49 protein-coding genes, 3 tRNA genes and 3 rRNA genes (2 of these 55 only partly in view) are annotated in these 56,460 nt (G+C 62.3%); 25 read left to right on the top strand and 30 right to left on the bottom strand.

Annotation, left to right across the window (positions count from 1 at the left end; translation table 11 throughout):
- The 8 genes in view from atpD to CEW83_RS07330 are tightly spaced (at most 36 nt apart) and all read left to right on the top strand, a layout consistent with a single transcriptional unit that may run on beyond the window.
- A protein-coding gene (atpD, locus tag CEW83_RS07295) for a F0F1 ATP synthase subunit beta (protein WP_199915230.1) crosses the window boundary here: on the top strand, positions 1-1,007 show its 3' portion. The gene continues 379 nt to the left of window position 1, outside the view; 1,007 of the gene's 1,386 nt are visible here — the last part of the coding sequence; its start codon lies off the left edge, out of view; the stop codon is at positions 1,005-1,007.
- The gene (locus CEW83_RS07300; protein ID WP_108948758.1) at positions 1,004-1,402 is read left to right on the top strand and encodes a F0F1 ATP synthase subunit epsilon; all 399 of its coding nucleotides are present in this window, start codon (positions 1,004-1,006) and stop codon (positions 1,400-1,402) included. Before atpD ends, CEW83_RS07300 begins: the two co-directional genes overlap by 4 nt.
- Positions 1,399-1,746 (top strand): AtpZ/AtpI family protein, encoded by a 348-nt coding sequence (locus CEW83_RS07305; RefSeq protein ID WP_199915231.1) that lies wholly within the window; start codon positions 1,399-1,401, stop codon positions 1,744-1,746. The genes CEW83_RS07300 and CEW83_RS07305 overlap by 4 nt, the downstream gene beginning before the upstream one ends.
- 36 nt (positions 1,747-1,782) lie before the next feature.
- The gene (locus CEW83_RS07310) at positions 1,783-2,472 is read left to right on the top strand and encodes a F0F1 ATP synthase subunit A (protein ID WP_108948759.1); all 690 of its coding nucleotides are present in this window, start codon (positions 1,783-1,785) and stop codon (positions 2,470-2,472) included.
- Positions 2,469-2,735 carry an ATP F0F1 synthase subunit C gene (locus tag CEW83_RS07315; RefSeq protein ID WP_108948760.1) on the top strand — a complete coding sequence of 89 codons (267 nt, stop codon included), beginning with the start codon at positions 2,469-2,471 and terminating at the stop codon, positions 2,733-2,735. Before CEW83_RS07310 ends, CEW83_RS07315 begins: the two co-directional genes overlap by 4 nt.
- A gap of 12 nt (positions 2,736-2,747) precedes the next feature.
- Entirely contained in the window at positions 2,748-3,497 is a 750-nt protein-coding gene (locus tag CEW83_RS07320) for a F0F1 ATP synthase subunit delta (protein WP_108948761.1), read from the top strand.
- Positions 3,487-4,962: a F0F1 ATP synthase subunit alpha gene (locus CEW83_RS07325; RefSeq protein WP_199915232.1), complete on the top strand. Its 1,476-nt coding sequence runs from the start codon at positions 3,487-3,489 to the stop codon at positions 4,960-4,962. The genes CEW83_RS07320 and CEW83_RS07325 overlap by 11 nt, the downstream gene beginning before the upstream one ends.
- The gene (locus CEW83_RS07330) at positions 4,959-5,783 is read left to right on the top strand and encodes a F0F1 ATP synthase subunit gamma (RefSeq protein ID WP_159099407.1); all 825 of its coding nucleotides are present in this window, start codon (positions 4,959-4,961) and stop codon (positions 5,781-5,783) included. The genes CEW83_RS07325 and CEW83_RS07330 overlap by 4 nt, the downstream gene beginning before the upstream one ends.
- 30 nt (positions 5,784-5,813) lie before the next feature.
- Here the strand turns inward: CEW83_RS07330 and CEW83_RS07335 are convergent, their stop codons facing one another.
- Positions 5,814-7,616: an ABC transporter transmembrane domain-containing protein gene (locus tag CEW83_RS07335; RefSeq protein ID WP_108948763.1), complete on the bottom strand. Its 1,803-nt coding sequence runs from the start codon at positions 7,614-7,616 to the stop codon at positions 5,814-5,816.
- 9 nt (positions 7,617-7,625) lie between these two features.
- Positions 7,626-8,129, bottom strand: coding sequence for a hypothetical protein (locus tag CEW83_RS07340; RefSeq protein ID WP_108948764.1), 504 nt, complete (start codon positions 8,127-8,129; stop codon positions 7,626-7,628).
- A 121-nt stretch (positions 8,130-8,250) separates the two neighbouring features.
- Between CEW83_RS07340 and CEW83_RS07345 the strand changes: the two genes are divergently transcribed.
- Positions 8,251-9,180, top strand: a complete 930-nt coding sequence (locus tag CEW83_RS07345) for a D-2-hydroxyacid dehydrogenase (RefSeq protein WP_108948765.1) — start codon at positions 8,251-8,253, stop codon at positions 9,178-9,180.
- 96 nt (positions 9,181-9,276) lie between these two features.
- Here the strand turns inward: CEW83_RS07345 and trhA are convergent, their stop codons facing one another.
- The 9 genes from trhA to CEW83_RS07390 form a co-directional block, all read right to left on the bottom strand.
- Positions 9,277-9,894, bottom strand: a complete 618-nt coding sequence (gene trhA / locus CEW83_RS07350) for a PAQR family membrane homeostasis protein TrhA (protein WP_108948766.1) — start codon at positions 9,892-9,894, stop codon at positions 9,277-9,279.
- 172 nt (positions 9,895-10,066) lie between these two features.
- On the bottom strand, positions 10,067-10,966 hold the full coding sequence (locus tag CEW83_RS07355) for a transglutaminase family protein (protein WP_108948767.1): 900 nt from the start codon (positions 10,964-10,966) through the stop codon (positions 10,067-10,069).
- A 78-nt stretch (positions 10,967-11,044) separates the two neighbouring features.
- Positions 11,045-12,133 (bottom strand): tRNA (uridine(54)-C5)-methyltransferase TrmA, encoded by a 1,089-nt coding sequence (gene trmA / locus CEW83_RS07360; RefSeq protein WP_108948768.1) that lies wholly within the window; start codon positions 12,131-12,133, stop codon positions 11,045-11,047.
- Between the two features lie 119 nt (positions 12,134-12,252).
- Positions 12,253-12,672, bottom strand: a complete 420-nt coding sequence (locus CEW83_RS07365) for a thioredoxin family protein (RefSeq protein ID WP_108948769.1) — start codon at positions 12,670-12,672, stop codon at positions 12,253-12,255.
- Between the two features lie 129 nt (positions 12,673-12,801).
- A complete protein-coding gene (locus CEW83_RS07370) occupies positions 12,802-14,127 on the bottom strand; it encodes a TRAP transporter large permease (protein ID WP_108948770.1) in 1,326 nt (441 codons plus the stop codon).
- Positions 14,124-14,648, bottom strand: a complete 525-nt coding sequence (locus CEW83_RS07375; protein WP_108948771.1) for a TRAP transporter small permease — start codon at positions 14,646-14,648, stop codon at positions 14,124-14,126. Before CEW83_RS07375 ends, CEW83_RS07370 begins: the two co-directional genes overlap by 4 nt.
- Positions 14,649-14,987: 339 nt before the next feature.
- Positions 14,988-15,818, bottom strand: a complete 831-nt coding sequence (locus CEW83_RS07380) for a DUF3750 domain-containing protein (RefSeq protein ID WP_199915233.1) — start codon at positions 15,816-15,818, stop codon at positions 14,988-14,990.
- A 95-nt stretch (positions 15,819-15,913) separates the two neighbouring features.
- Positions 15,914-17,083 carry a GTP cyclohydrolase II gene (gene ribA, locus CEW83_RS07385; RefSeq protein ID WP_108948772.1) on the bottom strand — a complete coding sequence of 390 codons (1,170 nt, stop codon included), beginning with the start codon at positions 17,081-17,083 and terminating at the stop codon, positions 15,914-15,916.
- Positions 17,084-17,288: 205 nt separating this feature from the next.
- A complete protein-coding gene (locus CEW83_RS07390; RefSeq protein ID WP_108948773.1) occupies positions 17,289-17,780 on the bottom strand; it encodes a ribonuclease HI family protein in 492 nt (163 codons plus the stop codon).
- Between the two features lie 114 nt (positions 17,781-17,894).
- Here CEW83_RS07390 and CEW83_RS07395 point away from each other — a divergent pair, with 114 nt between their 5' ends.
- Both CEW83_RS07395 and CEW83_RS07400 read left to right on the top strand, forming a co-directional pair.
- Entirely contained in the window at positions 17,895-18,098 is a 204-nt protein-coding gene (locus CEW83_RS07395; RefSeq protein ID WP_108948774.1) for a heavy-metal-associated domain-containing protein, read from the top strand.
- Between the two features lie 208 nt (positions 18,099-18,306).
- Positions 18,307-19,776: a diguanylate cyclase domain-containing protein gene (locus tag CEW83_RS07400; RefSeq protein ID WP_108948775.1), complete on the top strand. Its 1,470-nt coding sequence runs from the start codon at positions 18,307-18,309 to the stop codon at positions 19,774-19,776.
- 423 nt (positions 19,777-20,199) lie between these two features.
- On the opposite strand, the gene CEW83_RS07405 is transcribed toward CEW83_RS07400, so the two are convergent.
- Positions 20,200-20,553, bottom strand: a complete 354-nt coding sequence (locus CEW83_RS07405) for a phasin family protein (protein ID WP_108948776.1) — start codon at positions 20,551-20,553, stop codon at positions 20,200-20,202.
- 213 nt (positions 20,554-20,766) lie between these two features.
- On the opposite strand from CEW83_RS07405, the gene CEW83_RS21340 reads away from it, so the two are divergent.
- Positions 20,767-23,301: a PAS domain S-box protein gene (locus tag CEW83_RS21340; RefSeq protein ID WP_108948777.1), complete on the top strand. Its 2,535-nt coding sequence runs from the start codon at positions 20,767-20,769 to the stop codon at positions 23,299-23,301.
- 200 nt (positions 23,302-23,501) lie between these two features.
- Here the strand turns inward: CEW83_RS21340 and rrf are convergent.
- The 5 genes from rrf to CEW83_RS07435 form a co-directional block, all read right to left on the bottom strand.
- A 5S ribosomal RNA gene (gene rrf, locus CEW83_RS07415) occupies positions 23,502-23,615 on the bottom strand.
- Between the two features lie 125 nt (positions 23,616-23,740).
- A 23S ribosomal RNA gene (locus CEW83_RS07420) occupies positions 23,741-26,628 on the bottom strand.
- Between the two features lie 312 nt (positions 26,629-26,940).
- Positions 26,941-27,016: transfer RNA gene (locus tag CEW83_RS07425), tRNA-Ala, on the bottom strand.
- Positions 27,017-27,043: 27 nt separating this feature from the next.
- A tRNA-Ile gene (locus CEW83_RS07430) sits at positions 27,044-27,120 on the bottom strand.
- A gap of 70 nt (positions 27,121-27,190) precedes the next feature.
- Positions 27,191-28,728: ribosomal RNA gene (locus tag CEW83_RS07435) — 16S ribosomal RNA — on the bottom strand.
- The 16S, 23S and 5S rRNA genes sit together here with 2 tRNA genes alongside, the layout of an rRNA operon.
- A gap of 82 nt (positions 28,729-28,810) precedes the next feature.
- Between CEW83_RS07435 and CEW83_RS21005 the strand changes: the two genes are divergently transcribed.
- A complete protein-coding gene (locus CEW83_RS21005) occupies positions 28,811-29,047 on the top strand; it encodes a hypothetical protein (protein WP_159099408.1) in 237 nt (78 codons plus the stop codon).
- A 143-nt stretch (positions 29,048-29,190) separates the two neighbouring features.
- Here CEW83_RS21005 and CEW83_RS07440 read toward each other — a convergent pair.
- The 6 genes from CEW83_RS07440 to tig all read right to left on the bottom strand — a co-directional run bounded on the left by CEW83_RS07440 (position 29,191) and on the right by tig (position 35,517).
- Positions 29,191-29,266 (bottom strand) — tRNA-Val (locus CEW83_RS07440).
- Between the two features lie 41 nt (positions 29,267-29,307).
- Complete coding sequence (locus tag CEW83_RS07445) at positions 29,308-29,580, bottom strand: HU family DNA-binding protein (RefSeq protein ID WP_108951260.1); 273 nt, start codon at positions 29,578-29,580, stop codon at positions 29,308-29,310.
- 198 nt (positions 29,581-29,778) lie between these two features.
- Positions 29,779-32,193: an endopeptidase La gene (gene lon / locus CEW83_RS07450; protein WP_108948778.1), complete on the bottom strand. Its 2,415-nt coding sequence runs from the start codon at positions 32,191-32,193 to the stop codon at positions 29,779-29,781.
- Positions 32,194-32,269: 76 nt separating this feature from the next.
- Positions 32,270-33,538 carry an ATP-dependent Clp protease ATP-binding subunit ClpX gene (clpX, locus tag CEW83_RS07455; RefSeq protein WP_108948779.1) on the bottom strand — a complete coding sequence of 423 codons (1,269 nt, stop codon included), beginning with the start codon at positions 33,536-33,538 and terminating at the stop codon, positions 32,270-32,272.
- Positions 33,539-33,554: 16 nt separating this feature from the next.
- Complete coding sequence (gene clpP, locus CEW83_RS07460) at positions 33,555-34,193, bottom strand: ATP-dependent Clp endopeptidase proteolytic subunit ClpP (RefSeq protein ID WP_108948780.1); 639 nt, start codon at positions 34,191-34,193, stop codon at positions 33,555-33,557.
- 19 nt (positions 34,194-34,212) lie between these two features.
- On the bottom strand, positions 34,213-35,517 hold the full coding sequence (gene tig / locus CEW83_RS07465) for a trigger factor (protein WP_108948781.1): 1,305 nt from the start codon (positions 35,515-35,517) through the stop codon (positions 34,213-34,215).
- Positions 35,518-35,851: 334 nt separating this feature from the next.
- On the opposite strand from tig, the gene CEW83_RS07470 reads away from it, so the two are divergent.
- The 5 genes from CEW83_RS07470 (at position 35,852) to CEW83_RS07490 (ending at position 43,257) form a co-directional block, all read left to right on the top strand.
- A complete protein-coding gene (locus CEW83_RS07470; protein WP_108948782.1) occupies positions 35,852-37,774 on the top strand; it encodes a PrkA family serine protein kinase in 1,923 nt (640 codons plus the stop codon).
- 80 nt (positions 37,775-37,854) lie between these two features.
- The gene (locus CEW83_RS07475) at positions 37,855-39,123 is read left to right on the top strand and encodes a YeaH/YhbH family protein (RefSeq protein WP_108948783.1); all 1,269 of its coding nucleotides are present in this window, start codon (positions 37,855-37,857) and stop codon (positions 39,121-39,123) included.
- Positions 39,120-40,649 carry a SpoVR family protein gene (locus tag CEW83_RS07480; protein WP_108948784.1) on the top strand — a complete coding sequence of 510 codons (1,530 nt, stop codon included), beginning with the start codon at positions 39,120-39,122 and terminating at the stop codon, positions 40,647-40,649. Before CEW83_RS07475 ends, CEW83_RS07480 begins: the two co-directional genes overlap by 4 nt.
- A gap of 192 nt (positions 40,650-40,841) precedes the next feature.
- Positions 40,842-42,350: an NAD(P)H-hydrate dehydratase gene (locus tag CEW83_RS07485; protein ID WP_108948785.1), complete on the top strand. Its 1,509-nt coding sequence runs from the start codon at positions 40,842-40,844 to the stop codon at positions 42,348-42,350.
- A 13-nt stretch (positions 42,351-42,363) separates the two neighbouring features.
- Entirely contained in the window at positions 42,364-43,257 is an 894-nt protein-coding gene (locus CEW83_RS07490) for a DMT family transporter (protein WP_108948786.1), read from the top strand.
- Between the two features lie 30 nt (positions 43,258-43,287).
- Here the strand turns inward: CEW83_RS07490 and CEW83_RS07495 are convergent, their stop codons facing one another.
- Positions 43,288-44,178, bottom strand: coding sequence for a DMT family transporter (locus tag CEW83_RS07495; RefSeq protein WP_108948787.1), 891 nt, complete (start codon positions 44,176-44,178; stop codon positions 43,288-43,290).
- A gap of 87 nt (positions 44,179-44,265) precedes the next feature.
- On the opposite strand from CEW83_RS07495, the gene nadC reads away from it, so the two are divergent.
- The 4 genes from nadC (at position 44,266) to hflX (ending at position 47,547) form a co-directional block, all read left to right on the top strand.
- On the top strand, positions 44,266-45,111 hold the full coding sequence (gene nadC, locus CEW83_RS07500; RefSeq protein WP_108948788.1) for a carboxylating nicotinate-nucleotide diphosphorylase: 846 nt from the start codon (positions 44,266-44,268) through the stop codon (positions 45,109-45,111).
- Positions 45,112-45,257: 146 nt separating this feature from the next.
- The gene (locus tag CEW83_RS07505) at positions 45,258-45,887 is read left to right on the top strand and encodes a sigma-70 family RNA polymerase sigma factor (protein ID WP_108948789.1); all 630 of its coding nucleotides are present in this window, start codon (positions 45,258-45,260) and stop codon (positions 45,885-45,887) included.
- Positions 45,881-46,099: a zf-HC2 domain-containing protein gene (locus CEW83_RS07510; protein WP_108948790.1), complete on the top strand. Its 219-nt coding sequence runs from the start codon at positions 45,881-45,883 to the stop codon at positions 46,097-46,099. The genes CEW83_RS07505 and CEW83_RS07510 overlap by 7 nt, the downstream gene beginning before the upstream one ends.
- 107 nt (positions 46,100-46,206) lie before the next feature.
- Positions 46,207-47,547 carry a GTPase HflX gene (hflX, locus tag CEW83_RS07515; protein ID WP_108948791.1) on the top strand — a complete coding sequence of 447 codons (1,341 nt, stop codon included), beginning with the start codon at positions 46,207-46,209 and terminating at the stop codon, positions 47,545-47,547.
- A 43-nt stretch (positions 47,548-47,590) separates the two neighbouring features.
- Here hflX and CEW83_RS07520 read toward each other — a convergent pair whose 3' ends face one another.
- Complete coding sequence (locus CEW83_RS07520) at positions 47,591-49,267, bottom strand: sulfatase-like hydrolase/transferase (protein WP_159099409.1); 1,677 nt, start codon at positions 49,265-49,267, stop codon at positions 47,591-47,593.
- An 80-nt stretch (positions 49,268-49,347) separates the two neighbouring features.
- On the opposite strand from CEW83_RS07520, the gene CEW83_RS07525 reads away from it, so the two are divergent.
- The gene (locus CEW83_RS07525; RefSeq protein WP_108951261.1) at positions 49,348-50,157 is read left to right on the top strand and encodes a creatininase family protein; all 810 of its coding nucleotides are present in this window, start codon (positions 49,348-49,350) and stop codon (positions 50,155-50,157) included.
- Positions 50,158-50,266: 109 nt separating this feature from the next.
- Positions 50,267-51,115 (top strand): RibD family protein, encoded by an 849-nt coding sequence (locus CEW83_RS07530; protein WP_108948793.1) that lies wholly within the window; start codon positions 50,267-50,269, stop codon positions 51,113-51,115.
- 7 nt (positions 51,116-51,122) lie between these two features.
- Here the strand turns inward: CEW83_RS07530 and CEW83_RS07535 are convergent, their stop codons facing one another.
- From CEW83_RS07535 to CEW83_RS07555, 5 genes are all read right to left on the bottom strand, one after another.
- Positions 51,123-52,091 (bottom strand): lysylphosphatidylglycerol synthase transmembrane domain-containing protein, encoded by a 969-nt coding sequence (locus CEW83_RS07535; RefSeq protein ID WP_108948794.1) that lies wholly within the window; start codon positions 52,089-52,091, stop codon positions 51,123-51,125.
- On the bottom strand, positions 52,088-53,068 hold the full coding sequence (locus CEW83_RS07540; RefSeq protein WP_108951262.1) for a methyltransferase domain-containing protein: 981 nt from the start codon (positions 53,066-53,068) through the stop codon (positions 52,088-52,090). Before CEW83_RS07540 ends, CEW83_RS07535 begins: the two co-directional genes overlap by 4 nt.
- Before the next feature lie 17 nt (positions 53,069-53,085).
- Complete coding sequence (locus tag CEW83_RS07545) at positions 53,086-54,141, bottom strand: glycosyltransferase family 4 protein (RefSeq protein WP_108948795.1); 1,056 nt, start codon at positions 54,139-54,141, stop codon at positions 53,086-53,088.
- Positions 54,138-54,536 (bottom strand): 6-pyruvoyl trahydropterin synthase family protein, encoded by a 399-nt coding sequence (locus CEW83_RS07550; RefSeq protein ID WP_108948796.1) that lies wholly within the window; start codon positions 54,534-54,536, stop codon positions 54,138-54,140. Before CEW83_RS07550 ends, CEW83_RS07545 begins: the two co-directional genes overlap by 4 nt.
- 67 nt (positions 54,537-54,603) lie before the next feature.
- Positions 54,604-55,599, bottom strand: coding sequence for a zinc-dependent alcohol dehydrogenase (locus CEW83_RS07555; RefSeq protein ID WP_108948797.1), 996 nt, complete (start codon positions 55,597-55,599; stop codon positions 54,604-54,606).
- A 205-nt stretch (positions 55,600-55,804) separates the two neighbouring features.
- Here CEW83_RS07555 and CEW83_RS07560 point away from each other — a divergent pair, with 205 nt between their 5' ends.
- Positions 55,805-56,460: the 5' portion of a CDP-alcohol phosphatidyltransferase family protein gene (locus CEW83_RS07560; RefSeq protein WP_108948798.1), read on the top strand. It continues 91 nt past the right edge of the window; only the first 656 of its 747 coding nucleotides appear in the window; its start codon is at positions 55,805-55,807; its stop codon lies off the right edge, out of view.

A 56,460-nucleotide genomic window follows, 5' to 3' on the forward strand; every position in this document is an offset into this window, starting at 1 on the left:
CCGCCGAGAGCGTGCTGGAGACCGGCATCAAGGTCATCGATCTGCTCTGCCCCTTCGTGCGTGGCGGCAAGACCGGCCTGTTTGGCGGTGCAGGCGTGGGCAAGACCGTGCTCATCACCGAATTCATGAACGCCGTGATTCAGCTGCATGAAGGCGTATCGGTGTTTGCGGGCATCGGCGAGCGCATCCGCGAAGGCCATGAACTGTGGCACGACATGCGCGAGGCCGGCGTCATGCCGCGCACGATCATGGTGTTCGGACAGATGGACGAATCGCCCGGCGTGCGCTTTCGCGTCGGCCTCACCGGCCTGACCTACGCCGAATACCTGCGCGACACGGTGGGCAAGGACGTGCTGCTGCTGATCGACAACGTGTTCCGCTTCGTCCAGGCCGGCAGCGAGATCTCCGGCCTGCTCGGGCGCATGCCGGCAACCGTCGGCTACCAGCCCACGCTGCTGTCCGAGGTCGCCGAACTCGAAGAACGCATCTCCTCGAGCGCAGCCGGCAACATCACCTCGGTGCAGGCCGTGTATGTCCCCGCCGACGACATGACCGATCCTGCCGTGAACGCCATCTACAGCCACCTCGACACCATGGTGGTGCTGTCGCGCAACCAGGCCGCAAAAGGCATCTACCCTGCGGTCGACCCACTGCTGTCGAACAGCAAGATGATGGATCGCCACTTCCTCGGCGAACGTCATTACCACGTGGCCGAGAACGTGCGCGAACACCTCGCCCGCTATCGCGAACTGGAAGACATCATTGCCATGCTTGGCGTGGAATCGCTGTCCGAGACCGATCGCCGCATCGTCGGGCGCGCGCGGCGGCTGCAACGCTACCTGACCCAGCCCTTCCACGTCGTCAGCCCGCACACCGGCATTCCCGGGGTATCGGTGCCGCTCGGCGACACCCTGGACGACTGCGAAGCCTTTCTGCGCGGCGATCACGATTCGGTGCCCGAGGCCGACTGCTACATGCGCGGCAGCATGCAGGGGACAGGAAGATGAGTACCTTCAGCCTGCACATCGCCAGCGCGACCTTGCAGACCCGCTTCGATGCAGTCGCCAGCTTCGTCGGCAGCGATGCCTCGGGGCAGTTCGGGCTCATGTCGGACCATGTCCCCATGGCCACGATACTGGCCCCCGGCCTCGCCCGCTTCCGCGAAGCCGGGGCGGCCCGCTGGCGCTACCTTGCACTGCCGGGTGGCACCCTGCGCTTTGCCGACAACGTCCTCGCCATCGCCGCCCACAGCTTCGTCGTGGGTGAGGAGCTGAGCAGGGTCCGTGCCGAACTGGATGCAGCGCTCGAACGTGAGACCCGGCAGCACGCCGACCTGAGACACAACCTCGACCAGCTGGAAACCGCACTTGCACAACGGCTGTGGGATCTGGAGCGAAGATGATGCGCCCCGCAGAGCGCAGGGACACGCCTGCTGACACATCCGGACACCCAGACGGGAACACACCTGCAGCGTCCCGTCGCGAAGCGCTCAACGACGCGGTGGACAAGGACGTCGCCCGCATCGAGAAGGGCGAGCGCGAGCGTCGCAGCGTGCTCGGCTATACCGTGTTCATGGGCACCATCGCCGGCCTGTTCGTGCTGCCGGTGGTCGGCGGCGCCTATCTTGGGCGCTGGCTCGACGGCCTTGCCGAAGGCTATTCGGTGCGCTGGACGGTGAGCCTGATCCTGCTCGGCGTGGTCATCGGCGGCATCAACGTCTATCGCTATCTGGAGGAGCACCCATGAACGCCCGATTTCCGGCACCGACCAACTGAGCCGATCATGGATACCGAATCGATCATCTTCACCATCGGCCCCCTGGCGATCACCCGCCCGGTGGCCACGACCTGGGCGGTGATGCTCGGCCTCACAGTGCTGTGCGCGCTTGCGACCCGGCGCCTGAAGCTCGACCCCGGCCCCTTCCAGACCCTGCTCGAGGGAATCGTCGGCACCATCCACGACGCAATCGACGACACCCTGCCCGACTACGGCGTGCGTCTGCTGCCCTTCATCGGCACGCTGTGGATCTTCATTGCCCTTGCCAACCTGGTGGGCGTGCTGCCCGGCGCAAGTTCGCCGACGGGGGATCTCTCCACCACGGCAGCCCTGGCGATACTGGTGTTCCTGTCGGTGCATTGGTTCGGCATCCGTAGCGAAGGGCTTCGCGCCTATCTCGCGCACTATGTTCAGCCCAGCCCGATCATGCTGCCCTTCCACATCATCAGCGAGATCTCGCGCACCGTGGCGCTGGCCGTGCGCCTGTTCGGCAACGTCATGAGCCTGGAGACCGCCGCGATCCTTGTGCTGCTGGTCGCCGGTTTCCTGGTGCCGGTGCCGGTGCTCGCCCTGCACATCGTCGAGGCGCTGGTGCAGGCCTACATCTTCGGCATGCTGGCGCTGGTGTACATCTCGGGCGGCATCCAGTCTCAGCAAACCCGATCATCCCGTATCAAGGCAGGAGTCTCTTCATGAACGACATGACCTATTTCACCACGCTGTCTACGGTTGGCGCACTGTTTGCAATCGCGCTCGGCGTGTTCTTTCCGGCGCTGGCCATGGGCCGCGCCATCAGCCAGGCACTCGACGCAATTGCCCGCCAACCCGAAGCCGAGAAGTCCATCTCGCGCCTGCTCTTCATCGGTCTGGCAATGATCGAATCGCTGGCCATCTATGTGCTGGTGGTGGTGCTCATCGTGCTGTTTCGCAACCCGTTGCTCGAATACCTGCTCAAGTAAGGACGACCGATCATGCAACTGGACTGGACGACTTTCCTGCTCCAGATCGTCAATTTTCTGGTGCTGGTATGGCTGCTCAAGCGCTTCCTGTACCGGCCTGTGCTGGACGTGATCGCCCGCCGCCGCCAGGGAATCGAGAAGGCACTGAGCGACGCCCGCGACGCCGAGGCGCGCGCGGAAACCCTGCGTCAGGACTACGAGCGCAAGCTCGCCGAACAGGACAGCGCACAGGCAGCCGACATGGCCAGACTGGGAGACGAGATCGCAGCAGAACGCCGCCGCCTCATGGCCAAGCTCGATGCGGAACTGGCCGCAGAGCGCGAGCGCCAGGTTGCGCTTGTCGAAAAGCAGACGGCCGATGCCGGTCGCAAGGCAGGCGATACCGCACGCGCCGCCGCCCTGAGTTTCGTCAGCCGCCTGCTCGGCCGGCTGTCGGGCGCCGAGCTCGACTCCCGGCTTGTGGACATGCTCATCGAGGACCTCGCCACACTGCCTGCCGAGCAGCTCGAGGCCTTGCACGACGCTGCCGCTGCACCCGAGGCCAGCCTGCAGCTCACCACCGCGCGCGCCCTGAGCGAGGCCGACGAGTCGCGTCTGCTTGGCGCACTCGCGGATACGCTGGGCCGCAGCCTGCCGATCACGAAACAGATCGATGCATCCATGCAGTCGGGGCTGCGCGTTGGCATCGGCCCCTGGATGCTTGCCGCGAGCCTTGCCGACGAGCTGGCATTTTTCCGCTCGGGAGCCCGCCGTGCGTGCTGAGCATCCTGATCCGCCCGCGCCAGCGGACAGCGCCAGCTACAGCCCGCGCTTGCGCATCGTCGAGCGCGGCAAGGTGACTTCGGTCGGTGATGGCGTGGTGTGGATCGAAGGCCTGCCTTCGGCGCGCATGGATGGCATCGTCAGGATCTCGGACGGCAGCGAGGCGCTGGTCTTTCATCTCGCGCCCGACCGTATCGGCGCCATTCTGCTCACCACCACACCCGCGCTCATGCCCGGCTGCGAGGCACGCCAGTCCGGCGACATCCTCACCATGCCGACAGGCGACGGCCTGCTGGGCAGGGTCATCGACCCGCTGGGCATGCCACTCGATGGCGGCACCGCGCCCGACTGCAGCGGCCGCCGCGCGATCGAGGGCGACTCCCCACCGATCATCGCGCGCGATTTCGTCGACCACCCGCTCTACACCGGCAGCAAGATCGTCGACACCCTGATTCCGATCGGCCGCGGCCAGCGCCAGCTGCTGATTGGAGACAACGGCACCGGCAAGAGCGCACTCGCACTGGACGCCGTCATCAGCCAGCGCGACCAGAACGTGCGCTGCCTCTACGTCATGATCGGGCAGAAGCGTTCGTCCGTCGTGCAGACCATCGACACCCTGCGTACCCACGGCGCACTCGCCTACACCACCCTCGTCGTGGCCGAAGCCACGGCCAGCACCGGCATCCGTTACCTGGCCCCATTCGCCGGCTGCGCGATTGCCGAAGAGTGGATGAACGCCGGCCACGACGCCCTGATCGTGTATGACGACCTCACCACCCATGCGCGGGCGTATCGCGAGCTGTCGCTGCTGCTGCGCCGCCCGCCGGGGCGCGAAGCCTATCCGGCCGACATCTTCTATCTGCACGCACGGCTGCTCGAGCGCTCCACCCGCCTCAGCGCCGCCAACGGTGGCGGCAGCATGACCGCGCTGCCGATCGCCGAGACCGAGCAGGGCGAGATTGCGGCCTACATCCCGACCAACCTGATCTCGATCACCGATGGCCAGATCCACTTCGACAGCAAGCAGTTCGCCCGTGGCGTGCTGCCTGCCATCGACATCACGCGCTCGGTCTCACGCATCGGCGGCAAGGCCCAGCACGAGGCCATCAAGCGCGAAGCCGGGCGCATGAAGCTGGACTACCTGCAGTTTCTCGAACTCGAAGTGTTCACCCGTTTCGGCGCCAAGCTCGAAGCGTCGATGGAAGCCCGTATCCGACGCGGACGACTGCTGCGCGACATCCTCGCCCAGGACCGCCTCGACCCTCACAGCGCCCTCGACCAGCTCGCCTGGCTCATCGCCTGCAACGAGAAGCTGCTCGACGGACTCGACGATGGTGAGCTCGACACCGCGCTGCACCGCCTGCGCACCGGAGCGGCAGGCACTGGCCTCACGCTCGACAGCCCGCGCACCGAATGGCTGACGGCGGTGCGCGGCTGGCTGAGCACCACCGCCGAACAAGCATGAGCAAACGCCGCGAGCTGGAGAACCATATCGACAGCCTCGCCGACATCGGCGAGCTGCTCGGCGCGATGAAGAACCTCGCCCTCGTCGAGAGCCGCCGCATCAATACCTTCATCGATGCCCAGCGCGCCGCCGCCGACATCGTGGAACACACCCTGGCCGATTTCATTGCCGACTATTCCGGCCACATTGCGCCCGCCGCCCCTCATGGCGAAGTCGTCTGCCTGATCGGTTCCGAGCGCGGCTTCTGCGGCGACCTCAACCAGCGCCTGATTGCTGCAGCAGAAAGCATCCGCGAAGACGCGCAGATCGTGCTCGTCGGCAGCCGCCTGGCCGACGCCTGGACCAGCGACTTCGCGGCCAGCATCCCCGGTGCGGGGTTTGCGGATGAGGTGCAGAACGTACTGGCAAGCCTCGTCGCTCAGCTCACCCCCTTGCTCAAGGGCGCACGCCCGTTCGGTCCGCCCGCACTCAGCCTGCTCTATCTGGCGGAAGGCGGCACAAAACACCATTCGCTGCTGCCCGCACCCGAGCCGCGCCGGGACGGGCCGCGTCGCACCCATGCACTGCAGCTGAACCTGTCGCCGCAGGCGTTTCACGCCGGCCTGATCGACCAGTTTCTCGAAACCGCGCTCGGTGGCGCACTGTATGACGCACTGCTGCACGAGAACCAGCTCAGGCTCGAACACATGGAGCAAGCCGGCCACCGCATCGACGAACAGCTCGAAGAGCTTGGCCGGCGCAGCAACCGGGCACGCCAGGAGGAAATCACCGAGGAAATCGAGATCATCCTGCTGTCGAGCCTGGGCAGCAGGGAGCCCTGACCCAGGTTGCGACGGCCGCGCGCGCCCGGCTCAGAGGTCCAGTTGCAGCGCCGCGAGCCGGGAATACAGCCCGCCCTGCTTGCGCAGATCTTCCGGGGTGCCGGTTTCGACGACACGCCCGCCCTCCATCACCACAATGCGATCGACCTTCTGCACGGTGGCGAGGCGGTGGGCGATGATCAGCGTGGTGCGCCCCTCCATCGCGGCGTTCAGCCCCTGCTGCACGAGAATCTCGGATTCGGCATCGAGCGCACTGGTGGCCTCGTCCAGCAGCAGCAGACGTGCATGCTTGAGAATCGCACGTGCAATGGCAATGCGCTGGCGCTGCCCGCCCGAAAGCCGCGTGCCGCGCTCGCCGAGGAAGGTCTGGTAGCCCTCGGGCAGACGGCCAATGAATTCATCCACCAGGGCCGCGCGCGCCGCCTGCATCACTTCTTCGTCGGTCGCATCCATGCGCCCGTAGCGGATGTTCTCCAGCGCGTTGGCGGAGAAGATCACCGGGTCCTGCGGCACGATGGCGATGTCCTTGCGCAGATCGTGCAGACTGAGCTGGCGGATGTCCTGCCCGTTGATCAGCACGCTGCCGCCGGTTACGTCGTAGTAGCGCAGCAGGAGCTGGAACAGACTGGTCTTGCCCGCACCCGACGGCCCCACCAGCGCAACGCGCTCGCCCGGACGGATGTCGAGGCTGATGTCGTCCAGCGCACGCACCTGCGGGCGACCGGGATAGGCGAACACCACATGATCGAGACGGATGCCAACCTGCGCTGCGGGCGCCGGCTGCTGGGGTTCGTCCTGCTCGCGAATGGCGGACTCCGCATGCAGCAGATCGAGCAGACGCTCGGTCGCGCCGGCCGCGCGCATCACGTCACCCCACACCTCCGCCATGGTCCCCACCCCGCCTGCCACCAGCGCCGCATACAGCACGAAGGAGGCCAGCTCGCCACCGGTCATCAGGCCGTCGTGCACCTGACGCGCACCGATCCACAACACGAAGATGATCGTCCCCATCACCGCGGTGATGATCAGCGCAGTCAGCGCGGCACGCACCCGCGTGCGACGGATTGCAGTGACGAAGCTGGTTTCGGTGCGGTCTGAATAACGCCGCGCCTCTTCCTGCTCCTGGGTACAGGCCTGCACCGTGGGCATGGCATTCAGGATCTCGCCGGCCAGCGCCGAGGTGTCGGCGATGCGGTCCTGCGATTCGCGCGACAGACGCCGCACCTTGCGCCCGATCACCATGATCGGCAGCACCAGCAGGACCATCAGCACCAGGTTGAGCGAGAACAGATAGAAGCTGGTCACGGCCAGCATGATCATGCCGCCGATGAACTGGAACAGGCTACGCAGCCCCATCGAGATCGAACTGCCGACCACGGTCTGGATGAGCGTGGTGTCGCCAGTCAGACGCGACAGCACCTCGCCCGTCTGCAAGGTCTCGAAGAACTGCGGCGACTGCGACAGCACCCGCGCATACACCGCGTTGCGCAAGTCCGCCGTCGCCCGCTCGCCCACCCAGGACACGGTGTAGTAGCGCATCGCCACCGCCAGCGCCCACAGAAAAGCCAGCCCGAACAGGGCAACGAAGTGGCCGTTCAGACTCAGGGCGCCCAGCAGCCCCTGGCCCGCTGCCTCGCGGCTCTGCGCACCGAAGCCAAAGTCGATGAGATCGCGAAACGCCAGCGGAACGAGCAGGATGGTGCCCGACGCCACGCACAGCAGCACGAAGGCCAGCGCAATACGCACGCGGTAGGGACGCAGAAAAGGCCACAGCCCGCTCAGCACCGAAAGCCGCCGCGGGCCCTTCCCGGCATCATTCCGCGCCTGTTGCATCGCTGAGCCTCAGGCCGGTTTGCGAAATTCGTTCGCAACCCATGCGTTTGCGCTGCTGGTCGTGAGCTTGAAGCCCGCCGACACCCTCAGCCGCGCCAGTTCCTCGCCGTTGGCATCAAAGGCGGAGAGCATCGCGTAGGGGTCGTATTCGTCGGGTTCGATATCGAGGGTGACGTCGATGCGGCCGTCGTCGGTATTCACCGTGACTTTCTTGTGAAACATCGCGTGCAGTTGCTGCTCGTGCCGACGCCTGAACTCGGACGCGGTCTTGACCAGCGTATTGAACGCGTTGGCGTCGAGCGGCTTTGGATTCTTCTTGTCGCGCCCCATCGTCCACGGGCCGACCAGCGCAGGCTCTGGTTCGCCGTCGATGGTCATCGACACCGCCCAGCCCTCGTCATCCTCGTTCTTGATCACGCGCGCGGTCCAGCCGTCGTCGCACCACAGTCGCGCCTCTTTGATCGGCGCAGATTCGTCGAGCCCGTCGGACTCGCTGCTTGTCATCTCAGTCATCGCGTCATTTTACTGCTGCAGCGCACCTGGGAGGACGTGCGTTCATGGAAAAGACCGCTGCCATTGACGCGACCGGACCCCGGGTCTCACCATGGCTGCCCACTTGCGCTGGAGTTTTCACATGACAACCGCCGTTCTGCTCTTCGACTCACAGGCAGCCGAGATCAAGCGTCTGCTTGCACTGTCAGCCGCTGAAATCGAGTTCGTCGAAGACCTTGATGATCTCGAATCGGTGCGCAGCTGCGATCTCTGGCTTGGCACACCCGACACGGCCGCCAAGCTGCTGGGCAAAGGATGCACACCGCGCTGGCTTCAGTCGACATGGGCCGGAATCAGGCCTTTGCTGGCGACAGGCCTGCCCACGGATTACCGGCTCAGCCGGGCGGTCGGCATCTTCGGCCAACCGATCGCGGAATATGTTCTTGCGCGCCTGCTGGAACACAAACAGCAACTGCGAGCGCGCGCACTGAGCCAGACCAGGCGTGAATGGAATGCCGCGGCGCCGGGAATCCTGTCCGGCAGCAAGGTCCTGATTGTCGGTGCGGGCGAAATCGGTCAGTCGGTTGCGGGCTATCTGCGGCCATTTGGCGTGCGCCTGACCGGCGTTGCGACGAGCACAAAGCCCGTCACGCATTTCGATACAGTAGTGACGATGGATGATCTGTGCACCGCGGCTGCCGATGCAGACTTCGTAGTGAACATCCTGCCGGAAACGGCAGCGACCACTGACATCTTCGACGACGCCTTCTTCGCTGCGCTCAAGCCCGGGGCGATCTTCATCAACGTTGGGCGCGGCAGCGCAGTTGTCGACCGCGCGCTGATCAGCGCACTCGAACAGGGCCGGCTCGCGGGCGCCGTGCTGGACGTCTTTCGCGAGGAACCCCTGCCTGCGGCACATCCGTTCTGGACAACGCCGAACCTGACCCTCACCGGGCATATTGCCGGCCCCACTATTCCTTCCCTGATCTGCGAACTGTTTGTCGAGAATCTGCGCAGATTCAATGCAGGTGAAGCGCTGAAAGGCGAAGTGGACTTTCTCAGGCCCTACTGAACTCGCTGCCCCGGCATCATCCCGCCCATCTCTGCGCTGTCCCGATGCGCAGGGACGCAGCGAGAGACTCGCTACGCCAAGGTCGAACCGCAGCCCTTAAGCCACGTAGAACAGAATCGCAAAGTAATGCACGGCGCTTCCTGCGATCACAAACAGGTGCCAGATACCGTGCCAGTGGGCGAACTTTTCATCGAAGGCGTAAAAGACGATCCCCAGCGTATAGATGAGCCCGCCCACCGCAACCCAGGCGAAACCTGCAGGTGACAGGGCTTCGATCAGCGGGAAGATCGCCGCCAGTGCGGCCCAGCCCATCAGCACATACAGCACCAGCGACAGCGCTCGTGTGCGCTTTCCGAGCACGAACTCCTGGACGATCCCCACCAGCGCCAGCCCCCAGATCACGCCGAACAGCGACCAGCCCCATGGCCCGCGCAAACTGACCAGCGTAAAGGGCGTATAGGTGCCTGCGATCAGCAGGTAGATGGCGTTGTGATCGAGCTTGCGGAAGAAGCGCTTCAAGTCGCCCTTCGTGCTGTGATAGGCGGTGGAGAAGCCATACAGCATGACCAGGGTGGCGCCATAGATGGTAAAGCTGACGATCTTCCACGGATCGCCGCTCAGCGCGCCGATCACGATCAGCACGACGGCGCCGGCGAGCGCGAGCAGCGTGCCCACGAGGTGGCTGTAGCTGTTGAATCTTTCGCCGTGATACACGACTGCTCCCTTTCTCGGACGATGCGTCGCAAACGGCAGCAGTTGCCACGTTTCCGGTTCGTCACAGTAAAAACAATGGCTGTGAGCCCCTCCGAACGGATTCGTTCGGGCCGGAAACATGTCCTGACAACACAGTCAGCGAGCGCTACAGGAAACGCTCACGACAAGGCGATCAGGCTGTGTTCTCAGGCGCTGCCGATTCCACCGTCACTTTGACTTCAACCGTCATGCCCCTGAATGCGTCGGGCGAACCGATGTAGCTGCCCGTCAGCGGCGCCGCCTGTGAAGGGTCGCGCACCACTGCAACCCGGATCAGGTTGCGTCCACCGACGATTGCGTTGGTCGGATCGAACGGCAGCCAGCCCGCGCCCGGCAGATAGACATGCACCCAGGCATGCGACGCGCCACCGCCAACCATGCCACTTTCGGCACCGAGCAGGGACTCGTCGTAGAGGTAACCGGACACGAAGCGCGCAGCCAGACCGAGACTGCGTACAGCCTCCATCATGAACAGGGCGAAATCGCGGCAACTGCCGCTACCGAGATTGAGGGTTTCGATCGGCGTGCGGGTGCCCTCCTCGTTGCGCGACTCGTAGGCAAACTGCGCCTTGATCGCATGGGTAATGGCGATCAGTACATCCAGCGTGCGGTCAGTGCCCGCATCAGCGCAAACATTGCGCACCCAGGCGTCGACCCGGTGCTCGGGGTCCCTGTACTGGCGCTCGTTGCAGCGCGCCAGATCGGGTATTTCACTGGCGTCGTAACTGAACGGGAGCCGCTCCGCATAGGTTTCGATCATGTCGACATCGGGCGTGGTCGGATAGTGCTCAGCCACGAAGGTGGAATCGAACACCAGTTCTGAAGCCTGCTCTTCGAAGCTCGCAATCAGCACCGAATTGCTGAACACATCGTGTATCCAGCGCAGCTTGGCCGGCGGATTGATGCTGATCCCGGTATCGACCAGGCGCAGGTCGTGACTGTCCCGCGGACGGCACATGAAGCGGTGCTCGCTGAATGCCACCGGCTCGCTGTAACGATAGACCGTTTTATGCGAAACCTTCAATCGTGCCATGTGCTGCTCCTTTGATACTTCGTGTCTCGATGTGTGCGGGCACCGCCCGCGCAACATTCATTTTCCGGCTTCTGTGGGTCAGCGGCGTGTCAGCAGCAGCCCGCATTCGAGGTGGTGCGTGTACGGAAACTGGTCGAAAACCGCTGCAGCGCTGATCTGGTGCGTGTCCTGCAGCGCAGCGACGTTGTCCTGCAGCGTCAGCGGATTGCATGAAATGTACAGGATGCGGTCGAATCCGCGTGCAAGTTCCACCGTGGGCGCGTCCAGTCCGCTGCGCGGCGGATCGACAAACAGCGTGGTGAAGCGGTAGCTGTCGAGATCGACGTCCTTCATGCGCAGGTACTCGCGCGTGCGGGCCAGCGCGCCGCTGATCTCCTCGCTCGACATGCGCACCATCTGCACATTGTCGATGCCGTTGGCCAAAAGGTTGTAGTTGGCGGCGCCCACTGAAGTCTTGCTCACCTCGGTCGCGAGCACATGACCGAAACACGGCGCAAGGGCGACGGTAAAGTTGCCATTGCCGCAGTACAGTTCGAGCAGATCGCCGTCCAGACTGGCCGCCTGGGCGCAGGCCCAGCCCAGCATCTTGCGATTCACGCCGGCATTGGGCTGGGTAAAGCTGCCTTCGATCTGCTGGTAGCGCAGCTGACGTCCGTTGAGCTCGAGGGATTCCAGCACCCAGTCCTGCTCAAGCACGATCTTCTGCTTGCGGCTGCGTCCGATCAGCTTCACCCCCAGCTCAGCCGCCAGCTCGCGTGCGGCCGGCTCCCAGCTCTCATCCAGCGGGCGGTGATACACCAGCGTGATCAGCATCTCGCCACTCAGCGTCGCCAGAAACTCGATCTGGAACAGCCGGTGCCTGAGTACCAGGCTGCCCTGCAGACGCTCGCGCAGTCGCGGCATCATTGCACTGATGGATTCGCAGGCTTGCGGGAAATGCTCGATCGTCACCGGCACCTTGGGCTCGGCGGGGTCGAACATGGCGTAATCGATCCGCTCGCCGTCGTGCCACATCCTGAACTCGGCCCGCATGCGGTAGTGCAAGGGCTCGGAGGCAAACACCTCGGGTTCGGGAAGCGCGAAGGCCGCAAAGTTGTGCTTGAACTGCGACACCTTGTCCGCGAGCTGGCCTGCGTAGGTAGAGGGGTCGATGGTGGGAATGGGCATGATGTCCTTGGGTGTTGAGGCCGTCCCGAAGGAAAGCAGCCGATGCGAGTCGAACGGACCTGGCCGTTGGCAGAGGGCGGAATATACCCTTGTCAGCCGTCCGCCGGGAGGCTCATCGGTCAGCGTCCGTTCAATACCGCGCGATCTGTGGCGCTTGCAAACAGCGCGTCCGCCATGTCGGCAATCTCCGGCGGAATCCGCGACAGCGGCCCGCCAGCCGCCTCTGCCGCGCGGATCAGGTTGGCAACCACGTCTGCCAATGGCAGCGAGGGGCCGAAGTAAAACGGCGCACCATCGCGGAAGATTGCCAGCGTCGGAAAAGTCTCGACGTCGAGATCGCCGGCCAGCGCAGCCTCGTCTTCGATATCCAGCCACGAGAACACGATATGCGGGTGCTCTGCGGCAAGCTGCTCCAACACGGGACGGAATGAACGGCAGGTACCGCACCAGTCGGCGCACAGCGCGAGTACGACGTGGTGCTGCGCGGGCCGCGAAGCGGCAGTGTCACTCAGCTGTGCGAGGGGAAGGAGGATGGACATCGGCGTGAACGCGGGAGAATGGATCGAACTTCGACAGCTTGTCCGAAAAATGGCGCCCAGACCAGCCCGGATGTCCCTTACATCCTCTGCAGTGGGGGATGAATGCTGGCAAACGGGCGCCCTCGCGCATCAGTTGAAGATGCGTAGCGCCACCAGTGAAATGCCCGGAAAGAACACCAGCAGGGAGATTCGCACGATGTCGGAGGCCAGGAAGGGCATCACCCCACGGAAGATGGTTGCCATCGGAATGTCTTTCGCGATCCCATTGATGATGTAGACGTTCATCCCCACTGGGGGGGTAATCAGGCCAATCTCCATGACCACGAGTGCAACCATGCCGAACCAGATCGCCTTCTCTTCCATGCCGAGGCCCCAGTACTCCATGCCGAGCACGATCGGCAGAAAGATGGGCACAGTGAGCAGGATCATCGACAGGCTGTCCATCACGCACCCCAGCAGGATGTAGATCACGATGATGGCGAGCATGACGGTGAAGGGCCCGAACCCCATTTCCTGCACCCAGGCGGCCGCCTCCTGTGGCATCTGGCTCACGGCCATGAAGGCGTTCAGCATGTCCGCGCCGAGCAGGATGAGAAACATCATCCCCGTTCCCTTTGCAGTCCCGTACAGGCACTCCAGGAAAGCCGGCCCCTTCAGCCCACCCGACCGCCACGCCGCAATACCGGTCGCCAGCACGCCCACGGACGCCGCCTCGGTCGGAGTGAATACACCACCGTAGATCCCGCCGATGACGACCAGGAAGATCAGCAGCACCGGCCAGGTCTCCATCAGCGTCACCAGCCGCTCGCCCCACGAATGCTTCGCCGTCCCCGGGCCAGCTGCACCAGGATCAATGCGGGTCACAATGGCGATCACCAGCATGTAGCCCATTGCGGCCACCACGCCGGGCACGAAGGCGGCCAGGAAAAGCTTGGCAATGTTCTGCTCGGCAAGAATTGCATAGATCACCAGCGGCACCGAGGGCGGAATCAGAATGCCGAGCGTGCCGCCTGCCGCCAGTGAGCCTGCAGCCAGGCTTGGCTTGTACTGATGACGCTTCAGCTCGGGCAGTACCACATGCGACATGGTCGCCGCGGTTGCAAGCGACGAGCCACAGATCGCGCCGAAGCCGGCACACGATGCAACCCCCGCCATTGCCATGCCGCCACGCCAGTGGCCGATGAAGGCATTGCCGGCCTTGAACAGCGCGCGCGACAGGCCGCCCTGGGTGGCGAACTGACCCATCAGCAGGAACAGCGGCACCACCGACAGGTCGTACAGCGAAAAGCGACCATAGGGCGCGTTCTTCAGATAGGCGATCAGCGGATCCCAGCCAGACACCCATGTATAGCCTGCCGCACCGATCAGGAACATCGCAACGCCGATCTGCACGCGCAATGCCAGCATGGTCAGCATCGCCACCCCCATGACGAGACCAATCGACGTTCCGCTCATGCGTGATCACTCCCGCACAGATCAAGCGCAAAGGTGTGGAGTGCGGCAATGCCGAGCAATGCGAATGACGGCGCAACCGGGACATAGCCCCACCACACCGGCAGGGCGATCACCATCGACGTCTCGCCATACTCGCGCATCTCCAGCATGCCCTCCCATGTACGCCACGCGAGCAGGAAGGACATCGCGGCGAGGAGCAGTGCGGCAATCGCATCCAGCACGCGCTTGAGCGAGGACGGTGCCCACACGGTAAAGAAATCGACGAATACATGACCACGCTTCAGCTGGCAGTATGGCAGGCACATCGCAACACCCATCGCCGACAGCATCTGCACCAGCTCGTAGTCGCCCGGCACCGGCAGGTTGAACAATGCCCGCCCGATCACGCTGGTAACCGACATCAGCGCCTCGGCAAGAAAAAACACACCGCCCAGCACCGCCAGCACCGCACACGCCGTCGAGATGCTGCGACCGATGAGCCCCCTGGGGGCAAGTGCCGGCGTATCCATGGACTCAGCCATTGAACTCTCCCTTCAGAATGCAACAATCCCGCCTTTGCCGGCAGCAGCGTGCTGCCGGCAAAGGCGGGACCTTATTACCTGGAATGCTGCTTGACCAGCGCAGCAGCTTCGTCGTGGCGCTTTCTGCCCTCGGCCCCCTTGGCCGAAGTCCCCTGATCCAAACGTCGGCGACGGGTTGAGGCCTGACAAACCGTGTTGACGCACGACCGCTGGCCTCATGAGCATCGGTACCCCTGGACGGGCCCGCCCCCAAGCGTGGGTCTCACGTCCGGTCAAGGTGTCTGTTACCGAATGGCCCGGCCTGCTGCGCGGTGCCGATGACCGGGGAGCGCCTGACGCTCAGGGCGCGATGCGAATGACACCCCAGCGCTCGCTGTCGGGCATGTGTTCGGGCATGCCGATACGGCCGATGCCGGGCAGCTTGATTGCTGGCGGCCAGGCGTCCACCCCGATGCTGAGCCCAAGCAGACTCAATTCGATCCCTTCCTCAGCCGCAAGCATGACCCCGAGCAGGCCAAACAGCGATACCTGCCCGCCGGAACCGCTGGGTGCGGCGCCGAACAGGGCACCTTCCGGCAGATAATCCTTCCCGATCGCCGTCGGCGGCAGCTCGAGCCGGAGCTCGGGCACCTCACGACCAAGATAGGCAATGAAGGTATTGCTGTTGGGGCCGGGCCAGATGCGGTATTCGTTAGCGTGCGGATAGCGGTCGGCCGCATCGTGCAGGCGTGCGATCAAGGCATCCACCTCGGCTCCACCGCGCACATCACGCAGCAGTTCGGGCTCGCTGCCAAACCAGTAGCCGTCCGGAATTCCCTCGCGCACCCGGACCGCACTCCGCCCATGTGCGACACCAAAGCCCATCACCTCGAAGCGTGTGTAATCCGCAGCACCGCGAGGCTTTGCGGCAATCCAGGTATGCACACCGAAAATCCCGCGCCAGCGCACGGCGCGGGCGGCATAGACCTGCACCACCGCCTCGTCCGCCACAGCCGGGTCGGGCGCCAGCCCGCTGCTGTCACGCCGTGCAGTACGCCAGTCCGCTGCCTGCGCGTCCCCGGCAAAATGCATCGCGGTCGATCCCACGAGCGGCACAAAGAACGCGATCAGCACCGCGGCAATCGCTCTGCGTACAGGCCATCTGTTTCCACGGACGGTGCTTTCCTTCATGCGAGCTAAAACTCCTCGGTATCAGTCTCGGTCTGCGTGGCGGCGCTACAGACGCCGACCAGCCGCCCGATCGCACTAGCCGGCTGAACGCAAACTCACTTCCGCCCGCTGGCGATACACGCCGCCGAATCGGTCTCCGGCAGGTCGCCTGGCACCTCCGGGCGCGCCAGCAATTCTTCGAGCAGATGCCCGTGCCGATCCGCCTTGGTGCGCAGGTAGTGCTGGTTGTGGTCGTTGAGCTGGCCGAAAAGCGCACGGCGGCTGACGACGTCGATGCCGGCCTTGCGCAGGGCACTCACCTTCTCCGGATTGTTCGTCAGCAGTTCGATGCGCGGAATGCCGAGATCGTCGAGCATCTGCTGTGCGATCCGGTAGTCGCGCTCATCCTTGCTGAAACCGATCACCTGGTCGGCGTCGATCGTATCCAGACCTTCGTCCTGCAGCCGATATGCTCTCAGCTTGTTGGCCAGTCCGATCCCCCGCCCTTCCTGGGCAAGATAGAGCATCACCCCGCCACCCATCGAACAGATGGTGGTGAGACCGTTGCGCAACTGCGCCCCGCAGTCGCAACGCTGGCTGCCAAAGATATCGCCGGTCAGGCAGGACGAATGCACCCGCACCGGAACCGCGTCGGCCCAGTTCTCGCGCTCACCAAGCACGATGGCAACATGCTCGCGCACGCCGTCCTCTTCGCGAAACAGCACGAAGCGCGCGTCGCCCAGCTTCGCGAGCGGAACACGCGCATCGCTGACGCGCCTGAGCTGTCCGGGGCCGGTTTCACACAACTCGATCGCAGAAGTCACCTTCACGACCAGCAGCGAACCGTCGGCAAGGTGCTGCGCAACCGCTTCCGCTTGTCCCGCACTCACGGCAAAGGCAAGCGCAGCCGGCACCAGTTGCGCGTGCCGCATCAGCAGCAGACCTGCACGCTCCGCAGCGGTCGAACGCACAGGCGCGATACGCGGCGTCTTGGGCAATACGGAAGCACGTCCGAGTGCGAACTGGGTCAGCAGCGGGAAGCCGGGCGCATGCGCCGAATCGAAGTGCTGGGTGGCCGACACATCGCTGACCTCGACACCGAGGCTCGCCAGACGATGGCGTGACAGCACCAGTGCCGGCGCGGAGCCGGTAAGCACACGAGCCTCCTCCAGTGCGGTGGCGCCAAAGCCCTCGACCGGCGCGATCAGCGTATCGCCCTCGTCGTCCCGCAACAAGACGGGCACGCCGCGGCGCAAATCAAAAATGGCGCGCTCTGCTTGGCGCATCAATCATTCTCCAAGGGGTATTCTTCCGCTGCAGACACTTTGCAGCCACATCTGCTCGATACACTGGACTCTGACCGCGGCTATCCGGATTCCGTTCGGAAGCCGCCTGGCGCGTCGGCGCGAGGGCAAGTGAAGTATCGGCTGAAAGTTAAGCCCTGAACTATAGCAACGGCAGGGCCGATGCCGCCAGTCAATCGGCGACCAATCAGCGCTTGCGCTGCCGGCGCTTGGCCGCCAGCGCTTTCCCCGGGTGCGGCGCAGGCTTGTGTACGAGACCAAGTGCCCCACGCGAAAGCCGGTCCGCGTCACCGTTACGATACCGCGGCACCCACTGCCACTCAATCGCCTCAAACAACCCGGCCAAAGCCTGAACCCTGGCGATGAGCGCCGTCAGCCTTGGCACTGCCGTGTGGGCGCTGCCCGCCGCATGACGTACTGCAAAATCGCTGTCGCCACACAGCACCAGGCGCTGCACACCCGCTGCATGTGCGAGGGAGAGCGCGGCGCACACGGCCTGCAGTTCCGCCTCGTTGCTGCACCCTGTGCCCTCTCCGCGCTCGGAGAACTCCACACGACTGCCATCGGGCGATTGCAAGACAACACCAAGACCAAGCTTGCCGGGGTTGGGCAGCGCGGCGCCATCGAACCAGCCCAGCCAACAGTCCCCGGTTTCGCCAGGCGACGGCGTGGGGACCATGCGAGAATCTACCGACTGGGATCGCTTTGACACGCGCTACGCTCTGCAAGGGATGTAAGAGCGGCATATTGCCACCACCTGCCCCTGCGGCAGCACTTTCGAGAGGTTAGTTACATGACGGTATGTGAATTCGGGATCATCGGCATGCGTGACGAACAGTGTCTGCGCACGGTAACGAACGCAATTCAGGACTTGCCCGGCATTACCCACGTCGAGATCACCCTTGCAAGCGGCAGAGCCACGATCGAGTTCGGCACTTTCGTATCCGAAGCAGACATCCGGCAAGCCGTCGAGGATGCCGGATTCGCCACGGAATAGCTCAATCCGGCCCAGGCGGGCACATGGGCCGACGCAATGCTTTCCGCATGAGCCGCTTCACACCCCAATGCGGGGAGCGAGGCGCACAGAACCCTTTGCCATGACAATGACATTCAGGCAATATCTGTAGCGGAACACAAAAGAACAGCTGCAGCATGCCACCACGGCTTGCAGCCCGTACAGAGCATATTTTTTCCCGGGCATCTCGATGAAGGGTCCGCCTCTCAGAAGATCGCGCTCGACGCAGGTATTGCTGCGCTTTCCCATCATCTTCTCCGCCTACTGGCTCGCGTGGCAGGCAGCCAGCCTGTTCGAGGTCTATCCAAACGTCAGCGCATTCTATGCATCAGCCGGGCTGACGGTCTGCTTCACGATGGCGCACGGCCTGATCGGCGTCCCTGCGCTCTATCTCTCGATTGTCGCGGTGCGGATACTGGACCTTCCTGCTCCCGGCTTCAGCGCCATCGTTCTGCTTGACCCGATACGCGAGATCTGTGTTTACGGTCTGGTTGGCGCGCATCTGCGCCAATACTGGACGCGCCCCAATTACCGGTTCTCTCTGCCAATTGCGGTCCGAGTCATCTACAGCGCCTTCCTGGCGAGCCTGTCGTCCGCCCTGCTGGCGACCCGAACTCCTGCGCTCGGCAGCACGCCAGCCGAACTGCTTGGCACCACAGTGCTGTCGTTCTGGGGCGGGGATTTCGCCGGCGTCATGATCACCGTCCCCGCTTTCATGATTCTGTATCGTATCTTCAGCCCCCCGCTGAACGGCGGCAGCATGAACCTCATTGACGCCCTTCGGACAGCGCGGGCACTGTCGCTGGTGATCTACCCCCTGCTCGGCCTGTCCATTGCCTTGTTCTCGGTTGCCTTGCCGGCCCTGCTTGAGGTCGACACACGCATCGCCATCCTCATCCTATTCCCTGTCGTACTGGCAGGACTGTCCCGCGGCACGATTGTCGGATTCCTGGTGGCCACTGTATCGTGTGCAACCCTCCTCGTTGCCGGTTCAGCTCTCGGCTTCAACATCAACGAACCCATTGAGATCCAGTTGATTCTGGCGCTTGCAGTCGCCCTCGGCCTGATGGCGGGCGCCTCCCACGATGACAAGGAACATGCCTGGACGCTCGCCACCTTCGACGCGGTGACCGGCCTCCCCAATCGCTACATGGTGATGGACCGGCTTGAGGACGCGCTCACGAGTGCTCGCCGTACCAAGACCACCGTGGCGGTGATGTACATCGACCTTGACCACTTCAAGGAGGTCAACGACACGCTCGGTCATCACGCGGGTGACAACTTGTTGAAGCAGGCAGGGGAGCGGATCAGAAACGCCGTCCGACGTTCGGATACAGTTGCGCGCATCGGTGGGGATGAATTCGTCGTCGTGCTGTCCTCGGTTGACAGTATCGAAGGGGCAGACCATGTTGCTCGAAACGTCCTGTCCGCGCTGGAGCAACCCTTTTCACTCGGTGCCCGCATGGTGACGATATCCGCCAGTATCGGGGTGGCCGTGCATTCGATCACCAGCCAGACAACCGATGACGTGCTCAGACAGGCAGACCACGCCATGTATCAGGCGAAAAGCGGTGGACGCAACCGCATCTACCATTCATCCACACCGTGCGCAGGCACCGCATTTGTCCTGGGCGAACTGCGTAGCAGCACTTCGAACTGAAGTCACAGTCGCAGTCACGGCCGTAGCGCCTGAACGCCACGTCCGGACTGGACAAAAAATAACCGCATCGATGCCGGGCATCAATGCGGTTTTCATTTCTTATTATCAGCGGATTCCGGTCTTTCTTATGAGAACCGTTCAATACATGATCTGCCACACCTTCTTATTCGCCCATCAGCCAAGTGAGCCGATGTAGCCTGGCGGACGATGGTCAGACATTTAAGCAGTGCAACGGTCGAATGCTTGCTGACTTGCTGGCCGCAACATGTCGACCTCGCATTAACAGCTGTGGCTTTTTTTTCGCCACTGAATGCACCCAACCACCGCCATCCTTCTGCTCTTGTCTCCTCTCTCACCTCTCCTCAATATTCCTCCGCGCACGCTGGCGTCCTCCTCCTCACACAGCCAGCGTGCGTCACTTGCTCATGCGCTCAAGTTCGCGGCCTTCTTCAGATCGGCCACCCGCGCATTGGCAAGCTGCGCAACCTGATCCTGGGTGTCAGCGGTGAGCGCCTGGACATTGCGGGCATAGGCCATCGCGCGCTCAAACATCGGAGAAACAATCTCTGACTGAGCATCCTTGATCGAAGCGCCTTTCGTAACGCCCGTCAGCGCGCACAATGCGGCCGTTCCCTCATTGACCGAATCCCGCAGCGCCTCCATGTTCAACTGCGTCAGGCGTTCGGTCGAATCCAGATAGATCTTCGACATCATCAGCATGGATTCAATTGCGCTGCTTTGCGCTTGGGTAATACTCTCGACAACAGAGGTCTTCATTAAACTCTCCTGAAACCGGTAGTAAGCGAACGGCTATTGAGCTCGCGTCATTGCGCTCATCGCGAGCAGTTGAGACAAGAATAAACCCGAGATCCGACAAAGTGTGTTCGGTGCCGAACATATAGAAAAAACAAGAGGCGTATCCTGCACAATCAATGACATGGCAGCGAATGAACCCTGCGCTGGCGCTCAATCACACTTAGGGAGAACGCCTTGGCTTCTACACCCTGCGATGGCTTCACCAAGAACAAGATTCTTGCAGCCATTCCCGACACTGAGCGCAAGCGTCTGCTCACGGACATCGACTGCGTTCACCTTGAGTTAGGTCAGAATCTGTACGAGCCCGCCGGGGCGAATGAATACATCTACTTCCCGAAGACCTGCGTCGCGTCACTGGTCTTTTCGGCCGGCGACGGCACGTCTGCGGGCCTGGCAACAGTCGGCAATTCCGGCCTCATCGGACTGCCCCTGCTCTTGAGTGGAGAGTCGTCCGTCCACCATGCGGTGGTCCATCTTCCGGGCGAAGCCTGCCGGATCAGCGCCGAGATCCTGCGCTGGGAGTTCTCCCAGGACCAGCCTCTCCAGAGAATCATCATGCGCTATGCTCAGGCCTTGATGAGCCAGTTGGCGCAAAGCGCCGTGTGCAACCGACTGCATACCGTAGACCAGCAGCTTTGCCGTTGGCTGCTTCTCAGTCTTGACCGCGTGGAGGGAAATGAGCTCCATATCACCCAGGGGCTCATTGCCAACATGCTCGGCGTGCGCCGCGAGGGCATATCCGAGGCTGCAAGTAAGCTTCAGGCCATGGGCCTGATCCAGTATCGCCGCGGCAACATCACCATTCTTGACCGAAGCGGCATCGAAGCTCGCGCGTGTGAATGCTACGCCGTCGTCAAAGGCGAATACGACCGCATGTTGAGCGGGCTTCCTCACCACCGGCCAGGCAGAAGGGTGCGGGCGAACCCCGCGAACCTTCGCCGCCGCGCGGAGGACCGCCGACAGTCCCGCGAATTCGCGCTGCCAAAGCTCGACGCAAGTGACGATCGCCTGGTCCACGAACTGCAGGTTCGCAAGATCGAACTGGAGATACAGCAGGAAGAACTCGAACTTGCCTATAGCCAGGCCAACGAGCTCAACAAACGTTATGCCGACCTCTATGACTTCGCCCCTGTCGGCTATGTCACCATCGATGGCGCCGGGACAATCATCGAGATCAACCTCTCCGCCGCCATCCTGCTCGGCCTGAAACGGTCGGAAGCCTGTCAGCACCAGTTTGCAGAAGTTGTTACCCCGGGAAAACGTGCCACGTTCAACCTCTTTGTCGAGCAGGTTCGAACCAGTCAGAAGCAGATTACCTGCGAACTCCCACTGATTCCCACCGAGCGACGACCCAAGGCTTTCATCCGCATACAGGCGGTTACCGACGACAACGGTCACGAGTGTCGCATGGTGATCTTCGACATTACCGCCGAGCGCCTGGCAGAAGAGAAAGTCCGAGAAAGGGATTACTACCAGCGCGCCTTGCTCGACAACTTCCCGTTCATGGTGTGGCTGAAGGATGAGCAGAGCCGGTTTCTCGCAGTCAACACGCCGTTTGCGAGGAACTATGGCTGGAGTTGCGCAGCAGACCTCGTGGGGAAAACCGACTTCGACACCACCACCCCCTCACTCGCGGAGAGTTACCGCGCAGACGACCAGGAGGTGCTGCGTTCGGGCTCTCCCAAGAACGTCGAAGAGCCGATCGAGTCGAACGGCGTCCTTCGCTGGTACGAAACCTACAAATCGCCAGTATCAATCGATGAACGACGCATCGGAACCGTGGGTTTCGCGCGCGACGTGACGGAGCGCAAGAACGCACAGGTCGCACTCGCAGAATCGGAACATCGCTACCGAAGCCTGATCGAACACCTGCCAATAAGCCTGATCATCACTCAGAACAAGATCATCCGCCACATCAACCCCAGAGCGGCCAGTCTGCTTGGCTATACGACAACCGAGTGCGCCGAGAAATCGATTCTCGACTTTGTGTTCAGGGATGATCATCACGGCATCGAGACGGTCCACGTTCTGTACCTCGACGCATCCTCTTCGCCGCAGGAGCATGACGCCCGGATCCTTTCCCGAGATGGGCGAGTGATCGAATGTCATTGGTACATGAGCTCGGTCATGTGGGAAGGCAAACCTGCCGCACTGAACGTGCTTGAGGATGTCACCGAACGCCGGCGCGTGGAAGCCAAACTGCGCATGCTCGCGAGCACCGACACCCTTACGGGCCTTGGAAGCCGCCGTCATTTCATCGACCGCGCCGAGGAGGCCCTGTCTCAGCTCCACAGGGATCCCAGCAGACCCGTTTCGCTGATGGTGCTCGACCTTGATCGTTTCAAGACAATCAACGACCAACTGGGCCATGCTGCCGGCGACACGATCTTGCGATTGTTCGCTGATTCCCTGCGCCAGGAACTGCGCAAAAGTGACACGGCGGGGCGCCTCGGCGGTGACGAATTCGCGGTCCTCCTGCCGGGGACAAGTCTTGCCACAGCAGGCCTGTTCGCCGAGCGCCTGAGATCCAGGTTCGCCAGTGAGTCTGCTGTCATCGAGAGCAAGAAGATCTTCGCCACGGTCAGTATCGGCATCGCAGCAATGGCCGCAACCGACACATCCGTGCATGACCCACTGGCACGCGCTGACCGCGCCCTGTACCTTGCAAAGACCCGCAACCGAAATCGGGTCGAGTTCGCACCGGACTGAAAAAGCTGACCTCAACTCATGTGGGTGAGAAAGCCCCCATCCTCGCTCGCCAATGTCTCGGCGACATCGGCTGTAAAGCACGTCGAAGCGCACGTTCGCATCGTGAGCCCAACCGACCGCGCTTCGATCTTCAGATTTACGAGTCGTGGACAGCAAAAACCCCGCTGAGGATTATCTCAGCGGGGTTAAGCGTAGGGTTAGTCTGACGATGACCTACTTTCACGAGAACGAATCTCACTATCATCGGCGCGATCTTGTTTCACGGTCCTGTTCGGGATGGGAAGGGGTGGGACCAAGACGCTATGGTCGTCAGACTATGACTTGTCACCTGCGCGTTGCAGGCCAAAGCGGGAAGAAGTATATGGGTGTTGTGATTGCGTCGATGGTTGGGCGAAGTTTTTTCGTCCAACAACGAGTATCGACTGTTTTGTAAGGTTATAGGATCAAGCCTCACGGGCAATTAGTATCGGTTAGCTTAACGCATTACTGCGCTTCCACACCCGACCTATCAACGTGGTGGTCTTCCACGACCCTTCAGGGGGCTCTAGGCCCCAGGGAAGTCTCATCTTGAGGCGAGTTTCCCGCTTAGATGCTTTCAGCGGTTATCTCTTCCGCACTTAGCTACCCGGCGATGCGACTGGCGTCACAACCGGTACACCAGAGGTGCGTCCACTCCGGTCCTCTCGTACTAGGAGCAGGTCCACTCAAACTTCCAGCGCCCACGGCAGATAGGGACCAAACTGTCTCACGACGTTTTAAACCCAGCTCACGTACCACTTTAAATGGCGAACAGCCATACCCTTGGGACCGGCTACAGCCCCAGGATGTGATGAGCCGACATCGAGGTGCCAAACTCCGCCGTCGATGTGAACTCTTGGGCGGAATCAGCCTGTTATCCCCAGAGTACCTTTTATCCGTTGAGCGATGGCCCTTCCATACAGAACCACCGGATCACTATGTCCTGCTTTCGCACCTGCTCGACTTGTCGGTCTCGCAGTCAAGCCTCCTTTTGCCATTGCACTATCAGTACGATGTCCGACCGTACCTAGGAGACCTTCGAACTCCTCCGTTACCTTTTGGGAGGAGACCGCCCCAGTCAAACTGCCCACCATGCACTGTTCCCGACCCGGATTCACGGGCCTGGGTTAGAACCTCAACGACACCAGGGTGGTATTTCAAGGTTGGCTCCACGAGAACTAGCGTCCCCGCTTCAAAGCCTCCCACCTATCCTACACAAGTCCCGTCAAAGTCCAATGCAAAGCTACAGTAAAGGTTCATGGGGTCTTTCCGTCTAGCCGCGGGTAGATTGCATCTTCACAAACATTTCAACTTCGCTGAGTCTCAGGAGGAGACAGTGTGGCCATCGTTACGCCATTCGTGCAGGTCGGAACTTACCCGACAAGGAATTTCGCTACCTTAGGACCGTTATAGTTACGGCCGCCGTTTACCGGGGCTTCGATCAAGAGCTTGCACCCCATCACTTAACCTTCCGGCACCGGGCAGGCGTCACACCCTATACGTCCACTTTCGTGTTTGCAGAGTGCTGTGTTTTTAATAAACAGTCGCAGCCACCGATTCTCTGCGGCCCCTTCGCCCTTCGGATGTACTCCTACAAGCTACCGGGGCATACCTTCTCCCGAAGTTACGGTATCAATTTGCCGAGTTCCTTCTCCTGAGTTCTCTCAAGCGCCTTGGTATTTTCAACCTGCCCACCTGTGTCGGTTTGCGGTACGGTCGATTCTAGACTGAAGCTTAGAGGCTTTTCCTGGAAGCAGGGTATCAACCACTTCGTCTCACAAGGAGACTCGTCATCACGCCTCAGATAATCCCCGCGGATTTGCCTACGGGGTACTCCTACACGCTTAAACCAGGACTTCCAACACCCGGCTGGCCTAACCTTCTCCGTCCCCCCATCGCATCTAGAACCGGTACAGGAATATTGACCTGTTTCCCATCGACTACGCATTTCTGCCTCGCCTTAGGGGCCGACTCACCCTGCGCCGATGAACGTTGCGCAGGAAACCTTGGGCTTTCGGCGAGGGTGCTTTTCACACCCTTTATCGCTACTCATGTCAGCATTCGCACTTCCGATACCTCCAGCATCCCTCTCGAGACACCTTCGCAGGCTTACGGAACGCTCCCCTACCACGTGTCATAAGACACATCCGCAGCTTCGGTTCATGGCTTGAGCCCCGTTACATCTTCCGCGCAGGACGACTCGACTAGTGAGCTATTACGCTTTCTTTAAAGGGTGGCTGCTTCTAAGCCAACCTCCTAGCTGTCTATGCCTTCCCACTTCGTTTGCCACTTAGCCATGCATTTGGGACCTTAGCTGGCGGTCTGGGTTGTTTCCCTCTTGACAACGGACGTTAGCACCCGCTGTCTGTCTGCCGTATATCACTTTGCGGTATTCGGAGTTTGCTATCGCGGGGTAGATCGCATTGACCCCCCCAACGATTACAGTGCTCTACCCCCGCAAGTGTCCGTACGACGCACTACCTAAATAGTTTTCGGGGAGAACCAGCTATTTCCGGATTTGTTTAGCCTTTCACCCCTATCCACAGCTCATCCCCTAATTTTTCAACATTAGTGGGTTCGGACCTCCAGTGCGTGTTACCGCACCTTCATCCTGGCCATGGATAGATCATCCGGTTTCGGGTCTACGCCCAGAGACTATGTCGCCCTTATCAGACTCGCTTTCGCTACGCCTCCCCTATTCGGTTAAGCTCGCCACTGAACGTAAGTCGCTGACCCATTATACAAAAGGTACGCAGTCACCCCACAAGGAGGCTCCCACTGTTTGTATGCATGCGGTTTCAGGATCTATTTCACTCCCCTCCCGGGGTTCTTTTCGCCTTTCCCTCACGGTACTAGTTCACTATCGGTCGATCACGAGTATTTAGCCTTGGAGGATGGTCCCCCCATCTTCAGACAGGATTTCTCGTGTCCCGCCCTACTTGTCGCACGCTCAGACCCGCCACCTAATTTTCACATACGGGGCTATCACCCTGTGTTGCCGGACTTTCCAGACCGTTCTGCTAATTAGATGGTTTAGTCGTGCAGGCTCATCCGTGTTCGCTCGCCACTACTTACGGAATCTCGGTTGATTTCTGTTCCTGCAGCTACTTAGATGTTTCAGTTCGCTGCGTTCGCCTCCACGTACCTATGTATTCAGTACGGGATACTCCTTGCGGAGTGGGTTTCCCCATTCGGATATCGGGGGATCAAAGCTCCATTGCCAGCTCCCCCCCGCTTTTCGCAGGCTTGCACGTCCTTCATCGCCTGTGATCGCCAAGGCATCCACCACATGCACTTAGTCGCTTGATCCTATAACCTTAGATCCTCGGTTACCCAAAGATCCGGTCACAGGTCGAACTCGTTTGTGCGAACCTCGTCGCGCCGCTGACACAGCACGCGAGATTCAATGCAATCACGCTACCCGTGCAACGCATCTACTGATACGCTGCACATATATATACTTCTTCCACTTTGTTAAAGAGCGAGCCAATCGAGAAGTTTGACCTTCCCGAGAAGTCAGGCATAAACACCAGAAGCTTTCCTGGCCATGCATGACTGACTTCTCGAACCTCGTTGTGTGTCTGACCACTGTCTGACCAGCGTCTGGTTTGCATCAGATACTGGTGGAGCTTGTCGGGATCGAACCGACGACCTACGGCTTGCAAAGCCGCCGCTCTCCCAGCTGAGCTAAAGCCCCATTCTGACCAACGCACCTTCGATAGTTTGGTGGGTCTGGTTGGGTTCGAACCAACGACCCCCGCCTTATCAAGACGGTGCTCTAACCAGCTGAGCTACAGACCCTCACACTCGAGGCTCTTCGCTTGAACAACCGATAAGTTGTGGATACTTGACCACTGCGACCTTTCTCTTGAAAGGAGGTGATCCAGCCGCACCTTCCGATACGGCTACCTTGTTACGACTTCACCCCAGTCATGAATCTCACCGTGGTAAGCGCCCCCCCGAAGGTTAAGCTACCTACTTCTGGTGAAACCCACTCCCATGGTGTGACGGGCGGTGTGTACAAGACCCGGGAACGTATTCACCGCAGCATGCTGATCTGCGATTACTAGCGATTCCGACTTCACGTAGTCGAGTTGCAGACTACGATCCGGACTACGATCGGCTTTAAGAGATTAGCTCCACCTCGCGGCTTGGCAACCCTCTGTACCGACCATTGTATGACGTGTGAAGCCCTACCCATAAGGGCCATGAGGACTTGACGTCATCCCCACCTTCCTCCGGTTTGTCACCGGCAGTCTCATTAGAGTGCCCAACTAAATGATGGCAACTAATGACAAGGGTTGCGCTCGTTGCGGGACTTAACCCAACATCTCACGACACGAGCTGACGACAGCCATGCAGCACCTGTGTTCTGGCTCCCGAAGGCACCAAGTGATCTCTCACAAGTTCCAGACATGTCAAGGGTAGGTAAGGTTTTTCGCGTTGCATCGAATTAATCCACATCATCCACCGCTTGTGCGGGTCCCCGTCAATTCCTTTGAGTTTTAACCTTGCGGCCGTACTCCCCAGGCGGTCAACTTCACGCGTTAGCTGCGTTACTCAGAAAGTTACCTCTCCGAACAACTAGTTGACATCGTTTAGGGCGTGGACTACCAGGGTATCTAATCCTGTTTGCTCCCCACGCTTTCGTGCATGAGCGTCAGTACAGGCCCAGGGGGCTGCCTTCGCCATCGGTGTTCCTCCACATATCTACGCATTTCACTGCTACACGTGGAATTCCACCCCCCTCTGCCGTACTCTAGCCTTGCAGTCACAAACGCAGTTCCCAGGTTAAGCCCGGGGATTTCACATCTGTCTTACAAAACCGCCTGCGCACGCTTTACGCCCAGTAATTCCGATTAACGCTCGCACCCTACGTATTACCGCGGCTGCTGGCACGTAGTTAGCCGGTGCTTCTTGTCAAGGTACCGTCATCCGACAAAGATATTAGCCTTGCCGTTTTCTTCCCTTGCGAAAGAGCTTTACAACCCGAAGGCCTTCTTCACTCACGCGGCATGGCTGGATCAGGCTTGCGCCCATTGTCCAAAATTCCCCACTGCTGCCTCCCGTAGGAGTCTGGGCCGTGTCTCAGTCCCAGTGTGGCGGATCATCCTCTCAGACCCGCTACAGATCGTCGCCTTGGTGAGCCTTTACCTCACCAACTAGCTAATCTGACATCGGCCACTCCAATCACGTGAGGTCCTAAGATCCCCCACTTTCCCCCTCAGGGCGTATGCGGTATTAGCTACGCTTTCGCGTAGTTATCCCCCATGACTGGGCATGTTCCGATGCATTACTCACCCGTTCGCCACTCGCCGGCAGGTGCAAGCACCCCCGCTGCCGTTCGACTTGCATGTGTAAAGCATGCCGCCAGCGTTCAATCTGAGCCAGGATCAAACTCTTAAGTTTAATCCTACAAAGTACTCAAAATCATTTTACTGACATATGAGCACCTAATCTTTGTGAAACTCAAAACTGCCTAAGCAGTTTCATGGCCACAGCGATCAAGCACCCACACTTATCGATTGTTCAATTTTTTAAAGAACCGCTGCAGTTCCTGCAGCAGAGAAGCGAGATTATGATCAACTTAACTTATCTCGTCAACCCCTGTCTTCGTTTTATTTCAAAACCACCGAAACAACAAAAACAGAAATCCGCTTCAAAAATACCTGCAAAAACAACTGCTTTCCTGCCATCACCCCGTTTCGCCAATCGCGTTTCGCGGTGAAGAGGTGCGCATTATAGACACCTCAGAATGCTCGTCAACAACTAAATTTCAGATTGTTGAAACAAGCCATCCATCCAGACCTGGCCGAACATTCCAGAAAAGAAAAAGTCAGCTGCAGGCAGCTGACTTTCCCTGAAATCTACTGGTGGGTGCTGACGGGGTCGAACCGCCGACATTCGCCTTGTAAGGGCGACGCTCTACCAACTGAGCTAAGCACCCGCACTGGAGCAGCGAAGGTGCTGTCTGCTCAGTGAAGTCCGCTAGTTTACCGAATCCTTCAAACCTTTTCCAGCCCTAAATTTAGGAACTTTTGCTGCCTTGATCTTGATGTTCTTACCGGTGCGAGGATTTCGGCCAGTTCGTGCAGCGCGGTCTCCCACATAGAAGGTTCCGAAACCGACGAGGGTAACGGTATCGTCTTGCTTGAGTGCCTGCTTTACGGAATCGATTGTCGCGTCGAGCGCCTTGCCTGCCGCAGCCTTGGAAATATCGGCATTTTTGGCAATTGCGTCGATCAGTTCGGATTTGTTCACTTCTAGCCCCCTTCTGGTGTGGAACGCGATAGAAATAACCTGGCCAAACCCAGAGAAGACGTGTCTTCCGGCGCCCTCTCTGTCGTCCTGCATAATCTGAGGTCTTTATAGCGTGTGCGATTCCACAGTGTCAAGGCGCACTGCAGCGTGCTTTCGCAGCTATCAGTGCGCCTCGTGGGGGTGCAGCAGAACAGAAGATCAGTGTGCTCGCAAACCCTTCGTCGATGCAGGCGTCTCGTCCGCCGGCTTCACGGCAGTCGGAGGCGTGTCCGGAAGCGGCGTCGGATTGCGTTCGAGGGCAAGCTCAAGAACCTGATCAATCCATTTCACCGGAATGATCTCGATCGCGTTCTTGATGTTGTCCGGAATCTCGACCAGATCCTTGACGTTCTCTTCAGGGATCAGTGCCCGGCCGATACCGCCGCGGACGGCTGCAAGGAGCTTTTCCTTCAGCCCCCCAATCGGAAGCACTTCGCCCCTCAGGGTGATTTCGCCCGTCATGGCTACGTCACAACAGACCGGAATGCCCGTGAGCACCGAGACCAGCGCCGTGGTGATCGCACTGCCAGCCGATGGCCCATCCTTGGGGATGGCGCCTTCCGGCAGGTGGATATGGATGTCGCTCTTCTGATAGAAGTCGTCTTCAATACCCAGCGAACGGGCGCGCTTGCGTACGACCGACAGCGCAGCCTGAATGGACTCCTGCATGACTTCGCCGAGCTTGCCGGTCGTCATCACCTTGCCCTTGCCAGGCAGCACGACGGCTTCGACCGTCAGCAACTCGCCGCCGACTTCAGTCCATGCGAGGCCGGTCACCTGACCCACCTGATTCTGCTTCTCGGCGATCCCGAAGCTGTACTTGCGCACGCCAAGGTACTTGTCGAGGTTCTTGGCATTCACCACGATCTTGCTGCTGCGCGAGCGCAGCACCAGTGCCTTCACGACCTTACGGCAGATCTTGGAGATCTCGCGCTCCATACTGCGCACACCGGCTTCGCGGGTGTAATAGCGGCACACGTCGCGCAGCGCCTCTTCGGTCACCGACAGCTCTTCAGCCTTGAGACCGTTGTTCTTCATCTGCTTCGGCAGCAGGTAGCGCAGCGCAATGTTCACCTTTTCGTCTTCGGTGTAACCGGAGAGGCGAATCACTTCCATGCGGTCGAGCAAAGGTGCGGGAATGTTGAGCGTATTGGCAGTCGCCACGAACATCACGTCCGACAGATCGAAATCGACCTCGACGTAGTGATCCTGGAAGGTGTGGTTCTGCTCCGGATCCAGCACCTCAAGCAGCGCCGACGACGGATCGCCACGAAAGTCCATGCCCAGCTTGTCGACTTCATCGAGCAGGAACAGCGGGTTCTTTACCCCGACCTTGTTCATGTTCTGCAGGATCTTGCCCGGCATCGAACCGATGTAGGTGCGACGGTGACCACGAATCTCCGCCTCATCGCGCACGCCGCCGAGCGCCATGCGCACGAACTTGCGATTGGTCGCTTTCGCGATCGACTGCCCGAGCGAGGTCTTGCCCACACCCGGAGGACCGACCAGGCACAGGATCGGCGCCTTGACCTTGTCCACGCGCTGTTGCACGGCAAGATACTCAAGGATGCGTTCCTTCACGCGCTCAAGGCCATAGTGATCACGGTCGAGCACCTTTTCGGCTTCTCCGAGGTCCTTGCTGACACGCGACTTCTTCTTCCATGGCAGGCCGATCATGATGTCGATGTAGTTGCGCACCACGGTGGCTTCTGCAGACATCGGCGACATCAGGCGCAGCTTTTTGAACTCTGCCTGGGCCTTTGCAAGCGCCTCCTTGGGCATGCCGGCGGCCTTGATCTTCTTGTCCATCTCCTCGAGATCGGCACCTTCCTCGCCTTCCCCGAGTTCCTTCTGAATCGCCTTGACCTGCTCGTTCAGGTAATACTCGCGCTGACTCTTCTCCATCTGGCGCTTGACGCGACCGCGGATGCGCTTTTCCACCTGGAGGATATCGAGCTCGGTTTCGAGCTGTGACAGCAGCTTGTCGAGCCGCTCGTTGACGTCGAACATCTCCAGCACTTCCTGCTTCTGCTCGAGCTTGAGCGGCAGGTGTGCGGCAATGGTGTCGGCCAGGCGGCCCGGCTCGTCAATACCGGCCAGAGACGTAAGAATCTCGGGCGGAATCTTCTTGTTCAGTTTCACGTACTGGTCGAACTGGGCAATGATTGCCCGGCGCATGGCCTCGACTTCAGTGTTGTCGACCTCGGACAGCGGCACCGGGGTGGCCTTGGCCACGAACAGATGACGCAGATCGTCCACAGAATCGATGCGCGCGCGCTGCAGCCCTTCCACAAGCACCTTGATGGTGCCGTCGGGCAGCTTGAGCATTTGAAGGATATTGGCGACGCAGCCGATATCGTAGAGGTCTTCGATTGAGGGCTCGTCCTTCGCGGCCGATTTCTGGGCGACGAGCAGAATGCTCTTGCCCGCCTCCATCGCGTTCTCGAGCGCCTTGATCGATTTCGGACGCCCCACGAAGAGCGGGATGACCATGTGCGGAAACACCACTACGTCGCGCAGCGGCAGCAGCGGCAGTTCCATTTGCTCGTTGGGGAGGTCAGCAGGACCCGACATTTATATATTCCTTCCGAAAAGGGTCACACCCATATGTGGGCGCGACCCGGGAATTCAAGTGGCGGGTTGTCGGGCGTCAGTTCGAGCCGGAAACCTTTTGCTGATCAGCATAGATCAGCAGTGGCTTGGCGCCCTCCTCGATCGTGCCCTCGTCGATGACGACCTTGCTGACACCCTCGAGCGTAGGCAGGTCGTACATGATGTCGAGCAACGCCGCCTCGAGAATGGAGCGAAGACCACGAGCACCCGTCTTGCGCCGGATTGCCTTGCGCGCCACGGCATGCAAGGCTGCAGAACGAATCTCGAGCTCGACGCCTTCCATCGAAAACAGCTTCTGGTATTGCTTGACCAGCGCATTCTTCGGTTCAATCAGGATTTTGATCAGCGCTTCTTCGTCAAGTTCCTGCAAGGTCGCAACCACCGGCAGACGACCGATGAGCTCGGGGATCAGACCAAACTTGATCAGATCCTCGGGTTCGACCTGGCGGAAAGTCTCGGTGACGCTTCTGGACTCGTTGCTCTTGACCTCGGCACCGAAGCCAATCCCGACCTTCTCGGTACGATTGCGGATGACCTTCTCCAGGCCATCGAACGCGCCGCCACAGATGAACAGCACGTTGGTCGTATCGACCTGGACGAAATCCTGGTTCGGATGCTTGCGCCCGCCCTGGGGGGGAATCGATGCGACCGTCCCTTCCACCAGCTTCAGCAGCGCCTGCTGCACGCCTTCGCCCGAAACGTCACGGGTGATGGACGGGTTGTCCGACTTGCGCGAAATCTTGTCGATCTCGTCGATATAGACGATACCCTGCTGCGCCTTGTCGACGTCGTAGTCACACTTCTGCAGCAGCTTCTGAATGATGTTCTCTACGTCCTCGCCGACATAGCCGGCTTCCGTCAGGGTGGTGGCATCGGCCATCACGAAGGGGACGTTGAGCAGCCGCGCGAGGGTCTGCGCGAGCAGCGTCTTGCCTGAACCCGTGGGGCCGATGAGCAGGATGTTGCTCTTGGAGAGCTCAACCTCGTCCTTGCTGTCGCTCAGGTGACGCAGGCGCTTGTAGTGGTTGTACACCGCCACCGACAGGTTGCGCTTGGCCTTGGACTGGCCAATCACGTACTGATCCAGGATGTCGCAGATTTCCTGCGGTGTGGGCAGTGAGCCCTTGACGTTCTCGCCGCCGGCATCGCCCGCGATCTCTTCGCGGATGATGTCGTTGCACAACTCGATGCATTCGTCGCAAATGAAGACGGATGGACCGGCGATCAGCTTGCGCACTTCGTGCTGACTTTTGCCACAAAACGAGCAGTACAGCAGCTTTTCGCCGCCCGTCTTCTTTTCCGACATGATCTGTTCTCCTGGTTCAGGTATCGGCGCGGCTGGTGAGCACCTTGTCTACGAGGCCATATTCGACGGCTTTCGTCGCCGACATGAAATTGTCGCGATCCGTGTCCTTCTCGATCTGCTCAAGCGGCTGCCCCGTGTGCTTGGAGAGCATCTCGTTCAGACGCGCCCGCAGGAACAGGATCTCGCGTGCATGGATCTCGATATCCGAGGCCTGGCCCTGAAATCCACCCAGCGGCTGATGGATCATCACGCGCGAATTGGGCAGCGTGAAGCGCTTGCCCTTTTCGCCTGCAGCAAGCAGGAACGCGCCCATGCTGGCGGCCTGCCCGATGCACAGCGTGCTGACGTTCGGCTTGATGAACTGCATGGTGTCGTAAATCGCCATGCCGGCCGTCACCGAACCGCCGGGGGAGTTGATATAAAAATAGATGTCCTTGTCCGGATTTTCCGACTCAAGGAAAAGCAACTGAGCAACGATCACGTTGGCCGTCGTGTCATTGACCGGACCGACGAGGAACACCACCCGCTCCTTCAGAAGGCGCGAATAGATGTCATAGGCGCGTTCGCCGCGCCCACTCTGCTCGACAACCATTGGAACCAGGCCAAGACCCATCGGGTTCCATTCACTGCTGTGCTGGGGTGTTCCGTTCATCATTACTCGCTCTCTCGCGACCTCAGGCCGCGTTGCCCATCAATTCATCAAAAGCGACCGGCTTGTCGGTGGTCTGGGCCTGCGAAGCCACCCAAGCCACGACGTTGTCCTCGATCACCACGGCTTCAGCTTGTGCCAGACGATCCGGCTGTGCGTAATACCAGCGTACCAGTTCGGATGGATCTTCGTAACTCTCGGCCATCTCTTCAACCAGCGTGCGAACCTGCTCAGGTTTGGCGTGCAGTTCCTTGGTCTTGACCAGCTCGGCCATGATCAGCCCCAACTTGACCCGACGCACGGCCTGGTCTGCGAACCATGCCGGCTCGACCGGAATGTCCTTGGTCTGCATGCCGCGCGCTTCGAGGTCGCGCTTGGCGTTCTCGGCCAGCTGGCTCGACTCCGCCTCGACGAGTGCCTTGGGCACCTCGATCGGCGTCACTTCGATCAGGGCGTTCATGACCTGTTCCTTGACCTTGGCCTGAATACGACGCTTCACCTCGCGGGTCAGGTTGGTACGGACTTCGTCACGCAGCTTGCTGACATCACCATCGGCAACACCCAGCGCCTTGGCGAAGTCGCTGTCGACCGCCGGCAGCACCGGTGCTTCAACCTTCTTCACCTTGACCTCGAACTGAACGGTCTGACCGGCCAGATGCTTGGCGTGGTAGTCCTCAGGGAAGGTCATGTCGAAGGTCTTGGCTTCACCCGACTTCAGACCGGTAACAGCCGTTTCGAAATCCTTGAGCATCGAACCTGCGCCGATGACGAAGGGGAAGTCCTCAGCCTGGCCGCCGTCGAACAGCTCACCATCCTTGCGACCGGCAAAATCGATCACCACGCGATCACCTTCGGCAGCGGCGCGATCGGCCAGCTCGAAGGAAGTGCGCTGCTTGCGCAGCACGTCGATGGTCTTGTCGACTTCGGCGTCGCCCACTTCCAGAGCGGGGCGCTCGATCGTCTGCGTGCTCAGGTCGCCCGAAACCACTTCCGGATAAACCTCGAATACCGCGCTGAACTCGAGAGCGTCTGCGCTCGATGCTTCCTTGGGCTCGATGCGCGGATAACCTGCCACACGCAGATTCTGCTCGCGCACGGCATTGCCAAACGCTTTTTCTACTGCAGCACCAATGGCTTCGGAGCGCGCTTGCGGCTCGTAAGTCTGGGCAACAATCTTCATCGGCACCTTGCCCGGGCGGAAACCAGGCATTTTTACGGTGCGAGCCATCTTCTTGAGACGCGCTTCGACTTCCTTATTGATCTCCGCCATGGCGACGGACATATCGATACGGCGCTCCAGCGAGCTCGGGGTTTCCTGGTTGGTCTGCATTCAATCAATCCTGAGAAGTCAAAAATACCGCCGGCCGAGCATTCCGCCCTGAGTGCTTTCCTACAATCAGGTGGACGGTGTGGCCGACTTGTTCCAAATAAAACGAAGATTCTAACACAGGGGCCCGGCCTTCCTTCCAGCGCCCGTAAAGGGTCAGAATGCACGTGGAACAGTGAAAAAATGCACGCTCACAGGCGGAACTCGCAAGGTACCGTGGCCTCTCAGGTATGAGCATGCTGCTTGCAACAGATCGAGAAAAGCAGGATTAATGCCAGGTAGCAACCGACGGAATTGAGTCGGGTCAGTACGACCCAATCGACAAGGAGACGTCCCGATGAGCATCTTCAACGCTTACCAAGCCCGATTCGAAGCGGCCCGCGAAGACGAAATGTCGATCCAGGAGTATCTGGAACTGTGCAGCCGCGACCGAGCGGCCTACGCAACGGCGGCCGAGCGCATGTTGATGGCGATCGGAGAACCCGAACTGGTCGACACCCGACTTGACCCGCGTCTGTCTCGCATCTTTTCCAACAAGGTGCTCAAGCTCTATCCGGCGTTTCGCGACTTCTACGGCATGGAAGAGGTCATCGAGCACATCGTCTCCTACTTCCGGCATGCGGCACAGGGGCTGGAGGAGAAGAAGCAGATCCTCTACCTGCTTGGCCCGGTCGGCGGCGGCAAGTCTTCGCTGGCGGAAAAGCTCAAGACCCTGATCGAACACGTCCCCTTCTATGCGATCAAGGGGTCGCCGGTAAATGAATCCCCTCTCGGCCTGTTCAACGTTGAGGAAGACGGTCACATCCTTGAGGACGACTACAGCATCCCCCGGCGCTACCTCGGCACCATCATGAGCCCGTGGGCGGTCAAGCGCCTGCATGAATACGGCGGCGACATCACCAAGTTCCGGGTGGTCAAGCTCACGCCCTCGGTGCTGCGCCAGGTCGCAGTCGCCAAGACCGAACCTGGCGACGAGAACAACCAGGACATCTCCTCGCTGGTCGGCAAGATCGATATCCGCAAACTGGAGCAATATTCGCAGGACGACCCGGATGCGTACAGCTACTCCGGCGGTCTGTGTCTGGCCAACCGCGGCATGCTCGAGTTCGTCGAGATGTTCAAGGCGCCGATCAAGGTGCTCCACCCCCTCCTCACCGCCACTCAGGAAGGCAACTACAAGGGTACGGAAGGCTTCGGTGCGATTCCCTTCGACGGCATCGTGATGGCGCACTCGAACGAGTCCGAATGGACAGCGTTCAAGAACAACAAGAACAACGAGGCCTTCCTCGACCGTATCTATACCGTCAAGGTGCCCTACTGCCTGCGCCTGTCGGACGAAATCCGCATTTACGAGAAGCTGCTGGCGAACAGCTCCCTGTGGGAAGCGCCCTGCGCCCCCGACACCCTGAAGATGCTCGCCCAGTTCTCCGTGCTGTCCCGCCTCAAGGAGCCGGAAAACTCGAGCATCTATTCCAAGATGCGGGTCTATGACGGCGAAAACCTCAAGGACACCGACCCCAAGGCCAAGAGCTTCCAGGAGTACCGCGACTACGCAGGCGTCGACGAAGGCATGACCGGCTTGTCCACACGCTTCGCGTTCAAGGTGCTGTCACGGGTGTTCAACTTCGACCACCGCGAGGTGGCGGCGAACCCGGTGCACCTGATGTATGTCCTCGAGCAGCAGATCGAGCAGGAGCAGTACCCCCCGGAAAACGAGTCCCGTTACCTCGGCTTCATCAAGGAGTTTCTTGCACCGCGCTACGCCGAGTTCATCGGCAAGGAGATCCAGACCGCCTACCTCGAAAGCTACTCCGAGTACGGCCAGAACATTTTCGATCGCTATGTGATCTACGCCGACTTCTGGATCCAGGATCAGGAATTCCGCGATCCGAACACCGGCGAGATCCTTGACCGCTCGGCGCTCAACGAGGAACTCGAAAAGATCGAGAAGCCGGCCGGCATCAGCAACCCGAAGGACTTCCGCAACGAGGTGGTCAACTTCGTGCTCCGCGCGCGAGCGAAGAACGAAGGCGCCAACCCGAGCTGGACCTCCTACGAGAAACTGCGCGCGGTCATCGAGAAGAAGATGTTCTCCAACACCGAGGACCTGCTGCCGGTCATCAGCTTCAACGCCAAGGCCAGTGCCGATGAGCAGAAGAAGCACCAGAACTTCGTCAATCGCATGATCGAAAAGGGCTATACCGAGAAACAGGTGCGCCTGCTATGCGAGTGGTATCTGCGCGTACGGAAGTCGTCCTGAACGCCTGAACGCACCATTGCGAACCACGCAGCCGGCACTCACCGGCAGCGGGTTTGTCATGGGCCACCACGGAGGAAGGCATGGTCCGCATCATCGATCGGCGCTTCGACAGCAAGAAGAAAAGTGCAGTTAATCGCCAGCGTTTCGTCCGCCGATTCAAGCAGCAGATTCGGCGCGCAGTATCCGACGCAATAGATGGCCGCTCCATTCGCGACCTGGATAACGGCGAAAGCGTTTCCATTCCGACCAAGGATCTGTCCGAACCTCATTTCCAGAATGGAAAGGGCGGAATCTGGGAGCAGGTGTTCCCCGGTAACGACCAGTTTTCCAGCGGAGACCAGATCAGGCGCCCGCAGGGCGGCGCCGGCGGCTCTGGCGGTGGGGGCAAGGCCGGGAACGACGGTGAGAGCGAAGACGATTTCGTCTTCCAGCTCTCGCGCGACGAATTTCTCGACATTTTCTTTGATGACCTCGCGCTCCCCAACCTGGTTCGCACCCAGCTCTCTCGGGTCACCGACTTCAAGTCACAGCGCGCCGGTTTTACGTCGAGCGGGGTGCCGGCCAACATCAACATTGTGCGCTCCATGCGCGGCGCGCTGGGACGTCGCCTGGCGCTGGGCTCGCCCTATCGGGCGCGTTATCGCGAACTGCAGCAGGAGCTCGACGAGGCCATCGCCGAGCAGGGGGAAGACAGCGATCGCGTGCGCGAGTTGCGCGAGGAGCTTGGCAAACTGCGGGCGCGCATCGATGCGATCCCCTTCATCGACAGCTTCGATCTGCGTTACAACAACCGCATCAGGATTCCGCAACCCACGACCCAGGCGGTCATGTTCTGCGTGATGGACGTGTCGGGGTCGATGGACGAGGAGAAGAAAGCCACGGCAAAGCGCTTCTTCATGCTGCTCTACCTCTTCCTCAATCGAACGTACGAGCACATCGAGGTGGTCTTCATCCGGCACCACACCATTGCCAAGGAAACCGACGAGGACGAGTTCTTCCACTCACGTGAATCCGGCGGCACGGTGGTGTCGAGCGCGCTCGAGCTGATGCGCGACATCATTCGCGAGCGCTACGCAGGCGGTCAGTGGAACATCTATGGCGCCCAGGCATCGGACGGCGACAACTGGGACAACGATTCGCCCATCTGCCGCAGGATTCTCGACGACGAGATCCTGCCGTGGTGCCAGTACTTCGCCTACATCGAGATCACCCCGGGCGAACCCCAGAATCTGTGGCGCGAGTACGAAAAGCTGCACGCCAGCAGCAAGAACTTCGCCATGCAGCGCATCGAGTCGCCGGCGGACATCTATCCGGTTTTCCGCGAACTTTTCAAGAAGAGCCTCGCATGAAACCTGCCCTCAAGAAACGCATCCCCCTGCCCGCAGGTTCGGAATGGAGCTTCGAGAGCATCGAGCGCTACCACACCGAGATCGCCCGCGTCGCCAAAGACTATGGCCTGGATACCTATCCGGTGCAGATCGAAGTCATCACCGCCGAACAGATGATGGATGCCTACGCCTCGGTCGGCATGCCGGTCAATTATCACCACTGGTCGTTCGGCAAGCAGTTCCTGAGCACCGAGAAAGGGTACCGTCGCGGCCAGATGGGCCTGGCATACGAAATCGTCATCAACTCCAACCCCTGCATTGCCTACCTGATGGAGGAAAACACCCTGCCAATGCAGGGACTGGTGATTGCCCACGCCGCGTACGGCCACAACAGCTTCTTCAAGGGCAACTACCTGTTCCGCACCTGGACCAATGCGGACGCGATCATCGACTACCTGATCTTTGCGCGGAACTACATCGCCCAGTGTGAAGAGCGCCACGGCGTGGAAGACGTGGAACTGTTGCTCGACTCCTGCCACGCGCTCATGAATCTCGGGGTCGACCGCTACAAGCGCCCGCCCAAGCTCTCGATGGCAAAGGAAAAGCTGCGTCAGGACGAGCGCGAGGAATACCTGCAGACCCAGGTCAACGACCTGTGGCGTACGCTGCCGGCCCACGACGTGCGCAGCGACGGCCGCAAGGAACGCCGCTTCCCGGAAGAGCCCGAAGAGAACCTGCTCTACTTCATCGAGAAGAACGCGCCCCTGCTCGAACCCTGGCAGCGCGAGGTCGTGCGTATCGTACGCAAGATTGCGCAGTACTTCTTCCCCCAGCGCCAGACGCAGGTCATGAACGAGGGCTGGGCAACCTACTGGCACTACACCCTGCTCAACACGCTGTACGACGAAGGCCTGCTCGCCGACAGCTTCATGCTCGAATTCCTGCAGTCGCACACCAATGTCGTCTATCAGCCGCCGTATAACGTCCGCTGGTACAACGGCATCAACCCGTACGCGCTCGGCTTCGCCATGTGGACCGACATCCGTCGCATCTGCGAACACCCCACCGACGAGGACCGCCGGTGGTTTCCCGACATTGCGGGCAGCGACTGGCGGGAGACCTTCGACTTCGCGATGCACAACTTCAAGGACGAAAGTTTCGTTGCGCAATATCTGTCGCCAAAGGTCATGCGCGACTTCCGCATGTTTGCGATCTTCGACGACGAACGGGAAGACAAGCTCAAGGTTTCTGCCATCCACGACGACGCCGGCTTCCGACACGTGCGCGAAATCCTGTCAGAGCACTACAACCTTGGCAGCCGCGAGCCCAACATCCAGGTCTGGAATGTCGACCTGCGTGGCGACCGCTCGCTCACCCTGCGCCACCAGCGCTGGCAGGGCCGGCCGCTGGCAGAGAACGCGGAGGAAGTCGTGAAGCATATTGCCCGCCTGTGGGGCTTCACCGTGCGGCTCGAGTCTGCGAACGACGCCGGCGAAGTCGAACTCCTGCACGAAACCCGGCTGGAAAAGCGCAAGGCCGGCAACTAGACCCGCCCTCGCGGAGCACCAGCGTCTGCCCCATGTCGTTGCGACGAGCGCCTTTCCTCGCACGCGGCAAGGGGCGTTCGCGCCTGGTCCGGGGCAGACCGGACGCCCTACGACCGGCGTGACGCAACAAAATGAGCGCACACCGAAGCTGCCGCCCTTAGAATCGGGGGTCACTTTGCAGAAAGCCCGAACATGTTCACTTCCGCACAACCCATCTACCCTGTCTCCGCCATCCGGGAGATCGAGCGCAAGCTGATCCCGAGCGCCCGTCCGCCGCTCATGGAGCGGGCTGGCCGCGCCGCAGCGGAAGATGCCGTGCGCCTGATCATGGACCGCCCCGGCGCCATCCTGATTGCCTGCGGCCCGGGCAACAACGGCGGCGACGGCTTCGTGATGGCGCGCCAGTTGCGGCAGGCCGGACGCGAAGTGATCGTCGCTTTCGCCAACCAGCCGGGCTCCCTGCCGCCCGAAGCCGCCAAGGCGCATGCCGATTTCATACTGGCAGGCGGCAGCACGGTCTCCGACCTGCCCTCGGCACCGGCCAACGGCTGGGCACTGGTGGTCGATGCAATTTTCGGCATCGGCCTCAAGCGTCCACCCGAAGGCCGCTTCGCGACCTGGATCAACACCCTCAACGCACAACGTGTGCCGCGCATGGCGCTCGACGTCCCCAGCGGGCTCGATGCCGACACCGGCCGTCCGCTCGGCCCCTGCTTTCGCGCAACCCACACCACGACCTTCATCGCGCTCAAGCCCGGCCTGCTGACCCTGGACGGGCCCGACCACTGCGGCGAGATCTCGGTTCAGCGCATCGAGATCGACGCACCGGCCTGGGTGCCGACCATGGGTTTCCATATCCGCACCAGCCTGTTCCGCGACCGCCTGACCGCGCGTCCGCGCAACACCCACAAGGGCCTGTATGGCGACGCCGGCGTGCTCGGTGGCGCCAATGGCATGGCGGGCGCGGCGCTGCTTGCCGGACGTGCTGCGCTGATGCTCGGTGCCGGGCGGGTCTTCGTCGGTTTGCTCGACCCGGGCGCACCCACGGTAGATACCAGCCATCCCGAACTGATGCTGCGCGGAGCAGCCGCCCTGCCCGACCATCTCACTGCGCTCGCCGCCGGCCCCGGTCTGGGCACGGACACCGATGCGCGCAAACTGCTGAGCGCAGCGATCGAATCCGACTGCCCCCTGCTGCTCGACGCCGATGCGCTCAATATCGTGTCCGGTGACGAGACGCTGGGCAAGACGCTGAGCGAACGCGACGGCATTACCCTGCTCACGCCACACCCGGCAGAAGGCGCCCGCCTGCTCGGCATCACGACCCAGGAAGTCCAGCACGATCGACTCGCGGCCGCGCTTGCACTGGCCCGCAAGTACAGGTCGCTGGTCGTGCTCAAGGGCGCCGGCAGCATCATTGCCACCCCGGACGGGCGCTGGTTCATCAACAACACCGGGCATCCCGGCATGGCCACGGCGGGCATGGGCGACGTCCTCAGCGGGCTTGCCCTGAGCCTGCTCGCGCAGGGCTGGCCAGCCGAACCCGCGCTGATTGCGTCGGTACACCTCCACGGCGCAGCCGCCGACCGTCTGGCACGCGAAGGTGTCGGCCCGGTCGGACTGACCGCAAGCGAGGTCATCGACGCCGCACGAGGTGTCTTCAACGGATGGATGGTCGAAGCCGCGCGCGAACGCCACTGAGCGACCGCCCCGCATGACGCCCCCTACCCCCGTTCTGGCCCGCAGTGTCCTGTTGCTGCTCGGCGCCCTGCTGCTCTTCGTCCTGCTCGACTCCACCGCCAAGCATCTCGCGCAGACCTATCCGGTGCCGATGCTGGTGTGGTCGCGCTACAGCGTACATTTCCTGCTGATGGTGATCTTTCTCGCGCCGTCGATGCGGCTGCGCCTGATCAGCACCACCCGCCCGACGCGACAGGTCGCCCGCGCACTTTGCCTGCTCGGCACCACATTTTTCGGGATGGCCGCGCTGTCGCGCATGCCGCTGGCAGAGACCACCGCCATCGTCTTTGCCGCGCCGCTGATCGTCACCCTGCTCGCCCGCCCGCTGCTGGGTGAGCAGATCGGGGTCATGCGCTGGGTCGCGGTGATCGTCGGCTTCGTTGGTGTGCTGCTGATCGCGCGACCGGGAAGTGGCCTGGTCGCGGAAGGCATCGCACTCGCACTCGGTGGCGCGATGTCGTACGCCCTGTACCAGATCCTCACCCGACAGCTCACACCGACCGAAAACCCGGTCACGATGCTGTTCTATACGGCGCTGATCGGTACCGTGGCAATGACGCTCGCCCTGCCCTGGATCTGGGGCGGGCCGATCCCGGGCCTGAAAGACGCTTTGCTGGTCGCTTCGCTCGGCATCTATGGCGGCAGCGGACACTTCCTCCTTATCCGGGCGTTTCGCGACGCCCCTGCCTCGGTACTGTCGCCAATACTGTATGTACAGCTGATCTGGGCGATGTTGATCGGCTGGCTGTTCTTCGGCCACATTCCCGATGAAATCGCCTTGCTCGGCATTCTCACCATTGGCTCGGCCGGCGTGATGATCGCCATCGACAGCCGCCGCGGCCGCGCATCCGGCCGGCTCAAGACCTGAACATCGGCGCGCCGCTGCGAGCCCTCCGGTTCAGTTCATCCGCTGCCACGGCATGCGCAGCCGGCTCAACACGCCGGTCGCAAGCCCGGTACCGAGCAGAATCACGGCACAACCGGTCAGCATTCGCAGCGAAATCGTCTCGTTGAGGAATGCGGCACCCCACAGCATGCCAAAGAGCGGAATGAGGAAGGTCACGCTCACGGTACGGGTCGGGCCGAGCCGCTCCATCAGGCGAAAGAACAGCACGTAGGCCAGCCCGCTGCAGACCACGGCAAGCACCACGGCGGCGCTCCACACCGATGCCGATGGCGTCTCCTGCGGCCACGAGGCGATCGCCATTGGCAGCAGAATCAGGCTGGCATACAGCTGGCTCCCGGTTGCAGTCACCATTGGTGGCACCCCTGAGAGATAACGCTTGGTCATGTTTCCCGCGACCCCGTAGGACAGCGTGGCCCCGAGGCAGGCGAGCACCGCCCAGCCCGAACCGCCGTCCTTGAACGAAACCTTGCCCCAGACCAGGATCACCACGCCCAGCACGCCGACCAGCATGCCAAGAAGCGCTGGCGCACTTAGCCTGTCCTTGAGCCAGACCCACGCCACCAGCGCGGTAAACATGGGCGTGGTCGCGTTCACGATGGATGCGAAACCGGCCGTCACCGACAGCGTTGCCCATGCGTACAATACAAATGGCAAAGCCGACGCACACAGGCCAACCACCAGCAGCACAGCCCAGCGCGAGAGCAACTGGCGCAAACCGCCCTGCATGGCCAGCACCGGAATCAGCACCAGCGCGGCCAGCCCCACCCTCAGCTCGATGAGCGCGAAAGGCCCGAAGGCCGGCGCAGCAACCCGCATCAGCAGGAATGAGCCGCCCCAGATTGCGGCAAGGAGAAAGAGTTCGACGAGGTCGCGTGGCTTCATGGAGCATCCAGAGCTTGAATGACGCAGCAGGTGCATCGGTGCGCAATGTTAGAATCTCGCCCCTGCCTACTCAATCCGGTTCTCATCATGCTCTCCGAACAGCTTCGCGTCGAAATCCAGCGCTGTGTTGCCGCCTCGCTGGCAGAAGACATTGGCACCGGCGACCTTACCGCCCGTCTTGTCCCCGCTCAGACCGAGGCTCGCGGCCGCGTGATCACCCGCGAGGACGCCGTGATCTGTGGCACGGCATGGTTTGATGCAGCCTTCGCCGCGCTGAGCCCGGCGGCCACCGTCAAATGGCACGTCAAGGATGGCGACCGGGTGGAACCCGGCCAGGAACTGTGCGAAGTGGTGGCCCGCGCACGCGTGCTGCTGACCGCCGAACGTACCGCGCTGAACTTTCTGCAGCTGCTCTCGGGCACGGCAACGGTCACCCGCAGCTTTGTCGATGCCGTCGCCGGCACCAACGCCAGCATCGTCGATACCCGCAAGACCCTGCCCGGCCTGCGTCTGGCGCAGAAATACGCGGTCGCAGTCGGTGGCGGCGTCAATCACCGCATCGGCCTGTACGATGGCATCCTGATCAAGGAAAACCACATCATCGCCGCCGGCGGAATTCGCGAAGTCGTTGAACAGGCGCGCATCATCGCACCGTCGAACGTATTCATCGAAGTGGAAGTCGAGAGTCTGGACGAACTGCGCGACGCGCTCGACGCCGGCGTCGGCATGATCCTGCTCGACAACATGAGCCTGGAAGACATGCGTGAAGCGGTGGCCATCAACGCAGGACGTGCCGAACTCGAAGCCTCGGGCGGGGTGAACCTGCAGCGTGTGCGTGAAATCGCCGAGACTGGCGTAGACCGCATCTCGATCGGCAGCCTGACCAAGGACGTGCGCGCCCTCGACCTGTCGCTGCGTCATATCGAGGCCTGATCGCGGCCGGGTGTAAGAATCGGCGGCCAGGACCGACTCATGACCGGCGGCGCATGCGCGGGCCCCCCGTGCGCAATTGCCGCCGACAACACTGAAGCGTGCCGTGCTTCATGCATCGCCCGACCAACCGGCCCCGGAGACCACGCATGGTGCGTGCCCAAACGAACACCCACCCGACATCGCCGGCAGACGCGCTCGCCGACCCGGTCCTGCTGACCGAGCTTCGGCGCGACATGCTGCGTTTTGCGCAGTTGCAACTGCGTGACGCCGCACTGGCCGAAGACGCCGTGCAGGAAGCGATCGAGGCCGCCCTGATCAACGCAGCCCGCCACGAAGGCCGCGCCGCACTGAAGACATGGATCTTCAGCATCCTGCGCAACAAGATCGTCGACATCCTGCGCCGTGGCGCGCGCACGGTGTCGATCTCATCGATCGGCAGCGACGACACCTCCGACGACGAAAAGCTCGACGGCCTGTTCCGCGATAACGGCCACTGGCAGAAGCAGGCCCGCCCGGCGCAATGGAACGCGCCCGACGAGGCGCTCGACAACAAGCAGTTCTGGGCGGTTTTCGAAGCCTGCCTCGACCGCCTGCCCGAGAACATCGCCCGCGTGTTCATGATGCGCGAGATGCTGGGTTTCGAAACCCCGGAGATCTGCGCCGAACTCGAGATCACCTCCAACAACTGCCATGTCATCCTGTATCGCGCCCGCGTCAGCCTGCGGGGCTGCCTCGAGGGTAACTGGTTCAACCCCGGAGACTGTCCCTCATGCTGACCTGCAAGGAAGCCACCCGGCTCAGTTCGGAAGCACTCGACCGCGGCCTCAGCCTGCGTGAGCGACTGTCGCTGCGCATGCACATCATGATGTGCAAGGGCTGCACCAATTTCGAGGAACAGATGCGGCAGTTGCGCATCATGACCCGGCGCTACGCGAGCGGCGATACCGGCGCACAGGACGATACAACACCGCCTGCCAGGACGGAGTGAACACGGCGACCGACTCGCAGTCGCTGATTTGATACACCTGTTACGCACGGCCACCTTGCATTGACGGGTACCATCCTGCTTTGCCCTCCAAGAGAAGTACCCCCCGAATGCAAACTGTTGTTAAAGAGAAGCTCAGGTGCGCCGTCGTAGCAGCGGTCCAGTTGCCGAACGTGAGCGATGCCGAGTTTGAGGCTTCGCTGGCCGAGCTCCGCGAACTGGCAAAAACGCTGGGGTTCAAGGTGGTGCACAGCTTTGTGCAGAAGCGTACCGGCTTCGACACCACAGCCTATCTGGGCGCCGGAAAGCGTCAGGAAATCAGCGTCTTCGTCAGCAACAGGCTGCCCGCTGACGACAGCGCCGATGCCGATGCCGATGGTGACTTCATCGATGCCATCCTGGTCGACCACGAGATCTCGCCGTCGCAGGCTCGCAACCTTGAAAAGGAAGTGGGCTGCGAAGTGATGGACCGCACCATGGTCATCCTTGAGATTTTCCATCGCAATGCGCGCTCGCGCGCGGCCCGCGCGCAGGTCGAGATCGCGCGCCTTGGCTACATGGCGCCGCGTCTGCGCGAAGCGGCCAAGCTGGCCGGCCCGCAGGGGCGCCAGCGCAGCGGCTCGGGCGGCCGTGGCGCGGGCGAGTCGCACACCGAACTGGACCGGCGCAAGATCCGTGACCGCATTGCCGAGCTGCAACTCGAGATCGTTGCCATGGAAGCCGAGCGCAAGACCCAGCGCGCGCGGCGCCAGGGTAGGCAGGGGCTCGCGGGCGTGGCGCTCGTCGGCTACACCAACGCCGGAAAATCCACGCTGATGCGCGCACTTACCGGCAGCGAGGTGCTGGTCGCGAACAAACTCTTTGCCACGCTGGACACCACGGTACGCACGCTCTACCCGGACAGCACGCCCCGCGTACTCGTCAGCGACACGGTGGGGTTCATCAAGAACCTGCCGCACGGGCTTGTCGCGTCGTTCAAGTCCACGCTCGATGAAGCGCTCGACGCCGCGCTGCTGCTGCACGTCATCGACGCCAGCGACCCCGGCTTCGAGCGCCAGCTCGAGGTCACCGACAAGGTTCTGGCCGAGATCGGCGCAGAGGACGTGCCTAAGCTGCGCGTATTCAACAAGATCGACCACGTCGGCGACGAAGCCGCGCAGGCCGAATGCGAAGCGGCGTTGCGGGCAAAGTACCCGTCATGTGTGGTGATGAGCGCGCGCCGCCCGCACGAGGTCGCCAGCCTGCGTGCGCAGATCGTCGCCTTTTTCCAGCAGGGCCTGATCGAGGCAGAGCTGTTCCTGCCGTGGTCGGCGCAGCAGCTGCGCGGAAAGATCTACGCAAACTGCGAACTGCTGGGCGAACGCGCCGACGACAACGGCGCCTTCCTGCGCATCCGCGGCGAGCGCGATGCCGTGCAACACCTGAGTGAACAGTTCGCACAGGCGCAGTAGGCGCGCTCACGCGGCGCCAGGCGCCGCCCCGACGAATACGCTGTCAGCGCTGAATCGGGGACGGCGCGCCACCGCTGTAGTCGCCACGGTCATCGCTGCTTTCATCGCTGCTGTCATTGAATACGCTCAGCAGGATCCGGGTCAGATCGGGCATGCTGCCAAGCAAGGCCGCATCCTCGCCCAGCCCCGCGCGAAAGCCGGCGCGCCCGAAGCGCGCCAGCAGCGCCGCATCGGCACTGAACACATGCACCGGCACCTCCCATGAGGCGCCCCGCCCGCTCACCGCGGCAATGGGCTGATGGTCACCGATCACGATGATCAGACTCCCGGAGGCCGCCCGCTCGCGCATGTAGCGCGACAACCACTCGAAACTGTAGCGCATCGACTGCAGATAGGCGGGCAGCGGGTCCGACCACGACACCGGCTCGGCAAGCGCCTTGTCGAGCATCTCCGGCGAGTAGGCGGACACCCCCTGCACCGCATCCCAGTCGCCCACATAGGGCGGCACGGGCCGGAACGGCGCATGCGAACTGACGGTGGGAAACACCACGAAGCGCGGACTGCGCCCGCTCACCGGCTGCGCCAGCTCCTGCGCATGCAGGAGCGCGAGCGCGGCCTGGTCCGGAATCCGCCAGTAGCCAAAAGCCGGGCCCGGGTAGCCGATCGCATCCGCGTCGGCATAGCGCGAGAATCCGTAGTAAGCGCCTTCCGGCCACGGCCGCTGCAGGCCGGGCATCAGCGCCACGGTGCGATAACCGTGCCCGGCGAAGTGACTCACAAGGGTCGGTCGATCCGTCGTCAGCAGGACCTCGTAGCTGCCCGGGTCGCGGGTATCGATGCCACTGAGCAGGGCCGAATGCGCCAGCCAGGAGGCGCCGCCGAACGTGGGAGACAGCACACGGGCCGACACCACACCACGACCACTGTCGCTCAGCGCCTGCGCCAGCAGCTGCCGCGAGGGCTGCAGCGAGACCGCGATCTCGGCGTCGTCAAACGTCACGGCGCCATAGGCCTCGGAGAAGATGAGAATCACATCGACACCACCGAGCGCATTCAGATTGCCAGAGAACACCGGGCTGGGCCCGAGCAGCGCTGCGCTGCGCCCGGGCGCCAGCGCATCCCGCAACTGCGTGCCGGCTCGATAGACCGCCACGCTCACTGGTTCGGCAAACAGGCTGCGGGTGTCGCGCCCCACCCAGGGCTGAGCGAACCAGAACAGCACGGGTGCAATCAGGGCCAGCACCAGCCCACGCGAGGTCGCACAGCGGCGGAAACCCTCGGACAGCGCCACGATCTGCAGCCGCAACAGCACGAACAGCAGCGCGCCGCCAGCCAGCACGAGCAGGCCAGACCCCGTGAGCTGCCACACGGGCATGTCCATCGTCGCCATGCGCAGCACCTGCCAGCCGTGACGCCCGTCCCAGTACAGATTGACCGGACGACCGAGGAGCGCGGGCACGGTGACCTCGACGTAACGCAGCAGCACCAGCGACAGCACAAGCCCCGCCAGCATCGACAACACATGCAATGAAACCGCCCCGCGCCACCGCGTCCACAGCAACAGCAGCACGGCGCCGGCGAGCAGTTCGACCGAGAGCCGGGGCTCCAACACCACGCCAATTCCCGGCCAGTCGTTGCCGAAGGTCAGCACGGCGTTCAGGATCAGCAGCGGCAGGACCAGGCGCAGCAATGCGCTCGTACCCGACGCTTTCAAGTTCATCACGCGATTCATGCCCTCGGGACGGAATTCAGTGTTTCAATCATGATCAAAGACCTGCAATCGCCCCAATGGATCCCCTCATGCAGCCAGCGCCCCGTTATTTATGGCAAGACCTCACCCCCGACGAGATCCGTGCGCTGGCCGCGCGGGACGCCGTGGCGGTGCTGCCGCTGGCCGCCATCGAGCAGCACGGCCCCCACCTGCCACTATCAACCGATCTCGACATCGGCCTGGCGCTGGCCACTGCCGCCTTCGAGCGCCTGCCGCACGACCTGCCCGCCTGCCTGCTGCCAGCGATGAACGTCGGCCTCAGTCTGGAGCACCGCGACTACCCCGGCACCCTGAGCCTGTCGCCGGAGACTGCGCTCGCCAGCCTGACCGAACTCGGCGACAGCGTTGCCCGTGCCGGATTTCGCCGGCTGGTGCTGTTCAACAGCCACGGCGGGAACAAGGCAGTCGTCGATCTCGCCGCGCTCAAACTGCGCGCCGCGCATCGCATGCTGGTCGTACGCGCCAATTACTTCCGCTTCGCCCCACCGCCCCAGGCCCTGCCCGCCAGCGAGATGCGCCACGGTCTGCACGGGGGCGCCCTGGAAACCGCGATGATGCTGCATATCGCGCCGCACAAGGTGCGTCGGGACGCAATCGACCACTGGACATCCTGCGGCGAACACATGGCCACATCCGGGCACACGCTCGGACCTGAGGGCGAAGCCGGTTTCGCGTGGATGGCGGGCGACCTCAATCCGGCGGGGGTCGCCGGGAACGCGCGCCTCGCCACAGCGGAACTCGGCGAGCGTCTGGTGGGTCAGTTTGCTGACACGCTGGCGCAGGTGATCTGCGACGCACACCGCTTCAGGCTCGATCAGCTCGCAACAGGCGCCGATTGACGGCCGCTGGCTGGCCTTCGTCCCTCGCAGGCGCGGGAGTCGGCAAGGTTTGCCAGTGCATCAGCTCACCCTTCCGGCTTCGGCCCCACTACCCTGACGAGTTCCGCCCATGCCGCTTTCGCTCTGTGCCGATCAAGCCTGGCAACTGATTCTCCGCACCCGTCAGCACGACTGGCAGGGGCAGTCGCGCGCCGTGCTCGCCGGGGACGAATACGAACTCGAAGTCACGGACAACGGCAGCTGGCAGTGCAGCGCCGTGCCCAGTCCAGAGGCCCGGGAGATGCTCGACCTCTTTCTGCCGCTGGTTTCGGGGTCGGGCAGCCATGTCGTCGGTCAGCTCGGTCAGAGTCTGGACGGGCGCATCGCCACCGTCAGCGGCGCCTCGCAATACATCAACTGCAGCGCAGCCCTCACCCATCTTCATCGCTTGCGGGCCGTCGTGGATGCGGTGCTGGTCGGTGTCGGCACGGTCAATGCCGACAATCCGCAACTCACGGTGCGTCATGTCGATGGACCGCATCCGGTCAGGGTCGTCATCGACCGTCGCAATCGCGCCAACGCCGATGCCCGCCTGTTTCATGACGACACTGCCACCACGCTGCATCTGGTGGGCTCGCGCCACTGCAATGCCGGCCCCGGATCGCCCAGCACCCGCATCGCCATCGACCGCCCCGGTGACGAAGCGGAGGGCGACATCGAGCCCGCAGCCATTCTTGCCATTCTCGCCCGCCACGGCTTGCGCCGCGTCCTCATCGAAGGCGGCGGCTACACCGTGTCGCGCTTTCTCCACGCTGGCGCACTCGACCGTCTGCATCTGCTGGTCGCACCAATGCTGATCGGTTCTGGCCGCCCCGGCGTCAGCCTGCCAGCGATCGACACCCTGGACGACGCGCTGCGCCCGCGCTCGCGCAGCTTTGCCTGCGGCAGGGATACCCTGTTCGACCTCGCCTTACGTTAAGCCCCGGCTACTGCGGCCCCTGCCTGGCAACACCCTTGCGCGGTCCGGCCCCAAGTCCACCGAGCATCAGCAGTACGGCACCGGGCAGACTGGAGACGAATACCAGGGCCCCGTATGCGATCGAAATGGCCACGCCCTGCGCGGGCGCCAGGCCCGCCAACAGCCAGATGCCGGCCGCCGCGCCCTCGCGCAGCCCCCAGCCGGCCACCGACAGCGGCAATGCCATCGCCAGCAGGACCATCGGCACCAGCGGCAGCAAGCTTGTTGCCGGCAAGGACACGCCGATTGCACGCGCGCTGCAGAGATAGACGGCGATATAGCTTGCCACCACCGCAAACGAGGCCAGCAACTGCTGCGGCAACACCGTTCGGGCCAGCATCGAATGACGCAGATCACGCCACAGGCGCGTCAGCGCCCGCCGCGAAAACCACAAAACTGCGGCACAGAAGGCTGCGATCACACCCGCAAGCTGCAGTTTCGGCGCAGCCGGGAACGTGGTCACGCTGCGCAGCAGAACCGGCGACGACAGCAGCGCCACGAGGGCAACCACCATCAGCGCCACCTGCCCGGAGACCCGCTCGATCAGCACCGCATGCCAGGCCCCGCGCACATCCTCGGCCTCAGACCCATGACGCCAGGCGCGACTCAGGTCACCGCCGACACCGCCGGGCAGCACCTGATTGAGAAAGGTGGCGAGGTAATACTCGCGAAACGCCCGCCCAAGGCTCAGATCGAGTCCCAGCCGGTGCGCGGTCAGGCGCCAGCGCCACGCTGAAACAAACACCTGCGGCACGCTGATTGCAAGCCCTGCCAGCACCCATCCCGGCGCCAGCGGGCCAACCGCGTCCAGCATTGCTGCGGGCTCGAGCCACCATAACAATGCGCCGAGCGCAGCAATGCTGATGAGGGCCCGCAACAGGATGAACAGCCGTCGGCGCCGGCCTGTGGCCGCGAGGTTCGACCTGGCTGCGCTCATCGCTTGCGTGTCTGGGACGACGCATCAGGTCGCGCCTCGGCACCGGGCTGGGCGAACAGGTCCGCATGTCCGACCTCGAGTACCCCGCACGCACCTTGCAGGCGTTCGACCCTGCGCCGGTGCCAGGCCGCAATCCGTGGCGTTTCGGCCGGACACTGGACCTGCGCAGCATCGCACCATCCCTGGACCAGTGCGAGCGCCAGCGCCAGCTCGTCCGGGTTGGCGAGACGCAGCCGCCACGGGCTGGGGGCCAAGGCCACCTCGAAACCCTGCGCGCGCAAGGCCGTGGCAAACGCGGCCGCCGCATCGGGGCCGAGCGCGCCGCCCACGCCCTTGTCCCGACGCTGGTGGTCGTTGAACGCCGCACGCACGAAGGCATCGTCGACATCCACTTCTTCCTGCGCCGGCGCGCCATCCTCGCCGCTGAGGAGGCGCCAGCGACCATCGACGCTCAGCGTGATCAGGACCGCGCACCCTGCCTGCGCACACGCCACCGCAAGCTGCTCAAGCCAGCCTGCATCGACCAGGTCGATCAGCGCCGATGCCGTGACCAGATCGGCGCCCGCCAGATGTGCAGGCTGCAAGGTGCGCAGATCGCAGCACTGCGTGCGCACTGCCAGCGCAGCCCCGTCTGCATCGCGCAGTTGCGTCGTGCGCGCCGCCGCGGCCGTGAGCAAGGCTGCGTCGTGATCGAGCAAACGCCAGGATTGCGGCCCCGGCAGGCGCCCGGCGAGAAAAGCGGTGTTGGCACCGCTGCCGCAACCAAGGTCGAGCAGATGCAGGGCGGCACCGCACTCACGACTTCGGGCGCGGTCGAGCAGCCACTGCCGTGCGCGCGCACCCAGCCCGGCGTTGCGTGCCCTTGCATCGGGCCCGGCGCGCAGGGCCAGCCAGTCGGCGCTGAACACCGCGTCCGGATGCGGGCCGACCGGCGCAGCAGGCGCCCGATCGTCGGTGCCGGAGAGGGATGAATGCATCCCGGCCACCCTGATGCTCACACCGAATCCAGCACGCGCGCAAACTCCGCGGCGGCATCCGCCCAGTCCCTGAGTCCGTCACGCGCCTTGCGGGCCCCGTCACGCAGACGCTTGCGCAGTGCAGGCTCCTCGATCATGCGCCGCAGCGCATCGGCCAGTGCATCGACATCATCGACCGCCACCAGCAAGCCCGCCTCCGGCGGCAGGGTCTCGGCCAGCGCACCGCCACGCGTGCACACCACCGGCAAGCCGCGCGCGAGCGCCTCGGTAATCACCATGCCATAGCCTTCGTAACGCGATGCGAGCACGAAGCAATCCGCCGCCGCATAAGCCCCTGCGAGCTCGACGTCGGCCATCTCGCCATACAAGCGCATCCGGTCAGCCAGACCGGCGTCTTGAATCTGGCGCGCAATCCGCTGCGCATGGAGCGGGTCGCGCAGCAGGCTGCCGACGCAGACGCACTCCCAGTCGAGTTTCTCCAGACGCTGCAAGGCCGCGACCAGCACCTCGTGCCCTTTGCGCGGCGTGATCGTCGCCACGCACAACATGCGCAAAGGGTGATGTCCGCCCACGGCCACCGGCGCGGCCTGCACGCCCGGCACCACCACGCTGATGCGTGAAGACGCCACCCCGAAATCCTGCAAACGCCGTGCGGTGAACGCACTGGTGGTAACGACCGTTGCAACGGCCGCAAGGGCCTCGGCCTCGCTGCGCAGAAACAGCATCCGCTGCACCGAACCGATGTCGGATTCGTCGGCAAGGGGATGATGAACCAGCGCGATGATGCGCAGCCGCCCGGCGTGGGTCTGGATGACATCCGGCAAGCCGCCCATGGCCAGCCCATCGATCACCACAAGGGAGTCGTCCGGCAAATCGGTCAGCGCACGGTCGAACGCCTCCCAGGCCAGCTCGTCAGGCACCGGGAAACGCCCGGCCAGCCCCATGACCTCGACCTTCCAGCCACGCTCACGCAGGCCATCGACGATAAACGCGTCATAGCGATAGCCCCCGGTACGCTGACCCGGGTCGCCGGCGACGATGAAGCTGCAGCGTGGCGAGGCCTGATCGCTCACAAACGCCCCTCGTAGCTCGCCCAGGCAATGTGCGACTCATGCAGCGTGACCTTGAGCCCGGTCAGCCCGCGGCCGCCCTCGCCCAGTTCGCCATCACGAATCGCCACCGCCATGCGCTCGAAGATCACCCGCGCCATGAACTCGGTCGTGGTGTTGCGCCCCTTGAACGCGGCCTCCTCGTCCAGGTTGCGGAAATTCAGCTCGGCCAGCTTGGCATGCAGCACAGTGCTGGCAAGACCGATGTCGACCACCAGGCCATCGGCATCGAGTTCCTCGCGCTGAAAGCAGGCATCGATCACATAGGTCGCGCCGTGCATGCGCTGCGCCGGGCCGAAGATCTCACCCTGAAAACTGTGGGCAATCATGATGTGGTCACGAACATTCAGGCTGTACATGGAAGGGTCCTGTTGCAAGCATCAAGAAGAAAAGGGGTAGCGCACGGGCCATGGCCGGATCAAGCGCTCATCCGGCGGGCGACGGGTAGCGAATGCGGTGGCACAAGGTGTTTGCATCGCGGTCGAGCACGCTTGCCATGACGGTCGGCAGATCGAAGAAGCTGCTCTCGCCGCTGATCAGTGCATCAAGCACCGGGTCGGTGAGCAAGGACAGCGCGAGTTCGAGCCGGCGCCGGTAGTCCCAGCGCGGCAGCCTGCCGGGCGGAATGCTGCCTACCTGGCTCGAACGCAGCGTCAGCCGGCGCACGTGAAAAGCCTCGCCCAGCGGCAGAGACACGGCCTGCCGCCCGAACCAGCTCATCTCCAGCACCATTGCCTCCTGCCCGGCAAGGCGGAGCGCATCGCGCAAGCCCGCAGCCTGCCCGCTGGCGTGAATCACCAGATCGCATTCCGGCGCCGCCGCTGACGGCGGCCGGAACCTGAGCCCGAGCGCGGTGGCAAGCTGCGCGCGCGACGCGTCGATATCGATCAGTTCCACCCGGCAGCCGGGCAGCCGGCTGCACAGCCAGGCCACCAGACAGCCGACCACGCCGGCACCGATGACTGCGATCCGGTCGCCCACCGCAGGCGCCGCGTCCCACAGTGCATTGACCGCCGTCTCCATGTTGGCGGCAAGCACTGCGCGCGCCGCCGGCAAGCCCTCGGGCAGCACGGTCAGCGCAGACAGCGGCACCACGTAATCACACTGATGGGGGTAGAGGCAGAACACGGTCTTGCCGAGCAGGGCCCGGGCCGCCGCATCACTGCCGGCTGCCTCGACGACACCGACACTGGCGTAGCCATACTTGACCGGCGCAGGAAACTCACCCTCCTGGAACGGCGCCCGCATGCGCGCGTACTCGCTCTCCGGCACCTCACCATCGAACACCAGACGCTCGGTGCCACGGCTGATGCCGCTGTAGAGGGCACGAACCCTCAGCGCCCCTGCTGCCGGCGGCTCCAGCTCGGTATCGCGAATCTCGCCACAACCCGGCGCAACAGTCCAGAAACCATGGGTACGCATAAGGCCATGAACTCCATCTCGACAAAGAGGGACTAAACCGACACAGGGCCTAGAGTATGCCGAAGCGAATCGAGGTCGTGTGCGCGTCTGTACGCTGTCAGCATCCGAGTGGGCTTGCAGGTGCGAGGTTCCCGCCACGGCGCGGTGTGCGCAGCGCCGAAGCAGCTGTCATCATGGCCCGGCATCACCCCCGAATGGAAATACAATGCAGAATCGTCCCGCCCCGCCTTCATCTGCACCGCTCGCCGCTTACGAACTCGCGGCCGGCCTGCTGCTGACCTGGGCCTGCGCAGCGGGCGCAGCAGCAGTGCTCGGCCTGCCTGCTGGCGTGCAGTTCGCAGCAGTACTGGTCTATCTCGGAATGGCCGGCCTCATCCTGCGCGCTTGGCCACGCCTGCGCGAGTCGCTGGGTGCAGCGAACCGGGTCACACTGCTGCGCGCCTGTCTGGTTTCCATCATCGCCGGAGCGGCGTGGTTTCCCGACGCACTGGCGGCGAATGCGCTCCCGCTTGCGATCCTCAGCACCGCGGCGCTCGCGCTCGACGGGCTCGATGGCTGGGTTGCGCGGCGCAGCAACAGCACAAGTGCATTCGGCGCCCGCTTCGACATGGAGCTCGACGCCTTTTTCATCCTCGCGCTGTCTTTCGCAGTGTGGCAACTCGACAAGGCCGGTGCGTGGGTGCTGGCAATCGGCGCAATGCGCTATGTCTTCGTGCTCGCCATGCACCCCTTGCCCTGGCTCGGCGCGGCTTTGCCTGACAGCTTCCGGCGCAAGGTGGTGTGCGTGTGGCAGGTGGGCAGCCTGCTCGTGTGCCTGCTGCCTGCAGTTTCCGCGACCGCCGCCACTGCAATACTGCTCGT

It is taken from the genome of Parazoarcus communis (assembly GCF_003111645.1).
Taxonomy (GTDB): Bacteria; Pseudomonadota; Gammaproteobacteria; order Burkholderiales; family Rhodocyclaceae; genus Parazoarcus; species Parazoarcus communis_A.

What these genes read in the sequence shown, in the direction of transcription:
- CEW83_RS07300 (WP_108948758.1), top strand. Translation starts at nt 1,004, where the DNA reads ATGAGTACCTTCAGCCTGCACATCGCCAGCGCGACCTTGCAGACCCGC.
- CEW83_RS07305 (WP_199915231.1), top strand. Translation starts at nt 1,399, where the DNA reads ATGATGCGCCCCGCAGAGCGCAGGGACACGCCTGCTGACACATCCGGA.
- CEW83_RS07310 (WP_108948759.1), top strand. Translation starts at nt 1,783, where the DNA reads ATGGATACCGAATCGATCATCTTCACCATCGGCCCCCTGGCGATCACC.
- CEW83_RS07315 (WP_108948760.1), top strand. Translation starts at nt 2,469, where the DNA reads ATGAACGACATGACCTATTTCACCACGCTGTCTACGGTTGGCGCACTG.
- CEW83_RS07320 (WP_108948761.1), top strand. Translation starts at nt 2,748, where the DNA reads ATGCAACTGGACTGGACGACTTTCCTGCTCCAGATCGTCAATTTTCTG.
- CEW83_RS07330 (WP_159099407.1), top strand. Translation starts at nt 4,959, where the DNA reads ATGAGCAAACGCCGCGAGCTGGAGAACCATATCGACAGCCTCGCCGAC.
- CEW83_RS07335 (WP_108948763.1), bottom strand. Translation starts at nt 7,616, where the DNA reads ATGCAACAGGCGCGGAATGATGCCGGGAAGGGCCCGCGGCGGCTTTCG.
- CEW83_RS07340 (WP_108948764.1), bottom strand. Translation starts at nt 8,129, where the DNA reads ATGACTGAGATGACAAGCAGCGAGTCCGACGGGCTCGACGAATCTGCG.
- CEW83_RS07345 (WP_108948765.1), top strand. Translation starts at nt 8,251, where the DNA reads ATGACAACCGCCGTTCTGCTCTTCGACTCACAGGCAGCCGAGATCAAG.
- CEW83_RS07355 (WP_108948767.1), bottom strand. Translation starts at nt 10,966, where the DNA reads ATGGCACGATTGAAGGTTTCGCATAAAACGGTCTATCGTTACAGCGAG.
- trmA (WP_108948768.1), bottom strand. Translation starts at nt 12,133, where the DNA reads ATGCCCATTCCCACCATCGACCCCTCTACCTACGCAGGCCAGCTCGCG.
- CEW83_RS07365 (WP_108948769.1), bottom strand. Translation starts at nt 12,672, where the DNA reads ATGTCCATCCTCCTTCCCCTCGCACAGCTGAGTGACACTGCCGCTTCG.
- CEW83_RS07370 (WP_108948770.1), bottom strand. Translation starts at nt 14,127, where the DNA reads ATGAGCGGAACGTCGATTGGTCTCGTCATGGGGGTGGCGATGCTGACC.
- CEW83_RS07375 (WP_108948771.1), bottom strand. Translation starts at nt 14,648, where the DNA reads ATGGCTGAGTCCATGGATACGCCGGCACTTGCCCCCAGGGGGCTCATC.
- CEW83_RS07380 (WP_199915233.1), bottom strand. Translation starts at nt 15,818, where the DNA reads ATGAAGGAAAGCACCGTCCGTGGAAACAGATGGCCTGTACGCAGAGCG.
- ribA (WP_108948772.1), bottom strand. Translation starts at nt 17,083, where the DNA reads ATGCGCCAAGCAGAGCGCGCCATTTTTGATTTGCGCCGCGGCGTGCCC.
- CEW83_RS07390 (WP_108948773.1), bottom strand. Translation starts at nt 17,780, where the DNA reads ATGGTCCCCACGCCGTCGCCTGGCGAAACCGGGGACTGTTGGCTGGGC.
- CEW83_RS07395 (WP_108948774.1), top strand. Translation starts at nt 17,895, where the DNA reads ATGACGGTATGTGAATTCGGGATCATCGGCATGCGTGACGAACAGTGT.
- CEW83_RS07400 (WP_108948775.1), top strand. Translation starts at nt 18,307, where the DNA reads ATGAAGGGTCCGCCTCTCAGAAGATCGCGCTCGACGCAGGTATTGCTG.
- CEW83_RS07405 (WP_108948776.1), bottom strand. Translation starts at nt 20,553, where the DNA reads ATGAAGACCTCTGTTGTCGAGAGTATTACCCAAGCGCAAAGCAGCGCA.
- CEW83_RS21005 (WP_159099408.1), top strand. Translation starts at nt 28,811, where the DNA reads ATGGCCACAGCGATCAAGCACCCACACTTATCGATTGTTCAATTTTTT.
- lon (WP_108948778.1), bottom strand. Translation starts at nt 32,193, where the DNA reads ATGTCGGGTCCTGCTGACCTCCCCAACGAGCAAATGGAACTGCCGCTG.
- clpX (WP_108948779.1), bottom strand. Translation starts at nt 33,538, where the DNA reads ATGTCGGAAAAGAAGACGGGCGGCGAAAAGCTGCTGTACTGCTCGTTT.
- clpP (WP_108948780.1), bottom strand. Translation starts at nt 34,193, where the DNA reads ATGATGAACGGAACACCCCAGCACAGCAGTGAATGGAACCCGATGGGT.
- tig (WP_108948781.1), bottom strand. Translation starts at nt 35,517, where the DNA reads ATGCAGACCAACCAGGAAACCCCGAGCTCGCTGGAGCGCCGTATCGAT.
- CEW83_RS07470 (WP_108948782.1), top strand. Translation starts at nt 35,852, where the DNA reads ATGAGCATCTTCAACGCTTACCAAGCCCGATTCGAAGCGGCCCGCGAA.
- CEW83_RS07475 (WP_108948783.1), top strand. Translation starts at nt 37,855, where the DNA reads ATGGTCCGCATCATCGATCGGCGCTTCGACAGCAAGAAGAAAAGTGCA.
- CEW83_RS07480 (WP_108948784.1), top strand. Translation starts at nt 39,120, where the DNA reads ATGAAACCTGCCCTCAAGAAACGCATCCCCCTGCCCGCAGGTTCGGAA.
- CEW83_RS07485 (WP_108948785.1), top strand. Translation starts at nt 40,842, where the DNA reads ATGTTCACTTCCGCACAACCCATCTACCCTGTCTCCGCCATCCGGGAG.
- CEW83_RS07490 (WP_108948786.1), top strand. Translation starts at nt 42,364, where the DNA reads ATGACGCCCCCTACCCCCGTTCTGGCCCGCAGTGTCCTGTTGCTGCTC.
- CEW83_RS07495 (WP_108948787.1), bottom strand. Translation starts at nt 44,178, where the DNA reads ATGAAGCCACGCGACCTCGTCGAACTCTTTCTCCTTGCCGCAATCTGG.
- nadC (WP_108948788.1), top strand. Translation starts at nt 44,266, where the DNA reads ATGCTCTCCGAACAGCTTCGCGTCGAAATCCAGCGCTGTGTTGCCGCC.
- CEW83_RS07505 (WP_108948789.1), top strand. Translation starts at nt 45,258, where the DNA reads ATGGTGCGTGCCCAAACGAACACCCACCCGACATCGCCGGCAGACGCG.
- CEW83_RS07510 (WP_108948790.1), top strand. Translation starts at nt 45,881, where the DNA reads ATGCTGACCTGCAAGGAAGCCACCCGGCTCAGTTCGGAAGCACTCGAC.
- hflX (WP_108948791.1), top strand. Translation starts at nt 46,207, where the DNA reads ATGCAAACTGTTGTTAAAGAGAAGCTCAGGTGCGCCGTCGTAGCAGCG.
- CEW83_RS07520 (WP_159099409.1), bottom strand. Translation starts at nt 49,267, where the DNA reads ATGAACTTGAAAGCGTCGGGTACGAGCGCATTGCTGCGCCTGGTCCTG.
- CEW83_RS07525 (WP_108951261.1), top strand. Translation starts at nt 49,348, where the DNA reads ATGCAGCCAGCGCCCCGTTATTTATGGCAAGACCTCACCCCCGACGAG.
- CEW83_RS07530 (WP_108948793.1), top strand. Translation starts at nt 50,267, where the DNA reads ATGCCGCTTTCGCTCTGTGCCGATCAAGCCTGGCAACTGATTCTCCGC.
- CEW83_RS07535 (WP_108948794.1), bottom strand. Translation starts at nt 52,091, where the DNA reads ATGAGCGCAGCCAGGTCGAACCTCGCGGCCACAGGCCGGCGCCGACGG.
- CEW83_RS07540 (WP_108951262.1), bottom strand. Translation starts at nt 53,068, where the DNA reads ATGCATTCATCCCTCTCCGGCACCGACGATCGGGCGCCTGCTGCGCCG.
- CEW83_RS07550 (WP_108948796.1), bottom strand. Translation starts at nt 54,536, where the DNA reads ATGTACAGCCTGAATGTTCGTGACCACATCATGATTGCCCACAGTTTT.
- CEW83_RS07555 (WP_108948797.1), bottom strand. Translation starts at nt 55,599, where the DNA reads ATGCGTACCCATGGTTTCTGGACTGTTGCGCCGGGTTGTGGCGAGATT.